A 54,488-nucleotide genomic window follows, 5' to 3' on the forward strand; every position below is an offset into this window, starting at 1 on the left:
CCTGTTGTCTTTATCGTGGTAATGTGGTGTTGCCCAGCGACTTAGGGGGCTTGGTCTATAAGCGTTTTGACCGCAGTGTTGAGGAGGTCGCGTACGGCATTCAGAAAGAACTGAAGGCTGCCGGATACTCCCTGAAATAGGTGTTGAGCGGCAATCAAAGCTTGCGGCTATCTTGGTAGTCCCTCAACTCGGCATAACGCTGAGATGTCAGGCGCTCCCGCTCTCCGGCATAAATCATTGGCTGCATGCTTCCGCCCTCGACAAGTGACGCGGCTAATGAGGCTTGGCCATGCGCATACTTGGTCCACGTGTCTTGCGTCGCTCTGAGGCTTTCGAATTGATCCGCCCCCATATCCCGCTCCAACTCATCGAAGACGGTTTTCAGCAAAGCCTCGGTCCCCACGAGCGAGCTATATGCGCTTTGGTTCATATCGGCTTGCGTTAGCCCCGAGATTTGAAAGTTCTGCGAGAGACGTTCGGCAACATCAGAGGGCGTATTGGGATCCACAACCTTCTCAACGGCGTCCTCCAGTTGACGAAGGCGTGGCTTGTTAAAGAAGACCCGGCTTTCAAAATCTCTCACGTCCTCAAGGTCCATTCCTGACTGGTCCATCTTGGCCTTCAGTTCCACCAGCTTCGTCACGTGACTTACTTGCTCACCACTGGCGGACTTCTCAACGAAGCGCCTTCCGAAATAGCCGATGACACCCCCGACAAGAACCGCAGCTGCGACGAATAGCTCGATCATTTGCAACGACTCTCCTTGCGACCCCAGCACAGTCCTAGAACATTGAGCACACGTCCATACTGCGGCAAACGGCCAGTCAAGTGGGCGTCTGCAATCAATGAAATTTTGGGTCACAAATTTGACACCCCATATACGTGAGAGCGACGGCGAGGTTTCCCCCGTGCCCCCTACCGGCGTTGCAATTTGCTAGCGATTGGTATTGCCACCACGCCGTTCTTACTACTCTCCATTCCAGCGCACCAGGACGTAGATTAGAGCGAGGCCAAGGCTGTCATAGGAACGCTTGATAGGCTGTGGCTCCAACTTGGAGAGCGCTTCCGACAACGATCAAGGCAACAGACAATGCGAGCGGCGGGTGGGGGCGGTCGTCATGCTGCTCCAGCATCATCATCCTCTGCCCAATCATCTGGTTGATCTTCGGCAGCATGGGGGCAACCTGCTCTTCTTCGAGCACCTTGATTTTACGCCAACCCTTCTCGACGGATTCGGGAACATACCATTTGTAGCGCCGCCACGCCCTTATCCCTTCGGCGGTGAGCTTCTCTCGGTCGTTGACATAGAATGGCGTATGGCCGTCGCGGCGCGATTGCACGTTGATGCACTCAAGCGTAGCCATGGCCTTCTTCAGTCGCCTAATTTCTTGATCGATAACGTAGCGCGGAAGCAGGTCCCATGCGCCAAGACCGAATCCCCCCAAGTCTAGAAGTTGACCGATCAAAGATACGAAATTTGCCGGCTGCAAGGCTGTCTCCCAAATTCTGTCCACACAGTTAGGAACTCTCAGCGGCAAACTCCAGTCGGTCCGCCGTCTCACTAGGGCAAGCCCATGTGAGTCTCGCAAAAGGCCGTCCAGACGGTCGCACATGAATGGTCTCTTGACATTTCGACTGCCAGTCTCGCATAGTGGTCTCACATGAACCCAATGGAGACCCGATGCCATGACCACCTCCGCACTAGTCGGCTACGCCCGCACCTCCACCACTGACCAAAAGGCAGGCCTTGAGGCCCAGCTTCGCGACCTTGAGCTAGCGGGATGCACAAAGGTGTTTCGCGAAGAGATTTCCTCAGTTGCGACCAATCGGCCCCAGCTTGCCGCCGTGCTTGAATGGGTGCGTGAGGGCGACACGTTGGTTGTGACTAAGCTCGACCGGCTGGCACGCTCCGTTGCTGACCTCGTGTCGATCACAGCGGCCTTGAAGGCAAAGGGGGCAGGCCTTCGCATCCTGGCGATGAACCTCGACACTGCCACTCCCACGGGAAAGCTGATGCTGAACTTGCTGGGCTCAATCGCAGAGTTTGAACGCGAGCTGATGCTTGAGAGGCAGCGCGAGGGGATCGCGAAGGCCAAGGCAGATGGCAAGTATGCTGGTAGGCAGCCCACAGCCCGTGCCAAGGCAACAGACGTGTTGAGGATGAGGGCGGAAGGGATGTCTGTTAGCGATATGGTGGCGGCCTTGGGGATTAGCCGGGCTAGCATTTTTCGGATACTGGCAGATCACGAGACTGCACCTAGCAGCTAGTTCGGGTGAAGGTAGGGGGGTGCATGTGAGGACAAGACGCCGGGTGGCGGTGCACTCTATCGTTCGCCCTGGCTGCCCTCTCGGTGGGCTTCACGCCATGCCACCCACTCAGCATGCGTCTGACCTTCACTTCCGTTAGCGCGGTGCCATGCCACCCACTCAGCATGGGTCGGCAAATTGTCGAAAACCGGCTTGTATCCCCTTTCCTCATAGTCGCTCTTCGGTAAGAACATGGAGTTCTTCTCGTAGAGAACCATCACGGATTCGTCGCTCTGGCGATAAAGTCCTTTAGCCATTTTGCCGTCGGGGTTTGACAGACAATTACAGTCCGATTTCTTGCGCAGCAATAGCTGGCGAAGCTGCCGCCCTTGGGGCACAGTGATGGCCATGTGCAACCTTTACAACATCACCACATCGCAAGAAGCCGTCCGCCAATGGACCCGGACTTTGCGGGACATCTTGGGCAACCTTGAGCCGTCCATTGACATCTATCCCAACCGCCCGGGCCCGGTGGTCCGCAATGCGCTTGACGGGCGGCGGGAGCTCGCCAACCTGCTGTGGGGTATGCCGACACCAGTGGAGCGGATGAAGGGCAAAGCAGACTACGGCACTACCAACATACGCAATCCCCAGTATGGCCATTGGCAGCAGTATGTTGGCGTCGAGAACCGCTGTGTGGTGCCCGTGACGAGCTTCGCGGAGCCTAGCCCAACGCCCGGCGACAAGGACCCCGAGACGAGCATACAGCGAAACTATTGGTTCGCGCTTAATGAGGACCGCCCGCTGTTCTTCTTCGCCGGCCTCTGGACGCCGTGGCATGGGGTGCGCAAGGTGAAGGACGGTCCTGGCGACTTCGAGCTTTACGGCTTCATGACGACAGCACCTAACGCCCTCATCAAGCCGATCCACGAGAAGGCGATGCCGGTGATCCTGAGGACACAAGAGGAAACCGAGACGTGGCTTACCGCGCCGTGGTCGGAAGCGAAGCGGCTACAGCGCACGGCACCTGATGATGCCCTGGTGATTGTCGAGAAGCCGGCCACACAGATCAAGTTTCCGCAACGCGAGGGCGGGCAATTGTCGTTGCTGTAAGGTTTAATTGTCGTCACGAGGGGGCAGGCATGGGTGACCTTTCGAAAGTGGACTGGCCGGGCATCATTCGAGAGGCCGCTCACGGTCCGTTGGGCATAGTTGCCTTGGTGGTGCTGGTACTCGGTATTGCCTCAGTTGCTCTTTTCGCCAAAGAGGCCAACCCTCGATTTAAGTTTTCGGCATATGCCACGCTCTCGTTTGCGTTAGTCGTCTTCGTTCTGCTCATCTTGCCTTGGGGAGGGGACGGTGGCGGGGACAAGCCCGGCCCTTGGAAGCCCACCACTGCATGCGCATTCGATAAGCAAATCTCAGATATGCGGGCCGAGTTTCAGATCGATAAGTTCCCTGCCGATAGCCACGACGATTCAAGCCTGATCCTTTGGACAACCTTGTGGTTTCCCACGGACAAGTACGCGCCTTCGGAGCAGTCGGCTTTATGTCCGCGTGGCTATGGGTGGGTCCAAGGTTTTGTGACCTTCGGTAATGCCCGTTTCGAAACTCCCGGGAATGGCGGTATTTCCCAACCTGACCCCAATGACAAGAACGACTGCTCTTCTCTTGCTCAGCAAGTCGTCCTGATACGAGCCCAGGGGCTGGCGCAGATTGGAGCTGTTTTCAAGGACTGGGCAGCGGCAAAGGGAATCTTGCGCTTCCGTATCAGCAACGGTCCGCAGAGGGATGTTGAAACTGTGATCCCGCTGCGGGAGTTGGAGCCCCTGCTGTCTAATGCAAGTTGCCCTGCTGAGGTGAGGAATCTGATTGCCGGACTCCCAAGAAGCGCTTGGTCGCCCTAGGGTCTGTCGGGGCTCGCGGTCTTGCCGTAAGCCTCAATCACTTCCCTTAGTTTTCATCCCGCCATATGACCCTTCGCACCATGCGGATTTCAACAAGCCGCCTCACACGTATCTTCATGCCCTCCGATGCGCTCGGCAGCAAGATATCGACATCAAGGTCGCGACGTTTGCACCGCTCGCACCGCATGTGCCGGTCAACGTCCCAAAACGGAATGTCTCCGACCAGCTTGGCAAGGTCCCCGGGCAGGTAGTGGCGAGTGATGTTGCAGTTGATGCACCGGACACGGATTAGCTGACCAACCTCATGCGCTTTGCATAGGGTTTGCACTAGGCGGCGGGGTTTTCTGGGCTGCTCTGGCATGAGCAAAAATAGGAATGAGTTCCTCGCCGAGTCAATTCGCTCTTGACATTCATGTTCTCTTTTTGTTCACTGCGGCCATGCAGCGTTGGGAGTAATTGCCATGGACCGCATAGTGACACTCAACAGTCGCCAAGAAGCCGCCCTCCAGGCTCACGCCGAGGATTTCGTCGCAGTCCACAAGGGCGACGTGATGAAGGCCCTCAAGGAGATGATCGTACTCAACGGGCACCTTCAAGAGCGGCTTGACGCGCTTACCGCCCCGCGCCGCGCGACACGCTAGGAGGAACCGCAATGGGCACGATGCACTTTGACGCCGAAGCCAAAGCCGAGTTGCATTCAGAAGCCGTGAAGCTCATCGCCCGGTATGAAAGCCCCCTTGAGACCGTGAAGGCGCTCATGGTCTACAACTGCGAGCTAGAGACCCAGATACTCGCCATCGCCCATCGGCATCCGGGGATAGTTTCCATTGGCTACGACGACACGCCGCCCGGTGTGGGGTGATAGGAGGCGGCGCTCAATGCACGACCTTATCGCTTTCATTGGGAGTAACGCAGCGCTGGTTATCGCAAACCCGGCAGCCTTCGCAACGTTTGCTTTGCTGTTTGGAGGCGGTGGGTTTGCCGTCGGGCGCTATTTCTTGACCGAGCGCATCGCCAATCTGGAGAGCCGGATAGCCAGACGCGACGAAGAAATCACGGACCTTAAGGCCAAGCAGATAGCGCCAGAGCAAGGGGACCCATTGGTGCCCCTATTCCAGATGACTGAGGTGTTGCCTCCTGCGCCGCTCAACTTCAACCGGCTCTTGGCCCAACGGAAAGAGGACCTCCGTGTCGGATAGTTTGCTGCCACAACAGAAAGCCCCGAAGCTGATCGTCGTCACCGCCTTTGACCGCGATGAGACCGGCGACCTTCAGCCAGTCTTTGGGCCAGCCGAGCAGCAGACCGAAGAGCGGGCGATAAGGACCGCGAAGGGCCTCGCGACGAAGCATGCCGGTGTCATTGCGTGGTCGCGTGATGCCAACCCCTCGCTTGGCGAATACGGGGAGCCCACGACCCTCTTTGTGGGTGGCGACGTGCCGGACATGGAGTAGCGCCAAGCCAGTGCTTCAGAACAGAGCACCATTGATCGAGCCGGTGGTGAGGCCACTCTTGAGCGCGGTGCGCCATTCGTCACGCGCCGCCTTCCAATCCTTTTTGCAAAAGAGTCCTATTGCATCTGGGGACATGTCGCCCGGGGAATAGGCCCCGTAACGAAAAGCGCCGCTGGAATCCGGTTGGGCTATCCAGACGGTATGCTTATCGCAGTCGGCCTGAATCAACGCTAATTCGTCCTCCTGACCGTAGCGCCGCACGACCTGCTCGAAGTTCTGGGTTGTCCAACTCGGTGCGGTGTAGGTAACGGCTGTTAATGGAGGGCTGATGAGAGTCAGGGGTTCGAATACCTCGTGAGCGTAGGCTCTGTCGCTGGCATAAACCCAAGGGCGACGGGAAATTTCGGACAGCACGCCGAAGTGGAACACGTAACGCGGCACGGTGGGCAACGTGACCATGGCGATCATGGTTGCTATTGCGGCAACAGCGAAGGGACGCAGTGAGCGGGCCGAGGGCCTCGACGAGACATACGTTACGCCGTACGCCACCGCACCCACAGCGCACGCCCCATACATCGTGTTGAAGAGAATCCCTTGAAGGATTGCAGCTAGCGTATGCATCGGTTTTGCCCTGAGGCAATGGCCTGCGGTACGCCCCCGCAAGCAGCCTCCTCATGACCCCTGATCGGGGAGTTGGAAAACCGAGTTCCGGTTCCTGCGGCCTTTAGTTCCGGAGAACCTGGACATGCGCCACAGGCTCCCCGACCAAAAAAGTCGAGGATCGGCACCGAGGTGTTCGGCACCATGTTTGAACTCAGGGTTTCCACACCCCGGAACGCCGCGTCAGCGCTCGGGCAGCACCATGATTCACGGGGGGCCAAATTGCAACACGCTGCGCGTGAGGTGGGATACTGGCAGCTGGTTTGGAACGGAGTACATTTGGCGCGTCTTGAGGCTTATCTGCCACTATTGGCTATTCCGTTGACTGCCGTCGCAGCCTAGGTAACGTCGGCAAGAAAAACAGAAAGTCAGTCAATGCTATGACAGTACGCTCAATCCGACGTTTCAAGCTTTACGTGGCGACAAGCACCAGCAGCGGCGCCGGCCCATTTGGGGATCAACGCTATGCTTTCGCTTGGGGTCTCGAAGACGAAAATGGGAAGATCGTTGGCAGCGACAGTAACCCTTTCGGAGACGGCGGAAAAGGTGACCATACCAGGGGAACGTTTCCTGCGGTCAGGGCCGGGGTGTCGAAGCTTACTAGTGTTCAGGTGGACGTTATCACCAACCAAGAGTACGCGGTTAATCTGCTTAACCAGCCAGCGAGTGACCGAAGGGCCCGCAGCTACCTCAAGTCGAACGGTAAGGCTTTAGCCGACCGGGACGAACTGTCGTCATTAGACGCAGAATTGGAGCGGCGGGAAGTCGCAATAACGGGTCGAAGTCCGGCTGATCAAATCGAAATCAACAGGCTCGGAAGCCTACAAGATTGGGTCCACAGGAAAGCAAAGTACGGTGACGGCGATCCTAGCACATGGGGTACCTAATGCCGACCAATGGGCACCGCCATGCTGCTTTTGCGACGAGCCACGCTGAACTCGGTACTCAACAATCCTCTCCGTGCACAGTGCCCGGCTGTAGCCGTGTGGTCGACGGTACTGGGTTGCAGCTAGGCTCACTCCTATGCCGATACCACCTTAACCTTCGCGCTCGCCACGGAAGCGCTTGGCACGCCACCTTTAGGGCTGGAGAGCTGGCACCTTACTTGGGATGTGCCTCTGCCTGGATAACCGAGAGGAAAGGGTCGAGCGACGTTAAGCTCGCCATTGGGGAGCTATCAGAAGCATTGGCATCTGCACCAAGTGTCGAGCCGACAATGAATTTGCGCAGAAGACCTGCCGAGTATCGGGCTCGTGTGGCATTCGCGAGGCTGCGAGATGCAGGTATACAGCCAGCTAGGCTCCTGGGAATCTACCTAGGAGTGTCCGCATTGATCGAAGACGAGACCGGGAGTCCCCGATCCAAAGAGTTTCGCAACGTCCAAGCAGCAAAGGCTCTACACAGGATTCGGTCCGGCTTTCACTACCGAGCGCCAATGTGGAACCCCTTGGGTGCGGATTTGAAAATTGAGATTCATGCCTATCCAAACTCATCAGGATTGGTCCTGCGAAAGATTGGCGAAGCGCTAGAGGACGCTGCCACACATCTGATAGACGCCGCCATTCCCGTGATCATAGCTGCCAAGACCCTGAGCCACGGCCCTCATCCGTCGCACCTTGCGGGTTGGCGCCCGGCTTGGGACACTAGGCCACGCTAACAATGAATTCTCCACCCACACGCACGAACGGCTTGGTGGGCACATGAGGTCCTAACATGTTGGACGAGGACCCGACCGAGGTATTGCCGTTCAGGCGGAGTGTGCCGAGTGGGATCGTCTTGGACCCGGATCGCCGCGCAAAGGCTCCCAATCTGAAGGCAGCCATATCAGGGCTTGCGAAGGACCTTGAGGTTGCCGAGATGGAACTTGGTTTGCGTGTCAGGCAGCGAGATGACGAAGCCAGGGACAAGTTCCGTTTGGCCGTTGAGGCGTTAGTTTGCAACTTTCTGGTCATCCAAATGGCGGGCAGTTCGCAGCCGCTTGCTGTGCCCAAAGGCAGCGCTGCCATGTGGGGGTCTCGTCGTTCCAAGCCTAAAGTCTACGGAAAGCCCTTCCTCGATGCCCTTGCTGTTCTGGAGCACCCAGACATGGCCATGATTGAGCGGGTTGCTACGGGCTACAAGTTCGGGGCTGGCACAGGCGGACTTTCGACTATTCATGCTCGGCCAAAGCTATTCGCAACACTCGGCGAGTCGGTGACAGTTTGGGATGACATGACGCGAGATGCCCCTCCCGAGGTGCTGATCCTCAAAGCCCCGAAGGTGAAGGGAGAGGATGCCGTTGAGATGGACTATCGCGAAACGGGGAGAACACGAAAGCTGCGCAAAGAGGTGGAGGCGATCAACGAGTGGCTATCCTCAGCCGCCATCTACCTAAGTGGCAGCCCCTCGAACCTTGATGAGGATGGCCAGCCGATTGACCCCACCAAGCGCTCCGTTCGCCGCATCTTTAACAATGGCGTCTGGACGGACGGGGGCCGGCTCTACGGGGCATTCTGGGAGACCATGCCGCGAGCTATGCGGTTTCACCTACTGCGCATTGGGTCGGCCAAGGAGCCTGCTGGGGAGCCTATCTGCGATGTGGATTACGGGCAGCTATTCCCACGGTTAGCGTATGCCCGCGCGGACGTGTCAGGGATGCCTGATGAACTCTATGATGTCTTCGGCGACAGCTCTTCGCGGGCCGGCGTAAAGAAGCTGCTCAATGCTCTCTTGTTCCACAAAGGCCGCCTGATGCGTTGGCCTACCGGAACGTCCAAGCACTTCGGGGGCATGAAGCTCTCCGATGCTGTCGCAGCCATCCACTCCGCCCACCAGCCTATTGCCCACCTCTTCGGAACGGGTATTGGCCACAAGCTCGCGTTCATGGAGAGCAACATACTCATTGAGGTCCTTAAGCGTCTCCGCTTCATGAACATCGTCGCCCTGCCGCTGCATGATGCCGTGCTTGTCGCCCAATCCAACGCTGAGATCGCTAAGCATGAGATGGGGGAAACCTTCAAGACGATGCTGGGTGGAATATCACGCGTACCGGTCTCTGTAGAAATCGTATAGCAATAACAGCATGTTACTGGAAGTTTGCCCCTTATGTCTCCTCTAATGCATAAGGGGAGGAACGTAGAGGTGTCTTGGGGGTGGTCGCCCTGTGGCTCCTGTGGTGGGAGGAGTATTCAGCCCCCCAATCCTCCTTAGCACTAAGGTCCCTCTGAACACCCCGCTGAGCTTAGCTGACGGCTTGTAAGCGCGAATTTCCCCGCACCTTTTGCTGTTGAGTGCTCTGATGCATGAGGTGTCCACCCAAATAGGTGGACACCTTGTGATGGAAGAAGATGATCAGAAATTGCAGGTAAGGCTTGTTGGTCGGAACGGGCGACGCCGATACGACCCTGCATCGAAGGACCGTCTTGTCTCGGCCTGCCTTGAGCCTGGCGTGTCGGTATCGAGGCTTGCGCTCGAACATGGGGTCAATGCGAACCTTCTTCGGAAGTGGATAAAGAAGCGCACTGAGACCCAGTCCCTCCCGCCGTCCTCATCACCGGCGTTCATCCCGGTTCAGATTGAAAGCACTTCCGATCGGGTCTTGCTGCGACAGAGCAGCATGGCTGCGGTGGATTTGCCGGCGACCTGTGATGAAGTGCATGGGTCGGAAGCCAAAAGGGCTGCGCTTTTTTCCTCTCCAGCCAAGGTGAGCGCGTCACTGCCGAACGGCGTGAAGTTGACGCTGGAATGCGGTGATGTGGATGCATTGACGGCGACCATCGGAGCACTGGGTCATGTTCAGACTGGGCGCTGACCTGAAAGTCTACCTGCACCGCGAGCCGATCGACTTCCGGGCCGGCATCAACAGCCTTGCGGTTCTGGTCCAAGAGACGATGGCGCTCGATCCGTTTGCTCCAGCGGTTTTTGCCTTCTGCAATCGCCGTCGCGACCGGATGAAGCTCTTGTTCTTTGACCGGTCCGGCTTCGTGCTGGTCCTGAAGCGGCTGACCGAGGACAAGTTCCGGTGGCCGCGCCGGGAGGCAGCGGTGGTCACGCTTACGACCGAGCAATTGCACTGGATCCTCGACGGCATCGATATCGATGCGATGGTCCGCCATCCGGTGCGGCAATATCAGGTTGCCGGTTGAGGGCTCTCGAATTGAGCGATTGACGCGCCGGCATGCTTTCGATTCAAGAATCTGATGAATCGACCCGGCGAACCGACTGTTGAAGAGTTGATGGCGCGTATTGCTGCGCTTCGGGCGGAGAACCGTCAACTCACCGAACGCGTCGTCAAACTCGAGGAAGAGCTGGCGCTTGCACGACTGCATCGTTTTGCGCCGCGCAGTGAAAAACACATTGACCGCCTCTTCAATGAAGCCGAACAGGCCGCGGATGAGGACGCCGCCGACAACGAAGATGGCGATGTCGTTGTCCTGCCGGACACGGGCTTGCCGGCGAGCGAAGGGGCGACGGGAAAGAAGCGCGGCCGCAAGGCCTTGCCGGAAAACCTGCCGCGCGAGCGTGTCGAGTATGACCTTCCCGACGCCCAGAAGGCTTGTCCTTGCTGCCGTCACCAGATGCATCGCATGGGCGAGACCGTTACCGAGCAACTTCATATCGAGGTGAAGGCGAAGGTCCTGCAGAATGTGCGGTTCAAATATGCTTGCCGTCATTGCGACCGCACCGGGATCAGCACGCCGGTCGTGACCGCGCCGATGCCCACGCAACCTTTGCCGGGCAGCATCGCTACGGCCTCGACGCTGGCCTTCGCGCTCGTTCATAAGTATGTCGACGGCACACCGCTCTACCGCCTGGCGCAGGCATTCGAGCGCGCCGGCGTTCCTGTCAGCCGAGGCGCTCTGGGCCACTGGGTGATCGGCTCGAGCGAAAAGCATCTCTCCCGCATCTATGACGCGCTGAAGCTGCGGCTCAGATCGCAGCCCCTCATCCATGGTGACGAGACCACGGTCCAGGTGCTGAAGGAAATGGACAGAGAGGCCGCCAGCACCTCGTACATGTGGGCATACCGGAGCGGCCAGGACAGTGACGAGCCGATCGTGCTGCTCGAATATCAGCCGGGCCGCGGCCAGATACACCCGCAGGCCTTCCTCGGCGATTACCGCGGCATCGTGATGAGCGACGGCTATTCCGCCTGGCGCACGCTGGAAGGGGCAACGCATCTTGGATGCATGGCCCATTCCAGGCGGCGCTTCGTCGATGCCCTAAAGGCGAGGAAGAAAGGCGGCGGGCCGCCGGAACAGGCACTCCGGTTCTTCGAACAGCTCTACCGAGTTGAAAGGCAGGCGCGGAACGAAATCCCCGATGACGGCGAAACGCGAGATCACTGCATTCGCCGCTTCCGCCAGCAACATAGTGTCCCCATCCTCCATGCTCTCAAGGCATGGCTCGACGACATCGCCCCAAAGTCTTGCCGGACAGCAAGCTCGGCGACGCCGTCTCCTACACCCTGAACCAATGGGGATATCTGACGCGTTACACCGAGGACGGCAGCATGCCGATCGACAACAATCTTCTGGAGCGCGACATCAGGATTTTTGCAACTGGCAGGAAGAGTTGGTTGTTCAGCGATACTGTCGACGGAGCCAAGGCCAGCGCCATCGTCTACAGCCTGATGTTAACCTGCCGCGCCTGTGGCGTCGAGCCGTTAGCGTGGTTGCGCCACGTCCTCACTGAACTGCCTCAGCGCCCCGAGAACGTGGCTATCGACGATCTCCTGCCCTTCAACTTCCTCAAAGCCGCCGCAGCCTGACCCGACGCGTCCGTCTGAAAGCGATCAGTTGTTGCAAGGGCCGTCAATGTGCGGGGAAATGAGCGCTTACGACGGCTTGTCCACTATGTGACCTAGTTGCCTCCTTTGGGGTGGTCTACCCGTCATGGCAGCATAGCGCTTTGCATCGTGGGATGCATGACGGAGCAATGAGAGAGGGCGGGGGATAGACCGGCTCGACAAGGGGGCAGCGTTAGGTCGGCTTCAAGGCGACCCAGGGGCGAACTAGCGAGGCCGCCTAGCCGACCATCTGTGAGAGTTCCCGAAATGGTCAATTAGAACTTCACGAACGAACCGATATTCGCTCTTAGGCACCGGCCTCGGGCCACGGATTGTGAGCACCCTGATACTCGCCAAGCTCTCGACGATAGAAGCAATATACCACCGCGCCGTGTCGGTAGTCTCCAAGTGCCTAGCTGTCATGGCAAGGCGCACAACTCTCTTCGCGGCTTGGAGTGGAAACAGCTTTGCCCATATCCCACGCTCCATAGCAAAAATAGCCGTGTTGATGGAGGCACCCCAAGCCTCGTTTTGCAGGGGTCCCGTCGACCGCAGGATGTCCTGAATCTGTTGCTTATTGTATGCGCATACCTGCAAAGGGTCCACTTGATCCTCCCGCCGCCGATTGGCATTTCTTCGCCCGAAGTAGATACAGCAATATGGCTGGCGGACAATTGGCATCCCGTGCCCAGCATTGATCCTTATCCCGTCCCGCGCGGCTAAGACATTGCGCTGGACCTGATGTTCACCGAAAGCTGCATCTTGGTTGCCGTATTGCTGCGGCTGGCAAGGATGGGGATAGCGGCCCTACCGATGCATGATGGCATTATGGTCCAGTGCAGGCAGCAAGAGGCGGCTAGGAAGATGATGAGGATGGCGGCGCGGAGCCATCTAGACCTTGAATTGCCGATCGTCTCAAAGTGACGCGAGCCGCCTAGTTGGTGAAGATCTCGTTGACCGTCAGACCAGAAAAAGAGGCTGGTTTCCAATCCAGAAGTGGGAGAATGGCGTGAGCAAAACCATACTCCGTGACGCGCTTGGCAAGCTCTCGGTACTCCTTGCCGTCATCGTTGATGTAAAGGTCACTGTAATCGACAGTTTCGCTCGCAATTGATGAAACGCAAACGCCGATCACTGCTTGCTTTCCATGGTATTCGACAACTAATGGAGCGCCGCTAAGCCCCCGGCTAGGCGCGAAGCTAAGCTCGAAGCCATCGGGATGGTCGCCCAACACGTCTCCGGGTCGCGTAAGGCGTTGAATATATCCCTTGTGACACCGCAAATTATAAAGCTTTCCATTCGCCGCATCCAATGGATAACCAAAGGTGTAGACGTCGAGCCACGGTGCGGTCACTCCCCGGATGTCTTCACAAACGAAATATCTCTCTCCGGAATAGGCGCTTTGCCCAATGGCAACATCGTGAGGCTTAGGGGCATAGGAGTAAGCACTAACTGCCGCGAACACTGATTTCGGGCTCTTCCCGCCTTCACCCTTAGCGATGATGCCAACAGTCAATCCACCCTCTTCTGCTTGTTGGATCGCCTGTCTCAGGACGTGTGCCGCTGTCATAAACGCCCCTTTCGAATTTATGAAAAAGGCGGTTCCAAAAAGCCTTTGGATTTCAGCCTCGCTGTTTTGATTAATTATGAAGGTGCAGACGGGGCCAACGTAGCTTTGAAGGAACATGTTCTCATTCTGCCCGAGGAACCCAGCCCATTTTGGGGCACCGTTGTGGGGCACCGCCCCCGGATCTTTGCGAAACTAATTAAACACTTTCAACGGCTTAATGGTCACTGCAGAAACTGGCGGAGAGGGAGGGATTCGAACCCCCGATGGGCTTGCACCCATGCCGCATTTCGAGTGCGGTGCATTCGACCACTCTGCCACCTCTCCGCGGTCATGGTCGGCCGTTGCCGGCGCGGCGCACTAGATAACGGCTGAACGGGCAGGTTACAAGGCCAAATCCACTGATATTTGGCTTGCCGGACAAGTGGCGGATTCAAGGCGGTGTTTACGGTCGAGCCCACACGGTTTCACGGCCAGCCACGCCTCCCGCAGCCAGGCGACGGTAACGCCGGGTAGCCAAGTTGACACGCCCGGTCTTTGCCGGCCAATAACAGTCTCGGCAACGGCTGTTGCCTTGACTCCCACTCAACCTTCGGTTAGGGACAGCGCGCAATCGGCGTGGAGGGTTCTTCCGCGCCGCTTGTTTTTTGAACCCGCAGACTGACAAAAAGACGGCCGAACCGCCAGAGGCGGTTCATCAAGGCCGACCGAACAGCGAAAGGCAAAAAATGTTCGCAGTCATCAAAACGGGCGGTAAGCAGTATCGCGTTGCCGCCAACGATCTCCTGAAGATCGAAAAAGTCGAAGCCAATGTCGGCGATATCGTCGAGATCGGCCACGTGCTCGCGCATGGCGAGGGCGAGAATGTCACGTTCGGTGCGCCGTTCGTCGATGGCGCTCTGGTCACCGCCGAAGTCGTCGAGCAGGGCAAGAACCGCACGGTCATCGCTTTCAAGAAGCGCCGCCGTCAGAATTCACGCCGCAAGATCGGCCATCGCCAGCTTCTGACCACCGTGCGGATCGCCGAGATCCTGCTGGGTGGCGCCAAGCCCACCAAGAAGGCTGCCGTGAAGGCGGAAGCCAAGGCTGAGGTCGCCCCCGAGGCGAAGGCCGAGGCCGCGCCGAAGGAGGCCAAGGCCAAGAAGGAAGCTGCCCCCAAGGCAGAAGTGACGGCCGAGACGGCCGCCGCACCGTTGTTCAAGGCGCCGAAGGGCGAGCCGGACGATCTGACCGTGATCAAGGGCATCGGCCCGGTCGCCGCCAAGGATCTCGCCGAGCAGGGCATCATCACCTTCGCGCAGCTGGCCAAGCTGACCGACAAGGATGTCGCCAAGATCGACGAGCACATGCCGTTCAGCGCCGACCAGATCAAGGACTGGCGCGAACAGGCCAAGGAACTGGCGAAGAAGTAATTTTTCCGGCGATCAGGTCGCCGGATCGGACTTGAAACGGAACGCGAACGCGTTCATAAGGCCTTTTAGGCGCCTTGCGGCGCAACGGAGTTAGTTAGATGGCACACAAGAAAGCTGGCGGCTCGTCGCGCAACGGTCGCGACTCGCATTCCAAGCGTCTGGGCGTGAAGAAGTTCGGCGGCGAAGCCGTCATCCCGGGCAACATCATCATTCGTCAACGCGGCACGACCTGGCATCCCGGCGTCAATGTCGGCATGGGCACGGACCATACCCTTTTCGCGCTCGAATCCGGCGCCGTGACGTTCAACAAAAAAGCCAACGGCCGAACCTACGTATCGGTCAACCCGATTACCAAAGCCGCGGAGTAGCCGGTTCCGCACTAGAACACCGGCGCCCATCTCGGGGACCGGTGTCTGGCAAAGCCAGGAAAAGGATCAGGGGAGATGGGTTTCCATCTCCCTTTTTCTTTGCCTGGAGGACTGCAAATGGTTGCCGAAGCGGAAGACTCAGAAGACGAAAGTTACGCGATAGACTGCCCGGTGCTGGTCACCGAGCGGCTGGTGATGCGGGCGCCGCGCGAAAGCGACATCGCGCAACTGGTCGAGCTTGCCGACAACCGTCATGTCGCCGAAATGCTGGCGCGCATGCCGCATCCCTATGGCGAGGCCGAGGCGCGGGCCTTCCTTGCCATGACCAAGTCGCGCCGCGCCGGCATTGTCTATGCCTTGACGCTGGCCGGCACCGACACCTTCGTCGGCTGCGCGGGTTTGAACACCACCGATCGCGGGCTGGAGCTCGGCTACTGGATCGGCGAACCCCACTGGAAGCGCGGCTATGCGACCGAAGCTGCCCACGCGCTGGTCGACCTCGCCTTCCAGAAGACGACGATCCAGGTGCTGCATGCTTCGACGCGGGTCATCAATCCGGCCTCGCGCCGGGTGATCCACAAGTGCGGCTTCCAGTATGCCGGCCAGGGCATGCTGAACTCGATCGTCGCCGGCCAGGTGCCGGTCGAGCGCTACAGGCTCGACCGCAAGACCTGGACCAGCCTGCGGAACTGGGTCCACTTCTGATGTATGGCATTGGTGAAGCCAATGGTTGACGGCCGCAGCGATATTCAAACGGTCGCGATCGTGCCGTTGGCGCCGGGGCATATCGAAAGCTTTCATCACGCGCTCGATGTCGTTTCGCGTGAGCGAAAGTACTTGTCCTTTCTTGAGGCGCCACCGCTGGATCAAGCCAGACAGTTTGTGGTGGACCGCATCGCGAGAGGCGACCCAGGCTATGTGGCCGCCTGCAGTGGCGAGGTTGTCGGCTGGTGCGACATCACTCGCCATGATCGGCCCATACACGCCCATCGCGGTACGCTTGGTATGGGCATTGTCCCGTCTTATCGCGGGCGTGGCCTTGGACTGCGGCTTATCAATGCGACCCTGACGCAGGCACGCAAGGCCGGCTTTGTCCGCGTCGAGCTGTCCGTACATGCCGACAATGCCCGCGCCATCGCTCTCTACGACAAGGTCGGGTTTGTCAGGGAAGGTGTGCAGAGCGACGCTATCTGTATCGACGGACAATACGGCGATACGATCATGATGGCGATCGTCGAACGCGAAAACGCAGCCGGATGAAGAGCCATCAGCCCAGTTCGGCCCACACCGGCAGATGGTCCGAACCGGTTGCCTGGTGGTCGACCCACAGGCGCTGCAGCGATCTGGCAAGCGAAGCGCTGGTGAAGATATAGTCGATGCGCTTGTGGCGGCCGCCGTTGGCGGGGTTCTTGGGGTCGACCCAGCTGGCGAGATCCTCGCCGGCGGCATTGAGGCGCACGGCGGCATCGACGGCGAAGTCGGCGGTCAGCGGCATGCCGAATTGGTGGTCCGGCCGGCCGGCAAGTTCGACATATTCGGGCGAGCCGGCCAGCATGTTGAAATCGCCCATGGCCACAAACGCCTCGGGGTGCGGCAATTCCGGCAGGCCGATCTCGGCGACGCCGGACAGTGCGCCGCCTTCAAGCGCATAGTTCAATAGGCGCCGGCGCAGGAACTGGATCTGGCTGGCGCGTTCGACCGGGCTGCGGTGATCGAGATGGATGGAATAGAAGCGGATGAAGCCAAGCGGCGTCTCGATCAGCGCTTCCAGCGCGCCGCGCTGGAAGTTCATCATCTCGAAACTGCGGCTGCGCGGCAAAAGCAGGTTGCGCGACAGATGAATGGGCGTCTTCGACAGCATCATGTTGCCGAGCTGGAAGGTCGTGGTGATGGCGCGGCCGTTCTCGATGCGCGAGCCGATATTGGCCTCGAAATTGCTGCCATAGACGGCAAAATAGTCGGGCAGGGCCTCGCCGATCTCGGCGACCATATCGCGCCCGCCATTCCTCGGATTGTTGCGGGTCACCTCCTGCAGCGCGATCACGTCGGCGCCGCGCACCGTGTCGGCAATGCGCGCGACATCGTAGTGCCCATCAAGCCCAATGCCGTACTGGATGTTGTAGGTTACAAGCTTCATACCAACATTTCTCCGGCCGACCCCAAGCGGCCATTGTCACAAAACGGCCTCGCCCTTGGCCGCGCCTTGGTTTAGAGCAAGGCGCAAGGTTTAGAGCAATGCCGCAAGGCCAATAAAAGAAACTGCAATCCCATGAAATTTCTTGATCAAGCCAAGGTTTATGTCCGCTCCGGTGACGGGGGCGCCGGTTCGGTGTCGTTCCGGCGCGAGAAATTCATCGAGTTCGGCGGGCCGGATGGCGGCGATGGCGGCCGTGGCGGCGATGTCTGGCTGGAAGCGGTCGATGGGCTGAATACGCTGATCGACTATCGCTACCAGCAGCATTTCAAGGCCAAGACCGGCGTCCATGGCATGGGCCGCAACATGACCGGCGCCAAGGGCGCCGACGTCACGCTGAAAGTGCCGGCCGGAACGCAAGTGTTCGAGGAAGACAATGAGACACTGATCTGCGACCTCACCGTGGTCGGCCAGCGCTACCTGCTGGCCAAGGGCGGCAATGGCGGCTTCGGCAACCAGCATTTCAAGACCTCGACCAACCAGGCGCCGCGCCGCGCCAATCCCGGCCTTCCCGGCGAAGAGCTCAATATCTGGCTGCGGCTGAAGCTGATCGCCGATGCCGGGCTGGTCGGGCTGCCCAATGCCGGCAAGTCGACATTTCTCGCGGCCGTCACCGCGGCCAAGCCGAAGATCGCCGACTATCCGTTCACGACGCTGCATCCCGGTCTCGGTGTCGCCCGCATCGATGCGCGCGAATTCGTCATCGCCGATATTCCCGGCCTCATCGAAGGCGCGCATGAGGGCGTCGGCATCGGCGACCGTTTTCTCGGCCATGTCGAGCGCACGCGCGTGCTGCTGCATCTGGTTTCGGCGCAGGAGGAAAACCCGGGCAAGGCTTACAAGACCGTGCGCGCTGAGCTCGACGCCTATGGCAATGGGTTGATCGAGAAGGTCGAGATACTGGCCCTGTCGCAGGTCGACACGCTCGATGTCGATGCGCGCAAGAAGAAGGTCGCCTCGCTGAAGCGCGCCGCCGGGCGCGCGCCGATGCTTCTGTCCGCCGTCACCGGCGAGGGGGTCGAGGCGGTGCTGCGGGCGCTGATGACGGTGATTGCCGAGGCGCGCGCGGAGGCTGCGCCCGTGGTCGAGACGCGCTGGGAAAAGTAAGGCCATGCAGTCGCTGAAAAAATACCGGCGCATCACCGTCAAGATCGGCTCGGCGTTGCTCGTCGACCGCGCGAGCGGCTTGAAGCGCGACTGGCTGGACTCGCTCGCCGACGACATTGCCGTGCTCGCCCAGGGCGGCGCTGAAATCCTCGTCGTGTCCTCCGGCGCCATCGCACTCGGCCGCACCATTCTGGGGTTGGGGAAGCGGGCGCTGAAGCTCGAGGAAAGCCAGGCTGCCGCCGCTGTCGGCCAGATTGCGCTCGCCGGCGCCTGGTCGGATGCGCTCGGCAAGGGCGCCCTGAAATCCGGCCAGATTCTTTTGACCCTTGGCGACACGGAGGAACGCCGCCGCTACCTCAATGCGCGCGCGACGATCTCGACGCTGCTCAAGATGAAAGCGGTGCCGGTCATCAACGAGAACGACACCGTGGCGACCTCCGAAATCCGCTATGGCGACAATGACAGGCTGGCCGCGCGCGTCGCCACCATGATGGGCGCGGACCTGCTTGTGCTGCTCTCCGACATTGACGGGCTCTATACGGCACCGCCGGCGCGTGATCCCGATGCCAAGTTCATTCCGGTGGTCGACCGCATCACGCCTGATATCGAGGCGATGGCGGGAGCGGCTGCATCCGAGCTGTCGCGCGGCGGCATGCGCACGAAGCTCGATGCCGGCAAGATCGCCACCGCCGCCGGCACCGCCATGATCATCACATCGGGCACGCGGCTGTCGCCGCTGATGGCAATCGAACGCGGCGAGCGCGCCACCTTCTTCCGACCGAGCAGCAATCCGGTGAAGGGCTACAAGACCTGGATCGCCGGCCAGCTCGAACCGGCTGGCCGGCTGACGGTCGATGCCGGCGCTGTCGGCGCGCTCACGTCGGGCAAATCGCTGCTGCCGGCCGGCGTCAAGCTGGTCAGCGGCAATTTTTCGCGCGGCGATACGGTGGCGATCCTGTCGCCCGAGGGCCGCGAGATCGCGCGCGGGCTGGTTGCCTATGATGCCGCCGATGCCGTAAGGATCGCAGGCCTGAAGACGGCCGAGATCGAAACCGTGCTCGGTTACGAAGCGCGTTCGGCGATGATCCACCGCGATGATCTCGTGGTGAGTCATTCCAGTGAACAAGTACGGGCCAGTGAACAAGTACGGGCTGGAAGCGACATAAGCGGAGGATGAGCCATGCTGAAGCTGCATGAAAAATCCGGGGATGATACCGTGGCGCTGATGGCTGATATCGGCCGCCGAGCCCGCGCCGCTGCCCGACCGTTGGCCATCGCCACCACCGCCGCCAAGAACGCCGCTCTTGCCGCCATGGCGCAGGCAATTATCGCCCGTGAGCAGGACATTCTCGAGGCCAACGCCATCGACGTCTCGAATGGCGAGGAGTCAGGGCTGTCCGCATCCTTCATGGACCGGCTGAAGCTCAATCCGGCACGCATCCGCGCCATGGCCGATGGCATCCGCGAGATCGCGGAACTCAAGGATCCGGTCGGCGACGTGATCGCCGCATGGGAGCGGCCGAACGGCCTGCGGATCGAGCGCGTGCGCACGCCGCTCGGCGTCGTCGGCGTCATCTATGAGAGCCGGCCGAACGTAACGGCGGATGCCGGTGCGCTCTGCCTCAAGGCCGGCAATCCGGTGATCCTGCGCGGCGGCTCGGATTCGCTCAATTCTTCGGCGGCCATCCATGCCTGCCTGGTCGAGGGCCTGAAGGCTGCCGGCCTGCCTGATGACGCCATCCAGCTGGTGCCGACCACCGACCGCGCCGCTGTCGGCGAGATGCTGAAGGGGCTAGGTGGTGCGCTCGACGTCATCATTCCGCGCGGCGGCAAAAGCCTTGTCGGGCGGGTGCAGAGCGAGGCGCGGGTGCCGGTCTTTGCCCATCTCGAAGGCATCTGCCATCTCTACATCGACCGGTCGGCCAATCTCGACATGGCGGTGAAAATCGCCGTCAACGCCAAGATGCGGCGTACCGGTGTCTGCGGTGCCGCCGAGACGCTGCTGGTTGACCGCGCGGTTACATCAACCCATCTGGTGCCGATCCTCGATGCGCTGCGCGCCGCTGGCTGCGAGATCCATGCCGACGCCGAGGTGCTGAAAGTGTTTTTCGACGCTAAGCCGGCGACCGATGCCGACTGGGTGACCGAATATCTCGACGCCATCATCGCGGTGAAGCTGGTTGACGGCATCAGCGGTGCGATCAAGCATATCGAGACCTTCTCCTCGCATCACACCGAGGCGATCATCGCCGAGGATGCGAAGGCGGTGGAGCGGTTCTTCAACGAGATCGATTCGGCGATCCTGCTGCACAATGCCTCGACGCAGTTCGCCGATGGCGGCGAGTTCGGCATGGGCGCCGAGATCGGCATCGCCACCGGCAAGATGCATGCGCGCGGGCCGGTCGGCGTCGAGCAGCTGACCTCCTTCAAATACCGCGTGCGCGGGTCGGGACAGGTGAGGCCTTGAGCGCTGGTCTTACCCTCCCCCTTGTGGGGAGGGTGGCGAGTGCAGCGAGCCGGGTGGGGGAACGACGCTGAATTCCGCGATACCCCCACCCCGCTCCGCTTCGCGGATCGACCGACCTGGGCAAGCCCCGGGTCTTGCCCGTCCTGTGGACCCCCACAAGGGGGAGGGTGAGAACGCCGTTTCTTCCCGCTACCTGAAGATGCCGCATGCCGAAAAGGGCCTCGCCGTCGGTCTGTTCGGCGGCTCGTTCAACCCGCCGCATGCCGGCCATGCGCTGGTCGCGGAGATCGCGCTACGACGCCTGGCGCTCGACCAGTTGTGGTGGATGGTGACGCCGGGCAATCCGCTGAAGAGCACGCGCGAGCTGGCGCCGCTGGCCGAACGGCTGCAGCTGTCGGAGAAGATCGCCAGGAACCCGAAGATCAAGGTCACCGCCTTCGAGGCGGCGCATCATGTGCGCTACACCGCCGACACGCTGGCACTGGTCAAGGCGCGCAATCCCGGCGTCGACTTCGTCTGGATCATGGGCGCGGACAGTTTGCGCGATTTCCACCGCTGGCAGCGCTGGCGCGAGATCGTGTTGACCTTCCCGATCGCGGTCATCGACCGGCCGGGCGCGACGCTGTCATTCCTGTCGTCAGTCGTCGCCAAGACCTTCGACTATGCCCGCATCGATGAAGGCGACGCGCCGCTGCTCGCGCGCATGAAAGCGCCGGCCTGGACCTTCATCCACGGCCCGCGTTCGTCGCTGTCGTCGAGTGCGATCCGCAGGATGGCGAAAGGTTAGGGCCTCCACGCCAAGGGGGAGGGCCGCCGTTTCGGCCGCCCGCCTATGTCGTTTTTGCAGCGGCGCTTGCCCGAGGGATCGGCGATGCTGGGCTGATATGGCAATCCAAACCAAGACCCAGCCCGCAGTCAAGCCAGAGCATGGCAGCCAGCCCACGCCGCTGATCGCGATTGCCAGCGTCATCGTGTCGATGGCGCTGATCGCCATCGGCAACGGGCTGATGTTTGCCTATATCCCGGTCCGGCTCGGTGCAGAAGGGTTCGATCCGACCTGGGCCGGGTTGATCATAACCGGGCTGTCGGCCGGCGGCCTCGCAGGCTGCATCCTCACCGGACCACTGGTGCGCAGGGTCGGCCACGCCCGCGCCTTCATGGTGCTGTCGGCGCTGATTGCGCTTGCCAATGCAGCCGTCGGCGCTGGACCGCATCCGATTCTGTGGATCGCTGCCCGCGCTCTGTACGGCTTTGCCATATGCGGCCTGTTCATCGTCGCGCAGAGCTGGCTGAACGATGCCGTGGCCAACGCCATACGCGGACGGGTGATGGCCTTCTTCTACGTCGCCTACGTCGCCGGGCTTGGTGTCGGCTATGCGACACTGGCGCTGGTCGACATCAGAACCGCGGATGCACCGTTGATCGGCATCGCCTTCACCGCTTTGTCGATCCTGCCCGTCGGCATGACGCGGCTGGCGCAGCCGCCGGCGCCGCAGGCGGCCTCGGTGGCGCTGCGCCGAGCCTGGCGGATTTCGCCGGTCGGCGTTGCCGGCATGCTGGCGGTCGGCGGCCTGTCGATGTCGATTGCCGGCTTTGCGCCGATCCATGCCACCGCCAAGGGCTATAGCCAGGCCGATGTTGCGCTCTTGCTTTCGGTGATGCCGCTCGGCACGCTGATCCTGCAGCTCCCGTTCGGCTGGATTTCCGACCGCACCGATCGCCGCTATGTTCTGATCGGGGCATCCGGGCTTGCCGCGTTGGCAGGCATGTTCGCGCTCGGCTTCGATGGCGGCGCGTTACCGGCGCTGCTGGTGATCTATGTCTTGTGGGACGGCGCCTCGGAATCGATCTATTCGCTGTCCAGCGCGCACGCCGCTGACCGTGCCGGCAAGGACGACATGGTGGCGCTGTCCAGCTCGCTGTTGTTTGCCTGGTCGCTGTCGGGCTTCATTGTGCCGGGCATTGTCACCGCACTGTCGGCCGTCTTCGGCACACAGGCCTTCATCTATGTGGCCATCGTCATCGCCTGTGTCTTCTGCCTGTTCGTGCTGCTGCGCGTGTTCACCACACAGGCCGTGCCTGCCACCGAGACCGGCAGTTTCGCACCGATGACGGCACAGGCGCCGCTGCCGGTCGAGCTCGCCTATGCGGCAGATGATAACGCTGGGAAACCGGGCTGACCCCTGTCCGACGGGCTTCATTTCTGATGCCTGGCGAACCTGCTTCTGCGGCTGCGTCTTGAAACTGCAACGGAACTCTGCCTATCTAAGTGGTGTCACCTGCTTTTGGGGGTGATTTGGTTGTTCTTGCTGCGAAAGGAAATACACTGAGAACAGCACTGCGGAAGAAGGCCGATATCATGCCTTCGCCGGCCAGGATCAGCGTAGACGACGCCGTGTCCCGTGCCATCAAGACAGTCCTTGCCAGTCTGGAAGACTCCAAGGCCGAAAATATTGTCTCAATCGACATTCAGGGGAAATCGAGCCTCGGCGACTACATGGTCGTCGCGTCGGGCCGATCGCACCGTCATGTCTCGGCTGTCGCCGACCATCTCCTCAAGGCGCTCAAGGATGCCGGCCTCGGCACGGCGCGCGTCGAGGGGTTGTCCGGCGCCGACTGGGTCCTGATCGATTCGGGCGATATCATCGTCCATGTCTTCCGCCCCGAAGTCCGCGAATTCTACAATCTCGAAAAGATGTGGCAGGCGCCGGATCTCGAGGAAGAGACCCTTCATTAAGCCGCTCCGTGTCGTTGCCCAGAATCGGATTTCTCCTTTGGGTGACATGCACTAGCGGCTTATAGAGGCAGGATGAAGATTTCAGTTCATGCCGTGGGCCGAATGAAAGCCGGCCCCGAGCGGGAGTTGGCCGACCGCTATTTCGAACGCTTCGCCAAGAGCGGACCTACGGTCGGGCTCGAATTCGCCGGGATCACCGAGATCGCCGAGGGCCGGGCGCAGAGCGCTGCCGAGCGCCAGCGCGACGAAGGCTCCAGGCTGCAGGCGCAGCTGCAGCCGGGCACGGCCCTCATCTTGCTCGATGAGCGCGGCAAGAGCCTTTCCTCGCAGGATTTCGCCAATCGCATCGGACAGTTGCGCGATGGCGGACGCAAGGCGCTGGTCCTCGCCATAGGCGGCGCCGACGGTCACGATCCGTCACTGCGCGACCAGGCCGATCTGATGCTATCATTCGGCGCGCTCACCTGGCCGCATCAGCTGGTGCGGGTGATGCTGGGGGAGCAGCTCTACAGGGTGGCGACGATCCTCTCTGGTCACCCCTATCATCGCTCGTGAGCCTACCGCTACAGTTGCCGGCAGCCGTGATTCGTCGCCCGGTGCCCGGATTTCCGCCCCAATGCCGCGTATGATCGAAAATCCTTAGTTTTATGCATGTCGTTTTCCCAAAACCAGGACCACTTTTGGGCAACATGCATTCGGGGACGGGCTGTTCAAACATGGTTGATGGTTCGTTAACGAAGCCGCGGATAGTATAGATCGCGAATGTCTGAAGGCTGGAAATCGACACTGAGTTTATCAACAGCGGGCTCCTGGCGCGCGCGCTGCGGCATAGCGGCGGCGGCGGTCCTGTTGTCGTTCCACGCGGCGCGGGCCGAGAACACGCTCGACATGGCGCCCGATCCCGACCAGAGCCGCGCCGAATACGAACAGGTTTCCAAGGAGATAACACTGTCGTCGGAACGGCTGGCCAAGCTCGCCGCCGATATCGCCGCGGTCAAGAAGGACCATGCCTCGATTACCGCGGCGCTGATCCAGTCGGCGATGACCGAGCAGAAGCTTGGCCAGGACATCGAGGACATCGGCGCCAAGCTGGAAGGGCTGAAAGACCAGCAGCAGAAGATCCGTGCCTCGCTCGTGGCCCGGCGCGACGTGCTGGCCGAAGTGCTGGGCGCGCTGCAGCGCATGGGGCTGAACCCGCCGCCGGCGATCCTGGTCAAGCCGGAGGACGCGCTGTCGTCGGTGCGCAGCGCCATCCTGCTCGGCGCCGTGGTGCCGGAATTGCGCCAGCAGACCGACAGCCTGCTGGCCGACCTCAAGGAGCAGACCCGGGTGACGGCCTCGATCGAGGCCGAACGGGCGCGGCTGACGGAGGCGGTCGGCGAACAGGTGGCGGAAAAGAAGCGGCTCGGCATGCTGCTGGAAGCCAAGCAGAAGCTCGAAGCCGATACGCAGGCGCAAATGGCGGCCGAACAGCAGCGTTCCGAGCAACTGGCGGCCAAGGCCAGCAGCCTGAAGGACCTGATCGCCTCGCTCGAAGCACAGGTCGACAAGACCCGCAAGGCGGCGGATGCAGCAAAGGCAGCCGCCGCGGTCCAGCCGGGTGATGATCAGTCCGGTGGCGACAAGACGGCATCGCTGGCGGCACTGCCGGTTCCGGAAGGCAACCGGCTCACCGCGGCAGCCCCGTTTTCGGCGCTGCAGGGGCAGATCGCACTGCCGGTCACCGGCCGCATCAAACGCCGGTTCGGCGCCGATGACGGTAACGGCGCGGTGATGCTTGGCGACATGCTTGCGACACAATCGGGAGCCATCGTCACCGCGCCGGCGGATGGGAATGTGCTTTATGCGGGGCCGTTTCGCTCCTATGGTCAACTCTTGATCCTCAATGCCGGGGACGGCTATCATGTCGTTCTGGCGGGGATGAGCAGAATCAGCGTCGTGACTGGCCAGTTGGTGCTCGCAGGAGAGCCGGTCGGCGCGATGGGAGAGGCCCGGGTGGCAAGCACCTCGGTTTCGAAGAATGGAAATGCCACGCCGGAACTCTATGTCGAGTTCCGTAAGGATGGAAAACCCGTCGATCCGGCCCCATGGTGGGCGGACCGTTTTTCTGGAAGGACGTGAAATGATGCGGAAACTGTCGCTTCTGTTTGCCGGTGCGCTGATGGGCGCGTCCGCCATGAGCCTTGTCTATGGCGCTCCTGGTTCGTCGGCGAACGCTGCGGGATCGGAGACCTACAAGCAGCTGGCGATCTTCGGCGACATCTTCGAGCGCGTGCGGGCACAATATGTCACGCCGCCCGACGACAAGTCGCTGGTCGAGAACGCCATCAACGGCATGCTTTCCTCGCTCGATCCGCACTCCTCCTACATGAATGCCGAACAGGCGCAGGACATGCGCGTCCAGACCAAGGGCGAGTTCGGCGGCCTCGGCATCGAGGTCACCATGGAGAACGACCTGGTCAAGGTGATCACGCCGATCGACGACACGCCCGCCGCCAAGGCCGGCGTGCTGGCCGGCGACTATATCGCCAAGATCGACGGCGAGGAGGTTCGCGGCCTGACGCTCAACGACGCGGTCGACAAGATGCGCGGCCTGGTCAACACGCCGATCAAGCTCACCATCCTGCGTCAGGGCGCGGACAAGCCGATCGAGCTGACGGTGGTGCGCGACATCATCAAGGTCAAGGCGGTCAAGTTCCGGGTCGAGAACGATATCGGCTACATGAAGATCACCTCCTTCACCGAAAAGACCTATGACGACCTCGAGAACGCCATCGACACCATCAAGAAGCAGGTGCCGGACGACAAGCTGAAGGGCTACGTGCTCGACCTGCGCCTCAATCCGGGTGGTCTGCTCGACCAGGCGGTGAGCGTGTCCGATGCCTTCCTGAAGCGTGGCGAGATCGTCTCGACGCGCGGCCGCGATCCGAAGGACGTCACCCGCTTCGACGCCAAGCCGAAGCAGGTCGACGACGTCAACGGCAAGCCGATAATCGTGCTCGTCAATGGCGGTTCGGCCAGCGCTTCTGAAATCGTCGCCGGCGCGTTGCAGGATCTGCGCCGCGTCACGGTGGTCGGCACGCAGTCCTTCGGCAAGGGCTCGGTGCAGACCATCATTCCGCTCGGCGAGAATGGCGCGCTGAGGCTGACGACGGCGCTTTATTACACGCCGTCCGGCAAGTCGATCCAGGGCAAGGGCATCACGCCCGACATCAAGGTCGACCAGCCGCTGCCGCCGGAACTGCAGGGCAGGGATTTGACCCGCGGCGAGTCCGACCTCAAGGGCCACATCAAGGGCGCCGACGAGAGCAAGACCGGCTCGGGCTCGGCAGCCTATGTGCCGCCGGATCCGAAGGACGATCTGCAGCTCATCTATGCCGAGCAGCTGCTGCGCGGCCAGAAGACCGATCCGGCCTTCCCGCCCAATCCGGAAAAGGCCGTGCTCAACCAGTAACGGTTTGGTCGGCCAGGTCTGGCCGCCTGAACGAAGCAATGCGATGCTGCCGGGACCGAAAGGTTCCGGCAGTTTGATTCGGGGGGCAGGCGAGGCCCCGAGATGCGGCGCCAGGGAGCGCCAGGGTTGATGAATTCGCGCATGTCCTCCCGAAGGGGTCGCCTTCGGAACCATGTGCTCCGGGGACAGGGCTTGGCTGATATCGGCAAGGACATCGAGCGCCCGCTTGGACAGACCGTCCGGGCGCCGCGCGCTGCCGGCAAGGTCAGCGCGGGCGTGATCGTGTCGACCGTTGTCGTGCTGGCGGTGGTCGGCGTCTCGGCCGCGATCGCGCTCAGGGAAAAGCCGTTTCGCAAGCCGCAAGAGGTCGCCGTTTCGACGCCGAAAGTGACGGCGGCGGCCGAACCCGCTGCGTCGGCTCCCGCACTTGCTCCGGCAGCGGCGCCGAAGGTGGAGACTTCGGCGAAGACGGGCGGACCGCAGATCATCCATGTGCAGAAGGAGGAGGGCGATGGTCCTCCGCAGGCGGCCATCGTCATCCGTGACCCGTCGAGCATTGGCCAGAACCTGAAGATCGCGCATCTTCCCGACAAGGCGCTGATCGAAGCCAGCGAAACCGGACCCTTGCCGATGCGCTCCGCCGACGGAAGGCGGCCGTTCGATGTCTATGCGCGGCCGTGGTCCGGCGCGCGCGGTGCGCGGGTGGCGATCGTCATCGGCGGACTTGCCGTGTCGCAGACCGGCACCCAGGCAGCGATCGCCAAGTTGCCGGCGGAAGTGACGCTGGCCTTCGCGCCGCAAGGCAACAGCATCGGCCGCTGGATGCAGGCCGCCAGGCAGAGCGGCCACGAGATCGTCATGCAGGTGCCGCTCGAACCTTTCGACTATCCCAACGTCAACCCCGGCCGCAACACGCTGACCGTGGCGGCGAGCGCCGAGGAGAACCTGAAAAACCTGCACTGGGCGCTGTCGCGGACGACGAACTATACCGGTGTCATGAACTATATGGGCGCACGCTTTTCCGCCGACACGGCGGCGATGGAGCCGTTCATGGCCGAACTCGGCAAACGGGGTCTCGCCTATATCGACGATGGCTCGTCGGCGCGCAGCCTGGCACCCGACCTGGCGCTGAAGGACGGCGTGCCCTTCGTCGCCGGCGACACGGCGATCGACGCGGTGCAGGATCGTGGCGCCATCCTGAAGAAACTGGACAGTCTCGAAGCCACCGCGCGGGCCAAGGGGTCCGCCGTCGGCATCGGCTCGGCCTTCGACCTGACGGTCGACACCGTGACGTCCTGGATTGCCGAAGCCAGGAAGCGCGGCATCGAGATCGTGCCGATTTCGGCGGTGGCCATCGATCCGCAAAAGGGCTGACAGCCGTCTTGATAATTCTACTCCGGTGGGCATCTGGCGGCGTTTTCTGCGCTTCTACAGCGCCGCGCGTCCTTTGGACGCGCAAAGGACGCTGTAGCTTTTTCGATTTGCGTATGATCCTTTCCGAAAATCGGTTTCGATTTCCGGGGTCATACGCTGCTCACGTACTTTAAGTACGCTCCGCTCCGGTTCTCGAAACCGCTCGCCACCTGCCTCACCAGAGCGAATTCTCAAAACGGCTGGAAATCTCGCCATGGCCAAAAAGATCGACCGCGAAACGTTGCCCTATCGTCCCTGCGTCGGACTGATGATCCTCAATGGCGAGGGCCTGGTCTGGGTCGGGCATCGCATTGCCGAACCCGACAGCGAATTCGCCGGCACGACGCAACTCTGGCAGATGCCGCAAGGCGGCATCGACAAGGGTGAGGAGCCGTTGCAGGCGGCGGAGCGGGAGCTCTATGAGGAGACCGGCATGCGCAGCGTCTCGCTGCTCGCCGAGGCGCCGGACTGGATCAACTATGATCTGCCGGACCATCTCGTCGGCATTGCCTTCAAGGGTCGGTATCGCGGCCAGACGCAGAAATGGTTCGCCTTCCGCTTCCATGGCGATGTGAGCGAAATCCAGATCAATCCGCCACCGGGCGGTCACACCGCCGAATTCGACAAATGGTCGTGGCGGCCGATGCGGGACCTGCCCGATCTGATCGTGCCGTTCAAGCGCAAGGTCTACGAAGAGGTGGTGGCGGCGTTCCGTCATCTGGCGCGGTAGCCGCGCGAGGTTGCCGCGCCGGTGCGGGGGTCGTATTGATGGCTGATGCAACGAGGGTCGCCATGAACGACGCCGTCAACCGTGCTGCTGCGAAAACCGTCACCGATTGGCCAGTCAGCGAAGCGGCGGCTGGGGCAATCCTGACGATCGATCTCAGCGCGATCCGCGAGAACTACCGACGGCTGAAGGCGCGGCTGGGCGGCGTGCGCTGCGCCGGCGTGGTCAAGGCCGACGGCTACGGTCTCGGTGCCGCCCAAGTGGCATCGGCGCTGACCAGGGAAGGCTGCGACATCTTCTTCGTCGCGCTGCTGGCCGAAGGCATTGCGCTGCGCAAGGCGATCGGGACCGGACCCGACATCTATGTGCTGAACGGGCTGCCGCCGGGGTCCGAGCCGGAAGCGGTGGCGGCTGACCTCAGCGCGGTCATCAACAGTGGCGCACAGTTGAAAGCCTGGCGCGCGGCGGCGCATCGCGCCCGTCGCCGGCTCCCGGCCGCCATCCAGCTCGACAGCGGCATGTCGCGGCTTGGCATGGCGCCAGCTGAAGTCGAGGCACTGGCCGGGGATGTCGGTGCGTTCGACGGCATCGACGTCAGATATGTCATGAGCCACCTGGCCTGCGCCGACGAGCCGCGCCATCCGGCCAATGAAGAGCAGCGGCTGGCGTTTGAGCGGCTGCGCGTCATGCTGCCCGAGGCGCCCGCTTCGCTCGCCAATTCCTCCGGCATTTTTCTCGGGCAGCGCTACCACTACGACCTCGCCCGGCCAGGGGCCGCGCTCTATGGCATCAACCCGACGCCTGGCGAGCCCAATCCGATGCTGCCTGTCGTGTCGCTGCAGGCCAAGGTGGCGCAGACGCGCCGCGTCGAAAAGGGCACCGGCATCGGCTATGGCCACACCTATCACGCGAAGGGTCCGCTCAAGCTGGCGACGATTTCGTTCGGCTATGCGGATGGCTGGCTGCGCCGCTCCGCTTCGGCGGCTTGGTTCGAAGGGGTGCGTCTGCCTTTCCTCGGGCGTGTGTCCATGGATTCCATCATTCTCGACATTTCCGCCTTGCCGCCCGGCAGACTGCGCGAGGGCGATCTGGTCGAGCTGCTCGGTCCCTCGCAGAGCGTCGACGATGCCGCCGGCCATGCCGGCACCATCGGCTATGAAATCCTGGCCAGTCTCGGCCCGCGCTTTCACCGGCGCTATGTCGGCGGTTGAGCGGTTTGGCCGCGCTTGACAAGCGGGCGCCTGTCGGCAAGGTTCGGGGCATGAGCAACCTCGCTTACACCAGAACCTTGTTCAGGGTCTGCCCGATCGCGGGATCGTAGCCCCGGCGCGGCCGCCTTCTGGCGTCCGTCCGTACCGGGGCATTCATAAATCCAAAACCGCCATCAAGCCGCACAGCCCTTTGCGGCTGCCGGCTTTTCATCACGCCGCCGTTAGTGCGGTGGCAAGCGCGCATCCATTCGATGCGCCTATCCATGAGGTTTGCCATGCAACATGCAACAGGACTGCGTCCATCGAGCCGGATTCTGATCAGCGACACCGATCATGACAGGTTGACCGGCCTGGCAAGGGCCCTGCTCGACCGTACGCCCGAGACGGCCGAGGAACTGCTCTTCGAAATGGACCGGGCTACCGTCACGGCCGCGGCGGTGATGCCGGTCGACGTGGTGCGTATGGGCTCGACAGTGACGGTTCGCGGCGAAGGCGGGGACACACAGCGCATCATGCTGGTCTATCCGGGTGAGGCCGACATTGCCGAAAACCGGATATCGATACTGACGCCGATGGGAACGGCGCTCATCGGCGCGACCATCGGGCAGGCGGTGCGTTGGAGCAGCCGTGGCGGCCGGGAACTGTCAGTGACCGTTGAAGCCGTCGATACGCCGGCCTGCGGCCCGCAACGACCTTGATCGTGGAGGCGATGATGACGAGCACGAATTGCTGCCTGACGACGAAGGACTTCGCAGTCCTCGAAGTCATGCTGGAGCGCCGGCGGGCATTCGCGGATCCGATCGTGCACATGCTCGAACACAAGCTTTCAAGCGCCGATGTCGTCCCGACCGGTTCGGTCGGCCCCGATATCGTCACGCTGAACAGCAGGGTGGTGTTCAGCATCGATGCCGGTCACGCCGAGACGCGTACCCTGGTGCAGAACGAGGTGCGCGGACCGGTCGGCTCCAGCCTGTCGGTGGCAACCAGGCGCGGGCTCTGCATGCTTGGCATGGCGCAGGGCGAAACGGCTTCGATCGAGCACGCCGATGGCCGGCGGGAGTCGATCCTGATCAAGGCCGTGCTTTACCAGCCGGAGGCTGCCCGACGCGCGGTCAGGCAGAAAGACCGGGCCGACGGGCGGCGACCGCACGGGCTCACTCTCGTCTACAGCGCCGCAGCCGACTGGCGGCCTCTTGGCGAGACGATCGGAATGCGGCAGACAGAAGACGACGACCCCGGTCCCTCGGCGGCGTGAATGGGCCACAGCGCATGGTTCTCGAAAATCGGCATCGATTTTCATTTGGGATCATGCGCAAATCGAGAAATGCGGTCGCGTCCACGGGCGTCCTGAGGATGCGCGGCGCGGCAAGGAGTGAACGATGAAGATCATGGTGCTGGGTGGTGGCGTCATCGGGGTGACCACGGCCTATTATCTTGCCGAGGCCGGCCACGAGGTGACGGTGCTCGACCGCCAGAAAGGCCCGGCGCTGGAAACCAGCTTCGCCAATGCCGGCGAGATTTCGCCCGGCTATGCCTCACCCTGGGCCGGACCCGGCATTCCGCTGAAGGCGATCAAATGGCTGTTGATGAAACATGGCCCGCTGGTGGTGCGGCCGGCCTTCGATCCGCATATGTGGACGTGGCTGGTCAAGATGCTGCGCAACTGCACGGCCGAGCGCTATGCGATCAACAAGTCGCGCATGGTGCCGCTGGCGGAATACAGCCGCGATACGCTGAAGGCGCTGCGCGAGGCCACCGGCATCACCTATGACGAGCGCACCCAGGGCACGCTGCAGCTGTTTCGCACGCAAAAGCAGCTCGACGGCACCGGTGGCGATGTCGAGGTGCTGAAGAAATATGGCGTGCCCTACGAGATCCTCGACCAGGACGGCTGCATCGCGGCGGAGCCGGCGCTGGCCGGCGTGCGCGAGAAGTTCGTCGGCGGCCTCAGGCTGCCGCATGACGAGACCGGCGACTGCAAGATGTTCACCGAGAAATTGGCCGAACTCTGCGTGGCGCGCGGCGTCAAGTTCGAATACGACACGACGATCTGGCGCGTCATCCGCAGCCGAAACCGCATTGCCAACCTCAGCACCAGCAAGGGTTTCAAGTCCTCCGAAGCCTATGTGATGGCGCTGGGCAGCTACTCGGCGGGCTTCATGCGCCGGATGAAACGGTCGATCCCGGTCTATCCGGTCAAGGGCTATTCGATCACCGTGCCGATCAAGGATGCCGCCCTGGCGCCGGTGTCGACTGTGATGGACGAAACCTACAAGGTGGCGATCACCCGGCTGGGCGACCGCATCCGCGTCGGTGGCACGGCCGAGATTTCGGGCTTCGATCTCAGGCTGCACGAATCGCGGCGCCGCACGCTTGAACATTCGGTCGGCGATCTCTTTGCGGGCGCCGGCGCCATGCGCGAGGCGACCTTCTGGTGCGGGCTGCGGCCGATGACACCGGATGGGCCGCCGCTGATCGGCCGCACCGAGCTTTCCAACCTCTTCCTCAACACCGGCCATGGCACGCTCGGCTGGACCATGGCCTGCGGCTCGGCCAAGGTGCTGGCCGACATCATCTCGAGCCGGGTGCCCGATATCGACGCCCGTGCCCTGGCGCAGGAACGCTATCTGAAATAGGCGCGGCGTGTCCTTCGTGCATGTCGTTGTCCCAAACCGGTGGCCACTTTTGGGCGACATGCATCAGAACGCCTGCCTGACCCAGGCCTCGTCGAACAGCAGCCGGTAGGGCCACGCGATCGTCACCTCGGTGGAAACCGGGTTCGAGTGGGCGAGATAGTCGTCATAGATCGGCTTCATCCTGACGTAGAAGGCGGGATCGAGCACCATCATGCCGTTCTCTGAATCGTGGAAGAAGCTGCGGTTGTTGAGGTTGACCGAGGAGATGGCGACCAGCCTTTCGTCGATCATCAGGATCTTGGAATGCAACACCACGTCGGGCGCCTTGAACTCGCGGATGTTGATGCGGTCGCCATATTTCTCGACGAACAGCTTGTTGAGCGCGGTGAGGAATCTGCCGCCAATATCGCCCTTGAGATCGATGCGGCCGACAATGTCGATCTTGACGCCGCGGGCGAGCGCCCGGTCAAAGGCCCGTGCAAGGCCCGGCGTCAGATTGAGGTAGGGGTTGACGATCTGGATATGGTGCCGGGCGGCGTCGACCAGCTCGACGAAATAGGCCTCCAGCGCATGGTCGTCCTCATAGGGCACCGAAATGAAATGTCGGGCATTGCCGAGGGGGCGGCCATCTCCGCGGACCGGGATGGAGAAGGGGCGCGCCAGATTGGTGTCGGCGTCGCGCAACCATATCGTTGACAGATGCGAGGCGAGCGTCTCGACCGTCGCTTTGTCGTCAAATTCGATGTCGAAGTCGCTCCAGTTCGAATAGTAGTTCAGCGAAAGCCCGTCGGTCTTGCCGTATTGCTGCAGGTCCGGATAGCGCGACAGGTCGATCGGCTGGTGAAACAGGAAGCCGTCATGGATGTTGCGGCCGCCGATGATGACGCGCGAGCGCGCGGGATCCTGCGCCAGCGTCGCCAGCATCTTGATATGATGGGTCTTGTGGAATTGTGAGATCTGCTCGTCGATCGGCGCGCCATGATCGGCGCGCCAGCGGTATTCCTGCAGTTCGATATTGGGGAATTCGGCCGCCAGCCGGTGCAGCATGGCGTCGTCCTTTTCGCGCTCCAGCACGTCGGTGACCATGATGCGCACCTTGGTGCCAAGGGCGGCATGATGGCGGATCAGCCGCTCCATGATGCAGCCGGAAAAGTCGGCCTTGAACTCGAGCGAGGAAAGATAGATCAGCTTCAGCCTTGGCGCCCTGGAGAAATCGAGCGGCAGTTCCGGGTCGCCTCTGTCGATCGCCGCATCGGACAAGGGCGCGCCCATCAGCGCCTCGACCTTGGCGTTGAAGCCGTCACGCGACTTGCGCAGCAGCTTGGGCTCCCCGATCGGCAGGGCGCAGGTCTGCGACAGCCAGCGGCTGGCATAAAAGGTGCGCTCAAGCGCGTCGAGGCCGGCGTCGTTGGGAACCGGGCAACGCTGGTAGCGGCTGTCGAAGCTGGCGAGTGTCGGATCGGCGGTCTCTTCGCGCTGGATGGTGAGCGGCGCGCCGGCCGGCGCAAGGCTGGAGCGGATCCTTGCCGTGCAACGGTTCAGCCTGTCGCTCGGAAACAGGCTGACCGTGTCATCCTCGCCCGACAGGCGAAAGCGGAATGCCGCGCCGGCTGCGATGGTGTGTGTGGCACCTGTGGCGCGGATCGCCAGAGGACCGTCGCAGCTGGCCTCGATGTCGGCAGGCTGCTTGCCGGCCTGGCGCACGACGATCTCGGTGCTGCGTGCCTGCAGGCCGGAGAAATCGAAAATCTTGGGGGCCAAGGGCCGCGCCGCCGCATCGATGTAGAGCGTCTGCCGCGACACCCGCCAGCGTCCGTCGAAATGGCCCTCGTCGCCGCCGCCATTGGCCGGCGGCAGATGCGTCTTGGCGAGCGGTCCGGCGAGTTGCTGCAGCGTCGAATAGGTCGCCTGGAAGTCGCTGTTCTGCACGTCGCGGCGGTTGCGCCCGAACGGGCCGGTGCCATTGGCGCGATCCATGGCGCCGAGCTTTGCGTAGGCAAGCAGCGCCAGGAAGCGTCTTTCGTAGTCACCGGTGCCGGCATCGCCAAAAAACTGCGACGCCGCGACTTGCGGCCCGGGCGTGCTGGCCGACAGAGAGGGCCGCGTGCAGGCTGCCTGTCCCGGCAGGAGGTCGCAGGGATTGCGGCCTGTGCCGGCACAACCGGCAACGACGGCGAGCGCCAGCCCGATGAGGGCAAGGATGATGGATGCGCGGCGGTTCACCCGGTGGCTCCGGCCTTCATGCCGCTCAACTGCGCCGGGTCGCGCGGCGGCATGAAGCCCTGCGGAAACACTTTGCAGACGGGAATGGCGAAAGTGGCGATCAGCAATTCCGCCTCGCCGCGCATCTTGCGGGGGGCTGTCTTGTCATCACGGATTGCCCTGGCCGAGGCGACAAGCGCACCGTCGCAGTCGCAATGATTGTGGCGCGCGATGTAGCAGGCGTCATGGACCTGGCATACAGCGTCGAGGCGGTCCACCGGTCGGGCCGACAGATCGCCCGTGCGGGTGCCGGGGCCACAATAATTGCCGATGACGAAAGGCGAGGGGCGCGCCATGGCGTAGCGGATCGGCTTGGGCAATTCGGCTTCCGGCACTTTTGTCCACGGGTTGGCGCAGGCCGAGACGAAAACCAGCGGCAGGATGGCAAGAACGGCTCGCATTTTTATCCGCGCCAGCTTTCTGAACGATTTCCCCACCCGGCGGCCCTGCGTCGTGGCCGGCGACCGCATGCCTGATGCCACACTGGCCGGTTTCCTGGCAAGGAAAAGGCGGCCTGCCTGGCCGGGTCGCGTTATTGTGATACCGGCACAATCTGCCTGAAGGGCGCAACCCGCCAGGCATTTGGAGGACAAGCAATTCGTTCGTTCTTGACCCGCCTTGAACGGCGCATTGCGTCTGCCGGTTTGCGAAATCAGGTAAAGAGGCCCCGCTCTTTCTCAACTGCCTTGGTGATGAAGCTGGCGACGATCTGGACACGGCGCAGCGGCCTGACCGATTCGTGATAGACCAGCCAGTAGGCGCGGCGGATCGGTGCGACGGCGTCAACCGGCACCAGTTCCGGCATCGAACGCGCGACGAAAGTGTGCAGGATGCCGATGCCGGCGCCCGAGCGCACCGCTTCGGCCTGGCCAAGTGCCGACGAGATGGCGAAGCTGGTGCGCCAATCCGCGCTGAATTCGGCCGCGTAGTCGAGCGAAGGGCTGACGATGAGATCCGGCACATAGCCGATGAGGGTGTGCTGGCCGAGTTCGGCCGCTGTTTTGGGCAGGCCATTGGCATCGGCATAGGCACGCGACGCAAACAGGCCGAGCGAATAGTCGACCAGTTTTCCCGCCACCAGCCGGCCTTCTGTCGGCCGCTCGACCGTAATGGCGATGTCCGCTTCGCGCCTGGACAGCGAGAAGGAGCGCGGCACCGGCACGAGCTGTATCGTCAGTTCGCGATGCAGCGCGGTCAGTTCGCCGAGGCGCCTGGCCAGGAAGGCGACGCCAAACCCGTCCGGCGCACCGATGCGCACGGTGCCCGAGATATCGTCGCCTTCGCCCGATATGGTCGAGCGCGCGGCGATCATGTCGCCCTCCATGCGCTCGGCAATGTCGAGGAAGCGCTCGCCGGCGGGCGTCAGCTCGCTGCCGGTGGTCAGGCGGCGAAAGAGTTTTGTGCGCAATGCGTCTTCGAGCGCGGCGATGCGGCGCGAGACGGTGGCGTGGTTGAGCTCCAGCCGCCTGGCGGCGCCAAGGATCTGGCCGGCGCGCGCCACGGCGAGGAAGATGCGGACGTCATCCCAATTCATGGGAATCCCAGGAGATCTCTTGTGACACGCTATTTGCGAGAATTGATGCTCGCCCGTCAATCGATATCTAATTTACGCACAACGGTTGCGTTCTCCCTCGCGTTGCCATCGCCCCTGCAAAGGCGGACAATACAGCATCACAAACAAAGGGAGAGAAATCATGATCGAATACGGTCATTTCATCGGCGGCAAGCGTGTCGCCGGCACCAGCGGCCGCAAGCAGGATGTCATGCAGCCGATGGACGGCACCGTGCGCGGCACGGTGGCGCTGGCCTCGCAGGCGGAACTGCGCGCAGCCGTCGAGAACGCCAAGGCGACGCAGCCGAAATGGGCCGCCACCAACCCGCAGCGCCGCGTGCGCGTGCTGATGAAGTTCCTCGAACTGGTCGCCCGCGACTATGACGAACTGGCCGACATCCTGGCGCGCGAGCACGGCAAGACGATCGCCGACGCCAAGGGCGACATCCAGCGCGGCCTCGAAGTGGTCGAAGTCTGCATCGGCGCACCGCATATGATGAAGGGCGAGTTCACCGATGGCGCCGGCCCCGGCATCGACGTCTATTCGATGCGCCAGCCGCTCGGCGTCGTCGCCGGCATCACCCCGTTCAACTTCCCGGCGATGATCCCGCTGTGGAAGATCGCACCGGCCATCGCCTGCGGCAATGCCTTCATCCTGAAGCCGTCTGAGCGTGACCCGGGCGTGCCGATCCGCATCGCCGAACTGTTCCTCGAGGCCGGCCTGCCGGCGGGCATCCTCAACGTCGTCAACGGCGACAAGGAAGTCGTCGACGCCATCCTCGACGATCCCGACATCAAGGCCGTCGGCTTTGTCGGTTCGACGCCGATCGCGCATTATATCTATTCGCGCGGCACTGCGGCGGGCAAGCGCGTGCAGTGCTTCGGCGGCGCCAAGAACCACATGATCATCATGCCCGATGCCGACATGGACCAGACCGTCGACGCGTTGATCGGTGCCGGCTACGGCTCGGCCGGCGAGCGCTGCATGGCGATCTCGGTGGCTGTGCCGGTCGGCAACGACACCGCCAACCGGCTGATGGAAAAGCTGATCCCGCGTGTCGAGAGCCTAAAGGTCGGTCCGTCGACGGATTCGGCAGCCGATTTCGGCCCGCTGGTGACGGCGCAGGCGCTGGAGCGCGTCAAGGGCTATGTCGACACCGGTGTCAAGGAGGGCGCCAAGCTCGTCGTCGACGGCCGCGGCTTCAAGATGCAGGGCTATGAGGACGGCTACTATATGGGCGGCTGCCTGTTCGACAACGTGACGGCCGACATGCGCATCTACAAGGAAGAGATCTTTGGGCCGGTGCTCTCGGTGGTGCGTGCGCCGACCTATGAGAGCGCGATCAAGCTCGCCAACGATCACGAGATGGGCAATGGCGTCGCCATCTTCACCCGTGACGGTGACGCTGCGCGCGACTTCGCCTCGCGCGTCCAGGTCGGCATGGTCGGCGTCAACGTGCCGATCCCGGTGCCGATCGCCTATTACACCTTCGGCGGCTGGAAGGCGTCGTCTTTCGGTGACCTCAACCAGCACGGCCCGGACGCCTTCCGCTTCTACACCAAGACCAAGACGGTGACCTCGCGCTGGCCGTCCGGCATCAAGGACGGTGCGGAATTCGTCATCCCGACGATGAATTGAAGTCCGACATTTATTTCACCGAGTTAAGGGCGCGGCTTTTGTCGCGCCCTTATTTTTAAGCGGCATCACACTGTTGGAATCGTGCCACCGTCGATGACGTATTCGGCGCCATGGATCGCCGAGGCGCGGTCCGAGACAAGGAATGCTACCAGTTCCGCGACCTCCTGCGGCCATGCCGGCCGGCCGATGGGAATGCCGCCCAGCGCATCCATGATGCCCTGGCGGGCGGTTTCCTCGTCCGAACCGGAATGGGCGGCCAGCCGCTTCACCATGGCTTCCGATGCGCTGGTGTGGATCCAGCCCGGTGCCACTGAGTTGACACGGATGCCTTTCGGGCCGAGCTCCTTGGACAATGCCTTGCTGTAGGTTGAAAGGGCTGCCTTGGCCGCTGCATAGGCTATGGTGGATTCGTGCAGCGGCAGGCGGCGCTGGATCGACGATATGTGGACGATCGCGCCTGAGCCTTGCTCGATCATATGCGAGACAAGCAGGCGATCGAGCCGCACCGCCGCCAGCAGATTGAGGCTGAGCTCGTCCAGCCAGAGCTGATCGGTCAGTCCGGCAAACCCTCCGCCTGGACTTTTCGACCCGCCGACGCTGTGAACGATGATGTCGATGCCGCCGAGACTGTCCATGGTGGCTGCCGCCACTCTTTCGGCACCTGCCAGAGTGCTGATGTCGGCCTGCACGAACAGCTTCGACGATGATGTTTCGGTCGCCGAGCGAGCGGTGGTTGCAACCATTGCCCCTGCCGCCGCAAGCCTGACAACGATGGCCTCGCCGGCACCCTTGGTGCCGCCGGTGACCAGAACGCGCTTGCCGGCAAATTCCCGGTCGTCGACCGCAAATTTCCGGACGATGGTCATGCGCCGATCTCCAGTTGCGTGATCCGGTCGTCGGCCAGGGTGAAGACGTAGTGGAGCGTCGCAGGGCTGCCTGGGAAATTCCCCGACACGATGCCGGCGATCCGCCATGCATCGCCATTGGCGGTCGCGTCGGCGACCTCGACCGTCACCCGGTACTTGCGTGTCGTTGCCTCCATCCAGTCGCGGATGGCGGTCGAACCGCGATGGGTTTGGCCTTCGTCCTTGACCGTGGCGTCCGACGAGAAGGGGATGAGCATGGCATCGATGTCATGCCTGTTCTTGGCGGCGAAATAGTCGGCCAGCGGCTGCGGAAGCTTTGCGGTCATGGTGTCTCTCCGATGCGGGTTGCCGCCGCCCGTCGCGGCCGGCGGCGCTTGTCCGGCTTCTAAAATGCGATATGCTGCGAAAATGACAAGAACCGACGAAAAAGTAAGGTACTTACCTGAAGGTAAGGTTCGGCCCGAAAGCAAATCTGAGACGCTGACGCCGTTGTCCGCGGCGAGCGGTGTCGAGAATGTGCTGCGCATCCTCGAAGGTCGCTGGAAGCTGGTGATCCTGTTTCATCTGTTCGGCGGCAAGGTGCTGCGCTTCTCCGACCTCGAACGGGCGATTCCGGCGATCTCGCAGAAGATGCTGATCCAGCAGCTGCGGCAGATGGAGGCCGACGGCATCGTGCGCCGTATCGTGCACCACCAGGTGCCGCCGAAGGTCGAGTACTGCTTGACCGATTGGGGCCAGGCACTATGCCCGGCCCTCGACGCCTTGCTGAAATGGGCGGCACTTCGCGAACCTGCACAAGCCTGACGCCGACCGTCGCCTGCAACCCGCCGGGAGCTCGGAAAGGGTGCTTGTTTTCAGATCGGGGCCTCACCATATCGAATCCAGGGAATGCGATAGATTCCCTGACGACAGACCGGAAACCAGAAGGAGTGACGTGATGAAGACGTCGAACCCGGCCTGGAGCGTTCCGGTATATTGAGGCTGCCTATGTGCCTCGCTTTGCCGAAACGCCAAGGCGAAGGAGGTGCCAGATGGCACACAGATTTTCGTTTCGATGGATCAGGATAGCCGCGATCAGCACCGCGCTGGCGCTGTCGACGCTATCGGCGCAGGCGCAATTCATCTGCGGCGGCCACAGTGACCTTGTTGCGGCATTGGCAAAGGCCTTGCAACAAAAGCAGATCGGCTACGGTGTGGTTGGCCAGGCCGCCATTGTCGAGGTCTATGTTTCGGCAAGTGGGACCTGGTCGATGCTGGTGACCGACGTGCAGGGCCGAAGCTGCATTTTCGCGACCGGTGACGGGTGGGAGAATACCGCCATCACCGCGGCGCAAGGGATCTGATCGCCGGTCAGCGCGTCGCGGCGACCTCGGCATGGCCGCGCAACAGTGCCATCAGACGCTTGGCATCCTTGGCGGCTGCCTCCTCGTCGCCGTCGAGGATCGAGCGGATCAGCGCGACGTGATGCTCGGCTGACTCGGCCAGGCCGGTGTCCGCCTTGTAGCGGAACCAGAAGCGGCGGCTGTGGGTCTGCAACGGGGCAGCGAGCCGCGCGGCGAAGGGGTTGTCGGCGGCCAGCGCCAGGGCCTCATCGAGCGCCTTGTCGGCCTGGATGAAGGCAAGCACATTGCCCGAGATGACCGCCTTCTGCATGGCAAGGGCCGCCTCGTGAAACAGGTCGGCGGCCTCGCGGGTGACGAAGCGGGCGGCCGAACGGGCCAGCACCACCTCGACACCGCGCCGGGCGTCGAGCACGCGCAGCCAGTCGCCGGGATGCAGTGGCGCGATCGCGATGCCGGCGCGTGGCCTGACATCGAGCAGCCCTTCCCAGGCCAGCCGCTGGATCGCCTCGCGCACCGGCGTGCGACCGAGGCCAAGCCTGTCGATCAGGGTGCCCTCGGTGACGAAGCTCGCCGGCGCCAGCTCCAGGGTGACAATCATGTGCTCGAGCACACGGTAGGCCTTGGCCGCCGCCGGCTCGAACGCAGTGCCTGCTTCCATGGATATCAAAGGCATCCTCCTGATATATTCAGAATATATCATAACAGATTCCGCATTGACAGCGCGTTTCTTAACAGATATACGTCTGATATATCAGATGGAGCAATGACCATGTGGACCGGAGTTTTCCCCGCCGTTACGACCAAATTCACCGCCGACGACCGGCTCGACCATGCCGAGATGGAGCGCTGCTTCAGCCTGCAGATGGAGGCCGGTTGCGACGGCATCATCGTCTGCGGCTCGCTCGGCGAAGGGCCGATGCTGTCGCCTGACGAGAAGATCGAAGTGCTGAAGACCGCGCAGAAAGTCGCCGGCAGGAAGCCGGTGCTGCTAACGGTCAACGAGGCGGGCACCCGCGAGGCGGCCAGCATCGCCAGGCGCGCCGCCAAAGAAGGCGCTAATGGCCTGATGGTGGTGCCGAGCCCGATCTACCACACCAATGCGGAAGAAACTGTCGCAGCGCTGCGCGCGGTCGCCGAGGCCGGCGACCTGCCGGTGATGATCTACTCCAACCGGCTTGCCTACCGCGTCGACGTCACCGTCGACCAGATGGAAGAACTGGCATCGGACAAGCGCTTCGTCGCCATCAAGGAATCCTCCGACGACATCAGGCGCTCGACGGAGATCATCAACCGCCTCGGCGACCGCTACGATCTCTTCACCGGCGTCGACAATCTCGCCTTCGAGGCGCTGTCGGTCGGCGCCATCGGCTGGGTGGCCGGCCTGGTCACCGCCTTCCCGCGCGAGACGGTCGCCATCTTCCAGCTGATGAAGCAGGGCCGCCGCGAGGAGGCGCTCGCCATCTACCGCTGGTTCCGCCCGCTGCTCGACCTCGACGTCTCGACCTATCTGGTACAGAACATCAAGCTTGCTGAAGTGCTGGCGATTGGTACCAATGACCGCGTGCGCATGCCGCGCCAGCCGCTGTCGGGCGAGCGCCGCAAGGCGGTGGAGACAATCATACGGGATGCGCTGGCGGTGCGGCCGAAGCTGCCGTCGCTCCAGGCGTCTCCTCTATCCGCGGACAGACTGGTGGCAGCCGAATAAGGGACAGCACCGACGTGCCAGGAAATTCCAAATCCCCGGAACAGGCGCAACGCTCCGCCACTGGGGCACCTTCTCCCCGTTCGCGGGGGGAAGGCGAGGACATCGCCATTGTCGGCGGCGGCATCATCGGCATCTGCGCCGCGGCCTTCCTTGCCGAGGCAGGACTGGATGTCACGGTTTTCGACCGCACCGGCATTTGCGAGGAGACGAGCTCCGGCAACGCCGCGGCCTTTGCCTTCTCCGACGTGCTGCCGCTGGCGCACAAGGGCATGATCAAGAACCTGCCGAAATGGCTGGCCGATCCGCTCGGCCCGCTCAGCATTCCGCCCGTCTACCTGCCGAAGCTCCTGCCCTGGCTGATCCGGTTCTGGCGCGCCGGTGCGCCGGCGAAATACGAGGCGAGCCTCGCCGCCCAGGCCGGCATGATGAAGCTCGCCGAAGCGGAGTGGATGGGCCTGCTCGATCGCTCCGGCACAAGGCCGATGCTGCGTGAGGATGGCTCGCTCGAACTCTATGAAAGCGAGGCCGAGTTCCAAGCCTCGCTGCCGGGCTGGGCGGCGCGCGAGCGTTTCGGCATCCGCTTTCGCCATGTCGAGGGCGAGGGCCTGGCGGGTTTGCAGCCGGGCCTGTCACCGCGCTTCATCAAGGGCACCTTCGTGCCGGGCTGGAAGACGGTCGCCGATCCAAAGCTGCTCGGCAAGGCGGTGTGGGCTTACGCCGAGGCCAACGGCGCCCGCTTTGAAATGGCCCGCATCGACCGGGTCGCGGCGGACCAGGATGGCGCGACCCTGACGCTAGCCGACGGCACGACCAGGCAGGCGCGGCAGCTCGTCGTTGCCGCCGGCGCCTGGTCGCACCTTTTGGCGCGGCAGCTTGGCGACCGCATTCCGCTGGAAACCGAGCGCGGCTACAACACAACCTTGCCCAAGAGCGCCTTTGACGTGAAGCGGCAGCTGATCTTTTCCGGCCATGGCTTCGTCATCACGCCGCTCGGGACGGGCCTGCGCGTCGGCGGTGCCGTCGAACTCGGCGGCATCGAGCGGCCGCCCAATTATGCCAGGTCGAAAGCGCTGCTGCGGAAGGCGCAGAAATTCCTGCCGGGGCTCAATCCCATCGGCGGGCGCGAATGGATGGGGTTCCGGCCCTCGCTGCCGGATTCGGTGCCTGTCATCGGCAAGGCGTCGGGAAACCGGCCGGTGGTCTATGCTTTCGGCCACGGCCATCTCGGCCTGACCCAGGCGGCAGCGACCGGACGGTTGATCCGGGAAATCATCCTGGGGCAGACTCCACCTGTTGATCTGGCCCCTTTCAGTCCACAACGGTTTTGAATTTTTCGAGGAACGACATGGCCAAGAAATCCTTCTTCTGCATCGACGGCCACACTTGCGGCAATCCGGTGCGGCTGGTCGCCGGCGGCGGCCCGCTGCTTGAGGGCACGACGATGATGGAACGGCGCACGCATTTCCTCGCCGAATATGACTGGATCCGCACCGGTCTGATGTTCGAGCCGCGCGGCCATGACGTGATGTCGGGTTCGATCCTCTATCCGCCGACGCGCGAGGATTGCGACATCGCCATCCTGTTTATCGAAACCTCGGGTTGCCTGCCGATGTGCGGGCACGGCACCATCGGCACGGTGACGATGGCGATCGAACACGGATTGATCAAGCCGAAGACGCCGGGTGTGCTGAGGCTCGATACGCCGGCCGGCCTGGTCATCGCCGAGTACAAACAGGTCGGCGAGTATGTCGAGGAGGTGCGCATCACCAACGTGCCGTCCTTCCTCCATGCAGAAGGTCTGACGGTCGAATGTCCCGGGCTCGGCGAGATCAGCGTCGATGTCGCCTATGGCGGCAATTTCTACGCCATCGTCGAGCCGCAAAAAAATTATCGCGACATGGCCGATCATTCGGCCGGCGATTTGATCGCCTGGAGCCCGGTGGTGCGGCAGCGGCTCAACGAGAAATATTCCTTCGTGCATCCGGAAAACCCGGGCATCAACAAGCTGTCGCATATGCTGTGGACCGGCAAGCCGACGGTCGAAGGGGCCGACGCCCGCAATGCCGTCTTCTACGGCGACAAGGCCATCGACCGCTCACCGTGCGGCACCGGCACCTCGGCGCGCATGGCGCAGCTTCATGCCAAGGGCGAGCTCAAGGCCGGTGACGCCTTCGTGCATGAATCGATCATCGGCTCGCTGTTCAAGGGCAAGGTCGAAAAAGAGGTCACCGTCGCGGGCAAGCCGGCGATCATTCCCTCGATCGGCGGCTGGGCGCGCATGACCGGACTGAACACGATCTTCATCGACGACCGCGATCCGTTCGCGCATGGTTTCGTCGTCAAGTGATATCGGCAGGCCGCTGATCATTAGCATCGACCGAGATCGCACGGCGAAACCAGTCGGCGAAGGTGAGCGCGGCGGGCGAGGCATCCACCGACATCGTCAGAAAATAGCTCTTGTCGCGGTTGGTCGAGATATCGGACAGAACCATCAGGTCGCCGCGCTTCAGTTCGTCCCGAAAGACGTCGACGGGACAAAGCGCCACGCCGTGACCGGCAATGACCGCTGTCGCAAGAATGTTGAAGTCGGCGAAGACAGGTCCGTTGCCGACATCGACATTGGCCAGTCCGGCCTCGGAGAACCACTCACTCCAGCCCTGCCGGTTCTCGTCATGCAACAGGTCCGCGGCAGCGATCCCCGAAGGGGTACGCAGCTGCTTGCCAGCCAGATAATGCGGGCTGCACACCGGCCGGTTGAGGCGTGAAAACAGTTTGAGGCTGGTGACGCCAGGCGTCGGATCGGCTCCGAGGGTGATCAGCACATCGTTCTCGTCGTCTCCGAGCCTGTCCTCGGCTTTGGCATAAGCGACCCGCATGCCGATACCGGGATGGCTGGCGGTGAAGTCCGGCAGGCGAGGCACCAGCCAGCGGCTGGCGATGGACGGTATGCAGCCTACGGACAGCGTCACTGATGCCGCATTGCGGCGGATGCGTCGGCATGTGGCGCCAAGCTCGGCAAGGGCGCCGCTCGCCGAGGCCTGTAGAATGACCCCAGCGTCCGTCAGCCGCACCTTGCGCGCGCCGCGGTGGAACAGAGGCACGCCCAGCCACTCTTCCAGCCGTCTGATCTGGTGGCTTATGGCCGGATGCGTGACATGCAGTTCTTCGCCGGCAGCCGAAAAACTCAAATGGCGTGCAGCAGCCTCGAAAGCGCGTATGGCGTTCAGCGGGACATATTCCATATGTCAAATTTACTAACATATGAGATGAGAAGCAATCATTTGAACGCCCGGAAATCCTGCGGCATTGCTGTGGCCGGTCAGGAGTTTCCAGCGAAAATGCCGCTAAGCTCGGGCTATTTCGTGGAACCCTCCTACCGCAACGGTATTCGCAGGGAAGAAAATATGTTCACCAGACAATTGGCTGATGTAGAAAAATCTGACTTCTTCGTGGATTGGGGCAATGGCACCAGCCACCGCCTGCTGACAAAGCAGGACGGGATGGGCTTCACCGTCTGTCACACTGTCGTGCGCGCCGGCAGCGAATCGCGGCTGCAGTATCGGCGGCATTTCGAGGCCTGCTACTGCATCGCCGGTGCTGGTGAGGTCGAAGACATGTCCGGTGCGGTGCATCGCATTGAGCCCGGCACGATCTATGTGCTCGACGAACATGACGAGCATTATCTGCGTGCCGACGCTGCAAGCGACATGATCCTGGTCAGTGTCTTCAATCCTCCCCTTCAGGGCACCGAGCGGCATGCGCTGAGCGAGGACGGGGGATCAGCGTACTGATCCGGAGTGGGGCAATTCTCCTCGATCGGCAGCCAGACAGGCACAGTCGCTCGAATGCGATCCTCGTCGACGAGCGCGATCCATTCGAGCATGGCTTTGAGGTCAGCCAGGAGGAATCCTGACCTTAGGGAAAGGAGTGTGGCGAAAAAACGAACCGTGTCAGGAACGCAACGATTCTTCTTATCACCTAATTTTGACGGCGATTTCTTCGAAACGGGGCGCATGATACAGCCGAATCGTCAAAGACATTGCGTTATGCCAATGATAGGGTCCGCGATAGTCCAGGGGTCGGGTGCAAAAAACGGGCGGTCGAAACGACGTGAATCGGAAACACGCGGGGCGGTCAAAAAAATCACGTTGCAATCCGGGCTCGAAACTTTACGACTAGGGGAAATACGAAAAGGAATGCGTCTGCATGGGCGACATTCTAGGGGAGCCACGTACACATGCAGTATTTTGTCCAGCAGCTTATCAATGGGCTGACGCTGGGATCGATCTATGGGCTGATCGCGATCGGCTACACGATGGTCTACGGCATCATTGGCATGATCAACTTCGCCCATGGCGATATCTTCATGGTGGGCGCCTTCGCGGCGCTGATCGTTTTCCTAATCCTGACGTCGCTGTTTTATTCGGTGCCCGTGGTCATCGCGCTGCTGATCATGATGATCGTGGCGATGCTGCTGACCAGCCTCTACAATTGGACGATCGAGAAGGTGGCCTACCGGCCGCTGCGCGGTTCGTTCCGGCTGGCGCCGCTGATCACCGCCATCGGCATGTCGATCGCGCTGTCGAATTTCGTCCAGGTGACGCAGGGCCCGCGCAACAAGCCGATCCCGCCGATGGTGTCGACGGTCTACAGCATCGACGGTGTCAGCGTGTCGCTGAAGCAGATCATCATCGTCATCGTCACCGCGCTGCTGCTGGCGGTGTTCTGGTACCTGGTCAACAGGACCTCGCTTGGCCGCGCCCAGCGCGCCTGCGAACAGGACCGCAAGATGGCGGCGCTGCTCGGTATCGATGTCGACCGCACCATCTCGATCACCTTCATCATGGGCGCCGCCCTTGCTGCCGTCGCCGGCACGCTGTTCCTGATGTATTACGGCGTCGTTGCCTTCTCCGACGGTTTCACACCTGGTGTGAAAGCCTTCACGGCGGCGGTGCTCGGCGGCATCGGCTCACTGCCGGGTGCCGTGCTCGGCGGGCTGTTGATCGGCTTCATCGAGAGCATGTGGTCGGCGTATTTCTCGATCGACTACAAGGACGTCGCGGCGTTCTCGATCCTGGCGATCGTGCTGATCTTCCTGCCTTCCGGCATTCTGGGCCGGCCAGAAGTCGAAAAGGTCTGAGATCATGGCCGTCACCGTATCTCCCGAGCGCGACACCGTCGCCACCCCTGTCCAACGCGCCCTCAAGGAAGCGTTCTACGCCGGCGCCATCTCGCTTGGCCTGTTCGTGCTGTTCATCGGACTGAAGACAGGTCAGAACATGCGCAATGAACTGGTCGTGACGACGCGCTGGGGCCTGCTCGCCGCCGTGGTGATCGCCACGGCCGTCGGGCGCTTCCTCTATGTCGCCTATGGCCAGCCCTTCATGGCCAGCCAGAAGATAACCAATGTTGCCACAGGCCTGTTGCCGGCCAGCGTGGCGTCACGATTCTTCCAGCTGCCGTGGTTCATCGCGGCCGTTGTCGCGGCGGTGCTGCTGTTCGTGTTCAACAACTCGCTCGCCGGATGGGTGGGAGCAGAACCGGCCGGCTATCTGCAATTCCTGCGCGCCCTGGCGATCATCTATGTGCTGGCTTGCGTGATCTACTACTTCCGCGCCTTCATCCATGCCAACTTCACCAAATTGGGCATCACGGCGCTGGTGCTGTACCCGATCCTCGTGGTCGCGGTGCTGTCGCTGAACGCCTGGTCCATCAGCAGCGGGCTGCAGGGTTCGCTGAAATGGGTCGACAATTTCGGCATCCAGATCCTGATCTATGTGATGCTGGCCTGGGGCCTGAACATCGTCGTCGGCCTCGCTGGCCTGCTCGACCTCGGCTACGTCGCCTTCTATGCACTTGGCGCTTATGCGTATGCACTTCTCGCCACGCAATTCGGGCTGTCGTTCTGGATCCTGCTGCCGGCCGCGGGCTGTATGGCCGCCCTCTGGGGGGTGCTGCTCGGCTTCCCCGTGCTGCGCCTGCGCGGCGACTATCTGGCGATCGTCACGCTGGCTTTCGGCGAGATCATCCGCCTGGTGCTGATCAACTGGCGTGAGGTCACCAACGGTTCGGCCGGCATTTCCGGCATTCCCAAGGTCAGCTTCTTCGGCCTGATGTCGTTCAACGTGTCGGACCCCAACTACATCGCCAAGGTGCTGGGCATCGCCCAGTCGGGCGCCTACTACAAGATCTTCCTCTACTACCTGATCCTGGGCCTGTGCCTGCTCACCGCCTTCGTCACCATCAGGCTGCGCCGTCTGCCGGTCGGCCGCGCATGGGAAGCCTTGCGCGAGGACGAGATCGCCTGCCGCTCGCTCGGCATCAACACCACCACCACCAAGCTGACCGCCTTTGCCACCGGCGCCATGTTCGGCGGATTCGCCGGCTCGTTCTTCGCCGCACGGCAAGGCTTCGTCAGCCCGGAATCCTTCGTCTTCCTGGAATCGGCCATCATCCTGGCGATCGTCGTTCTCGGCGGCATGGGCTCGCTGGTCGGCATTGCGGTCGCCGCGATGGTGATGATCGGCGGCACCGAGGCGCTGCGCGAACTCGACTTCCTCAAGCAGATCTTCGGGCCGGACTTTACGCCCGAACTCTACCGCATGCTTCTCTTCGGCATGGCCATGGTCATCGTCATGCTGTGGAAGCCGCGTGGCTTCGTCGGCAGTCGCGAACCGACCGCTTTCCTGAAAGAGCGAAGGGCCGTCTCCGGTTCCTTCACCAAGGAAGGACACGGCTGATGAACGTGAGCTCGATTCAGGGAACCAATCCGGGCATGAACGACGCTATCCTGCAAGTCGAACATCTGTCGATGAAGTTCGGCGGCCTGGTCGCCATCGGCGATCTGTCCTTCGCCGCCAGGCGCGGCGAGATCACGGCGCTGATCGGCCCCAATGGCGCCGGCAAGACCACCGTGTTCAACTGCATCACCGGCTTCTACAAGCCGTCGGAAGGCATGATCACGCTCAACCGGAACGATGGCACGAGCTTCCTGCTTGAGCGATTGCCCAACCATGAGATCCCGGCGCGTGCCAAGGTGGCGCGCACCTTCCAGAACATCCGCCTGTTCTCCGGCATGACGCTCTTGGAGAACCTGCTGGTCGCTCAGCACAACAAGCTGATGAAGGCATCGGGCTATACGATCCTGGGGCTGTTCGGCTTCAGCGGCTACCGCAAGGCCTCGGCCGAATCGGTGGAGCTTGCCAGGCACTGGCTGGAGAAGGCCGATCTCATTGACCGCGCCGACGATCCGGCTGGCGACCTGCCCTATGGCGCACAGCGGCGTCTCGAGATTGCACGCGCCATGTGCACCGGGCCAGAGCTTCTGTGCCTCGACGAGCCGGCAGCCGGCCTCAATCCGAAGGAATCAGCGGCGCTCAACGAACTGCTGATCGACATCAAGAATACATCAGGCGCCTCGATCCTGCTGATCGAGCACGACATGTCTGTGGTCATGCAGATTTCCGACCATGTCGTGGTGCTGGAATATGGCCGCAAGATTTCCGACGGCAGTCCGCAGTCGGTGCGCACCGATCCGCGCGTCATTGCCGCCTATCTCGGCGTCGACGACGAGGAGGTCGAGACCGTGCTGACCGAAGTCGGCGACGAAGACGTCATCGAGCAGCTCGACATAGGGCCGGATGCCGCGCATGGCCCGGGGACATCGTCGTCATACCTGGCCGGACCGGTGAGCGACACGGTTGGACACAGCGAGGGCGAGCGCGTCACGGTGTCGAAAGGCGCCTCGAAGGCAGCGCAGGTCGACGCCCGCGCGGCCACTGTGGCCAGCAAGCCTGTCGCCGGAAAGCCGGCTGCGCCGGTCAAGCCGGCGGCGAAAGCGGCACCGAAGAAAACGCCCGCCAAGGCGCCCGCGGCAAAGGCTGAAGGCATTTCGAACCGCCTCGCCGCCCCCCGCGGCGGCAAGGCCGACAATTTGACCCGCATCAAGGGCATCGGCACCGTCAACGAGAAGAAGCTCAACGAACACGGTATCTTCCACTTCGACCAGATCGGCGCCTGGAAGAAGGCCGATGTCGAGGCGGCCGAAGCCTATCTCGCCTTTGACGGACGCATCGCGCGCGAGGAATGGGTCAAGCAGGCCAAGCTGCTCGGTCAGGGCAAGGATACGGAATTCTCGCGCCGCGTCGACGCGGGCAAGGTGGCGACCAGCCATGCTTCAGCAAAGACTGCCAGTCCAGCTTCGAAGACCGCAAATGCGGCTTCGGGGAAGGCCGCGGCCAAACCTGTGTCGAGCAAGCGTGGACGGGGCAAATAATGGCCGGGACAACGCTGCTCGATATCAAGGGCGTACAGACTTACTACGGTAACATCCGAGCCTTGAACGGGGTCGATGTCACCGTCAAGGAGGGCGAGATCGTGGCGCTGATCGGCGCCAACGGCGCCGGCAAATCGACGCTGATGATGACTATTTTCGGGGCACCGCGCGCCCGCACGGGCACCATCACCTTCGCCGGCACCGACATCACCCAGTTGCCGACGCACGAGATCGCGCGCATGCGCATCGCCCAGTCGCCGGAAGGTCGCCGTATCTTCCCGCGCATGACGGTGATGGAAAATCTGCAGATGGGCGCCAGCCTCGATAACCTCAAGCACTATGACGAGGACGTCGAGAAGGTGTTCACGCTGTTCCCGCGGCTGAAGGAGCGCATCGCCCAGCGCGGCGGCACGCTGTCGGGCGGCGAGCAGCAGATGCTGTCGATCGGACGCGCACTGATGGCGCGGCCGAAGCTACTTCTGCTCGACGAGCCGTCGCTGGGCCTGGCGCCGCTGATCGTCAAGCAGATCTTCGACGCCATCCGCGAGTTGAACCGCACGCAAGGGCTGACCGTGTTCCTGGTCGAGCAGAACGCGTTCGGCGCGCTGAAGCTCGCCACGCGCGGCTATGTCATGGTCAACGGCAATGTGACGATGAGCGGCACCGGCAAGGAACTGCTCGCCAATCCCGAAGTGCGCGCCGCCTATCTCGAAGGCGGACATCACTGAGTTCAGGAGTCTTCCCATGCAAGGCATTCTCTACGAGGAACCGTCGATCTGGCAGTTCTTCTTCGTCACTTGCCTGCTCGGCGGCTGGGCGGCCTGGATGACCGGCAAGGCCAGCGCCCAGACATGGCGCAGCTTCATCCATCTGTTCGCCTATCTGCTCGGGCTCGGCATCGGCATCCGCTTCATCCATCACGCGCTGTTCGACGGCACGATGTTCTCGCTGCATTACTATATCGTCGACACCATCGTGCTGATGATACTGGGCTTCGTCGGCTATCAATACACACGAACCAACCAGATGGTCACACAGTATAATTGGCTCTACGAAAGAGCTTCAATCTTGAGCTGGAAACCGAAAGGTTGACGTTCATCATTAACGCCGCGTCAGGGATGAATCGGCGTGACAAGTGCCTGAAAATCGGCAAACTATGCTTTCTGCGATAAGGGTGGGCATCGCATGAAAGCTTCATCCACGCCCACTCCGTTAATGGGAGCGTTTAAATGAAAAAGTCACTTTTGTCCGCCGTGGCCCTGACCGCGCTCGTCGCGTTCGGCGGCAACGCGTGGGCTGATGTAATGTTCGGCGTTGCCGGTCCGATCACCGGTCCGAACGCGGCCTTCGGCGCACAGCTGCAGAAGGGCGCCGAGGCGGCCGTTGCCGAGATCAATGCCAAGGGCGGCATCAATGGCGAGCAGATCAAGCTCGAAGTCGGCGACGACGTCTCCGATCCGAAGCAAGGTATCTCGGTTGCCAACAAGTTCGTCGGCGACGGCGTCAAGTTCGTGATCGGCCACTTCAACTCGGGCGTGTCGATCCCGGCGTCGGAAGTCTACGCTGAAAACAACATCGTCGAAATCACGCCGGCCGCGACCAACCCGAAGTTCACCGAGCGTGGCCTGTGGAACGTGTTCCGCACCTGCGGACGCGACGACCAGCAGGGTAGCATCGCCGGCGCCTATATCGCCGCGAATTTCAAGGATGCCAAGGTCGCCGTCGTGCATGACAAGACCCCTTATGGCCAGGGCCTTGCCGACGAAACCAAGAAGGCGATGAATGCCGCCGGCGTCAAAGAAGTCATGTATGAAGGCATCAATGTCGGCGACAAGGACTTCTCGGCACTGATCGCCAAGATGAAGGAAGCCGGCGTCACCCTGATCTACTGGGGTGGCCTGCACACCGAAGCCGGCCTGATCATCCGCCAGTCCGCGGACCAGGGCCTCAAGGCAACGATGATGTCGGGTGACGGCATCGTGACCGACGAACTTGCCGCGATCGCGGGCGACGCCGTCGCCGGTACACTCAACACGTTCGGACCCGATCCGCGCCTGATCCCGGCCAACAAGGAACTCGTCGAGAAGTTCCGTGCGCAGGGCTTCGAGCCGGAAGCCTATACGCTCTATGCTTACGCCGCCGTGCAGGTGGTCGCCGAAGCGGCCGCCGCCGCCAAGACGAACGACCCGCAGGCCGTTGCCAAGGCAATGCATGAAAGCGGTCCGTTCGCGACCGTTCTGGGCGACCTCGCCTATGACGCCAAGGGCGACCCGAAGCTGCCGGGCTACATCATGTACGAGTGGAAGAAGAAGGACGACGGAAAGTATTCCTGGTTCCCGAAATAAGCTGCTCTGACAGTCCTGATATCGATGATGCCCGGCGCCTTGCGCCGGGCATTTTCTTTGGCCCGTTCCGGCGGCCGATGCTCTTCCTTCCCCGGCTCCCCAAAAGTGACCTCGGTTTTGGGAGAACGGCATGGATAAAACCAAGACTAAAGCGCGTCGCAGGGATCCGTTTCAACGCGACGGGCTTTAGCGGCGAGATCGCATCCAGGATCGAAATTGTCGCCCTTGTTCCGTCCGTTCGGGCTGAGGCGTGCGAGTGTTGGCCGGATAATTGATTTAAATCGGTTTAAATCAGCGTTGATTTTGTTTGCACTGCAGCATTTTCACGCTAATCATTGCACCGATTTCCCGTCCCTTCCGCTGCTGGAGCCCAGTCCTTGGCCATCACGAAGATCCTCGTCGCCAACCGGTCAGAAATCGCCATCCGCGTCTTTCGCGCGGCCAACGAACTGGGCCTCAAAACCGTGGCGATCTGGGCCGAGGAAGACAAATATTCGCTGCACCGCTTCAAGGCCGACGAAAGCTACCAGGTCGGGCGCGGTCCGCATCTCAACAAGGATATGGGGCCGATCGAGAGTTATCTGTCGATCGAGGAGGTGATCCGCGTCGCCAGGCTTTCGGGCGCCGATGCCATCCACCCGGGCTACGGGCTCTTGTCCGAAAGCCCCGAATTCGCCGAGGCCTGCGCGCAAGCCGGCATCACCTTCATCGGCCCGAAGCCGGACACGATGCGCCGCCTCGGCAACAAGGTCGCGGCGCGCAACCTCGCCATCGAGGTCGGCGTGCCGGTCATTCCCGCCACTGACCCGTTGCCGGACGATATGGAGGCGGTCAAGAAACTGGCCAAGGAGATCGGCTATCCGGTGATGCTGAAAGCGTCCTGGGGCGGTGGCGGACGCGGCATGCGCGCCATCCGCGCCGAGGTTGATCTCGCCCGCGAAGTCACGGAAGGTAAGCGCGAGGCAAAAGCCGCCTTCGGCAAGGACGAGGTCTATCTCGAAAAGCTGATCGAGCGCGCGCGCCATGTCGAGGTGCAGGTGCTTGGCGACACCCATGGCAATGTCGTGCACCTCTTCGAGCGCGACTGCTCGATCCAGCGCCGCAACCAGAAAGTCGTCGAACGGGCGCCCGCACCCTATCTCGAAATGTCGCAGCGCGAGGAGCTTTGCGGCTAC

At 62.1% G+C, this 54,488-nt stretch carries 58 protein-coding genes, 1 tRNA gene and 1 pseudogene (2 of these 60 cut by a window edge); 45 read left to right on the top strand and 15 right to left on the bottom strand.

What is annotated here, in order from left to right:
- Window positions 1-140, top strand: the 3' portion of a protein-coding gene (locus DBIPINDM_RS19440; protein ID WP_258588747.1) for a nucleotide-binding protein. Its footprint begins 664 nt before the window's first position; only the last 140 of its 804 coding nucleotides appear in the window; its start codon lies beyond the left edge, outside the window; its stop codon occupies window positions 138-140.
- Window positions 141-154: 14 nt separating this feature from the next.
- On the opposite strand, the gene DBIPINDM_RS19445 is transcribed toward DBIPINDM_RS19440, so the two are convergent.
- Both DBIPINDM_RS19445 and DBIPINDM_RS19450 read right to left on the bottom strand, forming a co-directional pair.
- Window positions 155-748 carry a lysozyme inhibitor LprI family protein gene (locus tag DBIPINDM_RS19445; protein WP_258588748.1) on the bottom strand — a complete coding sequence of 198 codons (594 nt, stop codon included), beginning with the start codon at window positions 746-748 and terminating at the stop codon, window positions 155-157.
- 271 nt (window positions 749-1,019) lie between these two features.
- On the bottom strand, window positions 1,020-1,490 hold the full coding sequence (locus tag DBIPINDM_RS19450; protein WP_258588749.1) for a hypothetical protein: 471 nt from the start codon (window positions 1,488-1,490) through the stop codon (window positions 1,020-1,022).
- A gap of 196 nt (window positions 1,491-1,686) precedes the next feature.
- On the opposite strand from DBIPINDM_RS19450, the gene DBIPINDM_RS19455 reads away from it, so the two are divergent.
- Entirely contained in the window at window positions 1,687-2,268 is a 582-nt protein-coding gene (locus DBIPINDM_RS19455; RefSeq protein WP_258588750.1) for a recombinase family protein, read from the top strand.
- A gap of 56 nt (window positions 2,269-2,324) precedes the next feature.
- Here DBIPINDM_RS19455 and DBIPINDM_RS19460 read toward each other — a convergent pair whose 3' ends face one another.
- Window positions 2,325-2,657 carry a hypothetical protein gene (locus DBIPINDM_RS19460; protein WP_258588751.1) on the bottom strand — a complete coding sequence of 111 codons (333 nt, stop codon included), beginning with the start codon at window positions 2,655-2,657 and terminating at the stop codon, window positions 2,325-2,327.
- Between DBIPINDM_RS19460 and DBIPINDM_RS19465 the strand changes: the two genes are divergently transcribed.
- The 6 genes from DBIPINDM_RS19465 (at window position 2,656) to DBIPINDM_RS19490 (ending at window position 5,606) form a co-directional block, all read left to right on the top strand.
- On the top strand, window positions 2,656-3,360 hold the full coding sequence (locus tag DBIPINDM_RS19465; protein ID WP_258589303.1) for an SOS response-associated peptidase: 705 nt from the start codon (window positions 2,656-2,658) through the stop codon (window positions 3,358-3,360). The genes DBIPINDM_RS19460 and DBIPINDM_RS19465 overlap by 2 nt on opposite strands.
- A 29-nt stretch (window positions 3,361-3,389) precedes the next feature.
- Window positions 3,390-4,154, top strand: coding sequence for a hypothetical protein (locus tag DBIPINDM_RS19470; protein WP_258588752.1), 765 nt, complete (start codon window positions 3,390-3,392; stop codon window positions 4,152-4,154).
- 461 nt (window positions 4,155-4,615) lie between these two features.
- Window positions 4,616-4,795 (top strand): hypothetical protein, encoded by a 180-nt coding sequence (locus DBIPINDM_RS19475; protein WP_057144816.1) that lies wholly within the window; start codon window positions 4,616-4,618, stop codon window positions 4,793-4,795.
- An 11-nt stretch (window positions 4,796-4,806) separates the two neighbouring features.
- Window positions 4,807-5,016: a hypothetical protein gene (locus DBIPINDM_RS19480; protein ID WP_258588753.1), complete on the top strand. Its 210-nt coding sequence runs from the start codon at window positions 4,807-4,809 to the stop codon at window positions 5,014-5,016.
- Window positions 5,017-5,032: 16 nt separating this feature from the next.
- Window positions 5,033-5,353 (top strand): hypothetical protein, encoded by a 321-nt coding sequence (locus DBIPINDM_RS19485; RefSeq protein WP_258588754.1) that lies wholly within the window; start codon window positions 5,033-5,035, stop codon window positions 5,351-5,353.
- Complete coding sequence (locus DBIPINDM_RS19490; RefSeq protein WP_032933762.1) at window positions 5,343-5,606, top strand: hypothetical protein; 264 nt, start codon at window positions 5,343-5,345, stop codon at window positions 5,604-5,606. The genes DBIPINDM_RS19485 and DBIPINDM_RS19490 overlap by 11 nt, the downstream gene beginning before the upstream one ends.
- Before the next feature lie 15 nt (window positions 5,607-5,621).
- Here DBIPINDM_RS19490 and DBIPINDM_RS19495 read toward each other — a convergent pair whose 3' ends face one another.
- Window positions 5,622-6,074 carry a hypothetical protein gene (locus DBIPINDM_RS19495; RefSeq protein ID WP_258588755.1) on the bottom strand — a complete coding sequence of 151 codons (453 nt, stop codon included), beginning with the start codon at window positions 6,072-6,074 and terminating at the stop codon, window positions 5,622-5,624.
- A 1,905-nt stretch (window positions 6,075-7,979) separates the two neighbouring features.
- Here DBIPINDM_RS19495 and DBIPINDM_RS19500 point away from each other — a divergent pair.
- From DBIPINDM_RS19500 to tnpC, 4 genes and pseudogenes are all read left to right on the top strand, one after another.
- On the top strand, window positions 7,980-9,317 hold the full coding sequence (locus tag DBIPINDM_RS19500) for a hypothetical protein (RefSeq protein WP_258588756.1): 1,338 nt from the start codon (window positions 7,980-7,982) through the stop codon (window positions 9,315-9,317).
- 265 nt (window positions 9,318-9,582) lie between these two features.
- A complete protein-coding gene (tnpA, locus tag DBIPINDM_RS19505; protein ID WP_258580855.1) occupies window positions 9,583-10,056 on the top strand; it encodes an IS66-like element accessory protein TnpA in 474 nt (157 codons plus the stop codon).
- On the top strand, window positions 10,037-10,390 hold the full coding sequence (gene tnpB / locus DBIPINDM_RS19510) for an IS66 family insertion sequence element accessory protein TnpB (RefSeq protein ID WP_014761846.1): 354 nt from the start codon (window positions 10,037-10,039) through the stop codon (window positions 10,388-10,390). The genes tnpA and tnpB overlap by 20 nt, the downstream gene beginning before the upstream one ends.
- A 54-nt stretch (window positions 10,391-10,444) precedes the next feature.
- Window positions 10,445-12,015, top strand: a pseudogene (tnpC, locus tag DBIPINDM_RS19515) (IS66 family transposase).
- Between the two features lie 952 nt (window positions 12,016-12,967).
- Here the strand turns inward: tnpC and DBIPINDM_RS19520 are convergent.
- Window positions 12,968-13,720: a S1 family peptidase gene (locus DBIPINDM_RS19520; protein WP_258588757.1), complete on the bottom strand. Its 753-nt coding sequence runs from the start codon at window positions 13,718-13,720 to the stop codon at window positions 12,968-12,970.
- Between the two features lie 117 nt (window positions 13,721-13,837).
- Window positions 13,838-13,927: transfer RNA gene (locus DBIPINDM_RS19525), tRNA-Ser, on the bottom strand.
- Window positions 13,928-14,328: 401 nt separating this feature from the next.
- Here DBIPINDM_RS19525 and DBIPINDM_RS19530 point away from each other — a divergent pair.
- The 4 genes from DBIPINDM_RS19530 (at window position 14,329) to DBIPINDM_RS19545 (ending at window position 16,640) form a co-directional block, all read left to right on the top strand.
- Complete coding sequence (locus tag DBIPINDM_RS19530; RefSeq protein ID WP_258588758.1) at window positions 14,329-15,012, top strand: 50S ribosomal protein L21; 684 nt, start codon at window positions 14,329-14,331, stop codon at window positions 15,010-15,012.
- A 98-nt stretch (window positions 15,013-15,110) separates the two neighbouring features.
- Window positions 15,111-15,380, top strand: coding sequence for a 50S ribosomal protein L27 (gene rpmA, locus DBIPINDM_RS19535; protein WP_010912120.1), 270 nt, complete (start codon window positions 15,111-15,113; stop codon window positions 15,378-15,380).
- A 117-nt stretch (window positions 15,381-15,497) separates the two neighbouring features.
- The gene (locus tag DBIPINDM_RS19540) at window positions 15,498-16,085 is read left to right on the top strand and encodes a GNAT family N-acetyltransferase (RefSeq protein ID WP_258588759.1); all 588 of its coding nucleotides are present in this window, start codon (window positions 15,498-15,500) and stop codon (window positions 16,083-16,085) included.
- A gap of 21 nt (window positions 16,086-16,106) precedes the next feature.
- Window positions 16,107-16,640 carry a GNAT family N-acetyltransferase gene (locus DBIPINDM_RS19545; protein ID WP_258588760.1) on the top strand — a complete coding sequence of 178 codons (534 nt, stop codon included), beginning with the start codon at window positions 16,107-16,109 and terminating at the stop codon, window positions 16,638-16,640.
- A 7-nt stretch (window positions 16,641-16,647) separates the two neighbouring features.
- On the opposite strand, the gene DBIPINDM_RS19550 is transcribed toward DBIPINDM_RS19545, so the two are convergent.
- Window positions 16,648-17,517, bottom strand: coding sequence for an endonuclease/exonuclease/phosphatase family protein (locus tag DBIPINDM_RS19550; protein WP_258588761.1), 870 nt, complete (start codon window positions 17,515-17,517; stop codon window positions 16,648-16,650).
- 132 nt (window positions 17,518-17,649) lie between these two features.
- Here DBIPINDM_RS19550 and obgE point away from each other — a divergent pair, with 132 nt between their 5' ends.
- The 12 genes from obgE (at window position 17,650) to alr (ending at window position 30,690) form a co-directional block, all read left to right on the top strand.
- Entirely contained in the window at window positions 17,650-18,681 is a 1,032-nt protein-coding gene (gene obgE, locus DBIPINDM_RS19555) for a GTPase ObgE (protein ID WP_258588762.1), read from the top strand.
- A gap of 4 nt (window positions 18,682-18,685) precedes the next feature.
- Complete coding sequence (proB, locus tag DBIPINDM_RS19560) at window positions 18,686-19,858, top strand: glutamate 5-kinase (protein WP_258588763.1); 1,173 nt, start codon at window positions 18,686-18,688, stop codon at window positions 19,856-19,858.
- A gap of 3 nt (window positions 19,859-19,861) precedes the next feature.
- Window positions 19,862-21,148, top strand: coding sequence for a glutamate-5-semialdehyde dehydrogenase (locus DBIPINDM_RS19565; protein WP_258588764.1), 1,287 nt, complete (start codon window positions 19,862-19,864; stop codon window positions 21,146-21,148).
- Between the two features lie 199 nt (window positions 21,149-21,347).
- Entirely contained in the window at window positions 21,348-21,935 is a 588-nt protein-coding gene (locus tag DBIPINDM_RS19570; protein ID WP_258588765.1) for a nicotinate-nucleotide adenylyltransferase, read from the top strand.
- Between the two features lie 97 nt (window positions 21,936-22,032).
- Window positions 22,033-23,328 carry an MFS transporter gene (locus DBIPINDM_RS19575; protein WP_258588766.1) on the top strand — a complete coding sequence of 432 codons (1,296 nt, stop codon included), beginning with the start codon at window positions 22,033-22,035 and terminating at the stop codon, window positions 23,326-23,328.
- Between the two features lie 179 nt (window positions 23,329-23,507).
- Window positions 23,508-23,885: a ribosome silencing factor gene (rsfS, locus tag DBIPINDM_RS19580; RefSeq protein WP_023777607.1), complete on the top strand. Its 378-nt coding sequence runs from the start codon at window positions 23,508-23,510 to the stop codon at window positions 23,883-23,885.
- Between the two features lie 72 nt (window positions 23,886-23,957).
- Window positions 23,958-24,440: a 23S rRNA (pseudouridine(1915)-N(3))-methyltransferase RlmH gene (gene rlmH, locus DBIPINDM_RS19585; RefSeq protein ID WP_258588767.1), complete on the top strand. Its 483-nt coding sequence runs from the start codon at window positions 23,958-23,960 to the stop codon at window positions 24,438-24,440.
- 207 nt (window positions 24,441-24,647) lie between these two features.
- Window positions 24,648-26,006 (top strand): murein hydrolase activator EnvC family protein, encoded by a 1,359-nt coding sequence (locus DBIPINDM_RS19590; protein ID WP_258588768.1) that lies wholly within the window; start codon window positions 24,648-24,650, stop codon window positions 26,004-26,006.
- A gap of 1 nt (window position 26,007) precedes the next feature.
- On the top strand, window positions 26,008-27,339 hold the full coding sequence (locus tag DBIPINDM_RS19595; protein WP_258588769.1) for a S41 family peptidase: 1,332 nt from the start codon (window positions 26,008-26,010) through the stop codon (window positions 27,337-27,339).
- Window positions 27,340-27,531: 192 nt separating this feature from the next.
- A complete protein-coding gene (locus DBIPINDM_RS19600) occupies window positions 27,532-28,713 on the top strand; it encodes a divergent polysaccharide deacetylase family protein (RefSeq protein WP_258588770.1) in 1,182 nt (393 codons plus the stop codon).
- Window positions 28,714-28,966: 253 nt separating this feature from the next.
- The gene (locus DBIPINDM_RS19605) at window positions 28,967-29,482 is read left to right on the top strand and encodes an RNA pyrophosphohydrolase (RefSeq protein ID WP_258588771.1); all 516 of its coding nucleotides are present in this window, start codon (window positions 28,967-28,969) and stop codon (window positions 29,480-29,482) included.
- 62 nt (window positions 29,483-29,544) lie between these two features.
- Window positions 29,545-30,690 carry an alanine racemase gene (gene alr / locus DBIPINDM_RS19610; protein ID WP_258589304.1) on the top strand — a complete coding sequence of 382 codons (1,146 nt, stop codon included), beginning with the start codon at window positions 29,545-29,547 and terminating at the stop codon, window positions 30,688-30,690.
- Window positions 30,691-30,754: 64 nt separating this feature from the next.
- Here alr and DBIPINDM_RS19615 read toward each other — a convergent pair whose 3' ends face one another.
- On the bottom strand, window positions 30,755-30,955 hold the full coding sequence (locus DBIPINDM_RS19615; protein ID WP_258588772.1) for a hypothetical protein: 201 nt from the start codon (window positions 30,953-30,955) through the stop codon (window positions 30,755-30,757).
- 10 nt (window positions 30,956-30,965) lie between these two features.
- Here DBIPINDM_RS19615 and rnk point away from each other — a divergent pair, with 10 nt between their 5' ends.
- From rnk to DBIPINDM_RS19630, 3 genes are all read left to right on the top strand, one after another.
- Window positions 30,966-31,388 (top strand): nucleoside diphosphate kinase regulator, encoded by a 423-nt coding sequence (gene rnk / locus DBIPINDM_RS19620; RefSeq protein WP_258588773.1) that lies wholly within the window; start codon window positions 30,966-30,968, stop codon window positions 31,386-31,388.
- Between the two features lie 14 nt (window positions 31,389-31,402).
- Window positions 31,403-31,945 carry a nucleoside-diphosphate kinase gene (locus tag DBIPINDM_RS19625; protein WP_258588774.1) on the top strand — a complete coding sequence of 181 codons (543 nt, stop codon included), beginning with the start codon at window positions 31,403-31,405 and terminating at the stop codon, window positions 31,943-31,945.
- A gap of 124 nt (window positions 31,946-32,069) precedes the next feature.
- A complete protein-coding gene (locus DBIPINDM_RS19630) occupies window positions 32,070-33,326 on the top strand; it encodes a D-amino acid dehydrogenase (RefSeq protein ID WP_258588775.1) in 1,257 nt (418 codons plus the stop codon).
- A 63-nt stretch (window positions 33,327-33,389) separates the two neighbouring features.
- Here DBIPINDM_RS19630 and DBIPINDM_RS19635 read toward each other — a convergent pair whose 3' ends face one another.
- The 3 genes from DBIPINDM_RS19635 to DBIPINDM_RS19645 all read right to left on the bottom strand — a co-directional run bounded on the left by DBIPINDM_RS19635 (window position 33,390) and on the right by DBIPINDM_RS19645 (window position 37,122).
- Window positions 33,390-35,549, bottom strand: a complete 2,160-nt coding sequence (locus DBIPINDM_RS19635) for a phospholipase D-like domain-containing protein (protein ID WP_258588776.1) — start codon at window positions 35,547-35,549, stop codon at window positions 33,390-33,392.
- Window positions 35,546-35,989 (bottom strand): hypothetical protein, encoded by a 444-nt coding sequence (locus DBIPINDM_RS19640; protein WP_258588777.1) that lies wholly within the window; start codon window positions 35,987-35,989, stop codon window positions 35,546-35,548. The genes DBIPINDM_RS19635 and DBIPINDM_RS19640 overlap by 4 nt, the downstream gene beginning before the upstream one ends.
- 251 nt (window positions 35,990-36,240) lie before the next feature.
- On the bottom strand, window positions 36,241-37,122 hold the full coding sequence (locus DBIPINDM_RS19645) for a LysR family transcriptional regulator (protein ID WP_258588778.1): 882 nt from the start codon (window positions 37,120-37,122) through the stop codon (window positions 36,241-36,243).
- A 160-nt stretch (window positions 37,123-37,282) separates the two neighbouring features.
- On the opposite strand from DBIPINDM_RS19645, the gene DBIPINDM_RS19650 reads away from it, so the two are divergent.
- On the top strand, window positions 37,283-38,779 hold the full coding sequence (locus DBIPINDM_RS19650; RefSeq protein WP_258588779.1) for a CoA-acylating methylmalonate-semialdehyde dehydrogenase: 1,497 nt from the start codon (window positions 37,283-37,285) through the stop codon (window positions 38,777-38,779).
- Between the two features lie 65 nt (window positions 38,780-38,844).
- On the opposite strand, the gene DBIPINDM_RS19655 is transcribed toward DBIPINDM_RS19650, so the two are convergent.
- Window positions 38,845-39,645 (bottom strand): SDR family oxidoreductase, encoded by an 801-nt coding sequence (locus tag DBIPINDM_RS19655; protein WP_258588780.1) that lies wholly within the window; start codon window positions 39,643-39,645, stop codon window positions 38,845-38,847.
- Entirely contained in the window at window positions 39,642-39,971 is a 330-nt protein-coding gene (locus DBIPINDM_RS19660) for a nuclear transport factor 2 family protein (protein ID WP_258588781.1), read from the bottom strand. The genes DBIPINDM_RS19655 and DBIPINDM_RS19660 overlap by 4 nt, the downstream gene beginning before the upstream one ends.
- 154 nt (window positions 39,972-40,125) lie before the next feature.
- Here DBIPINDM_RS19660 and DBIPINDM_RS19665 point away from each other — a divergent pair, with 154 nt between their 5' ends.
- A complete protein-coding gene (locus tag DBIPINDM_RS19665; RefSeq protein ID WP_044551005.1) occupies window positions 40,126-40,449 on the top strand; it encodes a winged helix-turn-helix transcriptional regulator in 324 nt (107 codons plus the stop codon).
- Between the two features lie 227 nt (window positions 40,450-40,676).
- Window positions 40,677-40,988 carry a hypothetical protein gene (locus DBIPINDM_RS19670; RefSeq protein WP_258588782.1) on the top strand — a complete coding sequence of 104 codons (312 nt, stop codon included), beginning with the start codon at window positions 40,677-40,679 and terminating at the stop codon, window positions 40,986-40,988.
- A 7-nt stretch (window positions 40,989-40,995) separates the two neighbouring features.
- On the opposite strand, the gene DBIPINDM_RS19675 is transcribed toward DBIPINDM_RS19670, so the two are convergent.
- Window positions 40,996-41,646: a GntR family transcriptional regulator gene (locus DBIPINDM_RS19675; RefSeq protein WP_416361767.1), complete on the bottom strand. Its 651-nt coding sequence runs from the start codon at window positions 41,644-41,646 to the stop codon at window positions 40,996-40,998.
- 111 nt (window positions 41,647-41,757) lie between these two features.
- Between DBIPINDM_RS19675 and DBIPINDM_RS19680 the strand changes: the two genes are divergently transcribed.
- Genes DBIPINDM_RS19680 through DBIPINDM_RS19690 form a run of 3 tightly spaced genes read left to right on the top strand, consistent with a single transcriptional unit; the run spans window position 41,758 to window position 45,040 of the window.
- Window positions 41,758-42,693, top strand: coding sequence for a dihydrodipicolinate synthase family protein (locus tag DBIPINDM_RS19680; RefSeq protein ID WP_258588784.1), 936 nt, complete (start codon window positions 41,758-41,760; stop codon window positions 42,691-42,693).
- A 14-nt stretch (window positions 42,694-42,707) separates the two neighbouring features.
- Entirely contained in the window at window positions 42,708-44,021 is a 1,314-nt protein-coding gene (locus DBIPINDM_RS19685; protein ID WP_258588785.1) for an NAD(P)/FAD-dependent oxidoreductase, read from the top strand.
- 17 nt (window positions 44,022-44,038) lie between these two features.
- Window positions 44,039-45,040: a 4-hydroxyproline epimerase gene (locus DBIPINDM_RS19690; protein WP_258588786.1), complete on the top strand. Its 1,002-nt coding sequence runs from the start codon at window positions 44,039-44,041 to the stop codon at window positions 45,038-45,040.
- On the opposite strand, the gene DBIPINDM_RS19695 is transcribed toward DBIPINDM_RS19690, so the two are convergent.
- Window positions 45,033-45,935: a LysR substrate-binding domain-containing protein gene (locus tag DBIPINDM_RS19695; protein WP_258588787.1), complete on the bottom strand. Its 903-nt coding sequence runs from the start codon at window positions 45,933-45,935 to the stop codon at window positions 45,033-45,035. The two genes, DBIPINDM_RS19690 and DBIPINDM_RS19695, sit on opposite strands and share 8 nt — an antisense overlap.
- Before the next feature lie 162 nt (window positions 45,936-46,097).
- Between DBIPINDM_RS19695 and DBIPINDM_RS19700 the strand changes: the two genes are divergently transcribed.
- The 8 genes from DBIPINDM_RS19700 to pyc form a co-directional block, all read left to right on the top strand.
- Window positions 46,098-46,484, top strand: a complete 387-nt coding sequence (locus DBIPINDM_RS19700) for an ectoine synthase (RefSeq protein ID WP_258589305.1) — start codon at window positions 46,098-46,100, stop codon at window positions 46,482-46,484.
- Between the two features lie 446 nt (window positions 46,485-46,930).
- Window positions 46,931-47,833 (top strand): branched-chain amino acid ABC transporter permease, encoded by a 903-nt coding sequence (locus DBIPINDM_RS19705; RefSeq protein WP_258588788.1) that lies wholly within the window; start codon window positions 46,931-46,933, stop codon window positions 47,831-47,833.
- A gap of 4 nt (window positions 47,834-47,837) precedes the next feature.
- Complete coding sequence (livM, locus tag DBIPINDM_RS19710; protein ID WP_258588789.1) at window positions 47,838-49,433, top strand: high-affinity branched-chain amino acid ABC transporter permease LivM; 1,596 nt, start codon at window positions 47,838-47,840, stop codon at window positions 49,431-49,433.
- Window positions 49,433-50,968, top strand: a complete 1,536-nt coding sequence (locus tag DBIPINDM_RS19715) for an ATP-binding cassette domain-containing protein (RefSeq protein ID WP_258588790.1) — start codon at window positions 49,433-49,435, stop codon at window positions 50,966-50,968. The genes livM and DBIPINDM_RS19715 overlap by 1 nt, the downstream gene beginning before the upstream one ends.
- Window positions 50,968-51,696, top strand: coding sequence for an ABC transporter ATP-binding protein (locus DBIPINDM_RS19720; protein ID WP_027053018.1), 729 nt, complete (start codon window positions 50,968-50,970; stop codon window positions 51,694-51,696). Before DBIPINDM_RS19715 ends, DBIPINDM_RS19720 begins: the two co-directional genes overlap by 1 nt.
- A 16-nt stretch (window positions 51,697-51,712) precedes the next feature.
- Entirely contained in the window at window positions 51,713-52,060 is a 348-nt protein-coding gene (locus DBIPINDM_RS19725) for a DUF6867 family protein (RefSeq protein ID WP_258588791.1), read from the top strand.
- A 137-nt stretch (window positions 52,061-52,197) separates the two neighbouring features.
- A complete protein-coding gene (locus DBIPINDM_RS19730; protein WP_258588792.1) occupies window positions 52,198-53,313 on the top strand; it encodes a branched-chain amino acid ABC transporter substrate-binding protein in 1,116 nt (371 codons plus the stop codon).
- A gap of 377 nt (window positions 53,314-53,690) precedes the next feature.
- Window positions 53,691-54,488, top strand: the 5' end (the start) of a protein-coding gene (gene pyc, locus DBIPINDM_RS19735) for a pyruvate carboxylase (protein WP_258588793.1). 2,661 nt of this gene lie beyond the right edge of the window; the window shows 798 of its 3,459 coding nt (coding positions 1-798); it begins with the start codon at window positions 53,691-53,693; the stop codon falls past the right edge of the window.

It is taken from the genome of Mesorhizobium sp. AR02 (assembly GCF_024746835.1).
Classification (GTDB): domain Bacteria; phylum Pseudomonadota; class Alphaproteobacteria; order Rhizobiales; family Rhizobiaceae; genus Mesorhizobium.

What these genes read in the sequence shown, in the direction of transcription:
- DBIPINDM_RS19445 (WP_258588748.1), bottom strand. Translation starts at nt 748, where the DNA reads ATGATCGAGCTATTCGTCGCAGCTGCGGTTCTTGTCGGGGGTGTCATC.
- DBIPINDM_RS19455 (WP_258588750.1), top strand. Translation starts at nt 1,687, where the DNA reads ATGACCACCTCCGCACTAGTCGGCTACGCCCGCACCTCCACCACTGAC.
- DBIPINDM_RS19465 (WP_258589303.1), top strand. Translation starts at nt 2,656, where the DNA reads ATGTGCAACCTTTACAACATCACCACATCGCAAGAAGCCGTCCGCCAA.
- DBIPINDM_RS19460 (WP_258588751.1), bottom strand. Translation starts at nt 2,657, where the DNA reads ATGGCCATCACTGTGCCCCAAGGGCGGCAGCTTCGCCAGCTATTGCTG.
- DBIPINDM_RS19470 (WP_258588752.1), top strand. Translation starts at nt 3,390, where the DNA reads ATGGGTGACCTTTCGAAAGTGGACTGGCCGGGCATCATTCGAGAGGCC.
- DBIPINDM_RS19475 (WP_057144816.1), top strand. Translation starts at nt 4,616, where the DNA reads ATGGACCGCATAGTGACACTCAACAGTCGCCAAGAAGCCGCCCTCCAG.
- DBIPINDM_RS19480 (WP_258588753.1), top strand. Translation starts at nt 4,807, where the DNA reads ATGGGCACGATGCACTTTGACGCCGAAGCCAAAGCCGAGTTGCATTCA.
- DBIPINDM_RS19485 (WP_258588754.1), top strand. Translation starts at nt 5,033, where the DNA reads ATGCACGACCTTATCGCTTTCATTGGGAGTAACGCAGCGCTGGTTATC.
- DBIPINDM_RS19495 (WP_258588755.1), bottom strand. Translation starts at nt 6,074, where the DNA reads ATGATCGCCATGGTCACGTTGCCCACCGTGCCGCGTTACGTGTTCCAC.
- DBIPINDM_RS19500 (WP_258588756.1), top strand. Translation starts at nt 7,980, where the DNA reads ATGTTGGACGAGGACCCGACCGAGGTATTGCCGTTCAGGCGGAGTGTG.
- tnpA (WP_258580855.1), top strand. Translation starts at nt 9,583, where the DNA reads ATGGAAGAAGATGATCAGAAATTGCAGGTAAGGCTTGTTGGTCGGAAC.
- tnpB (WP_014761846.1), top strand. Translation starts at nt 10,037, where the DNA reads ATGTTCAGACTGGGCGCTGACCTGAAAGTCTACCTGCACCGCGAGCCG.
- DBIPINDM_RS19520 (WP_258588757.1), bottom strand. Translation starts at nt 13,720, where the DNA reads ATGTTCCTTCAAAGCTACGTTGGCCCCGTCTGCACCTTCATAATTAAT.
- DBIPINDM_RS19530 (WP_258588758.1), top strand. Translation starts at nt 14,329, where the DNA reads ATGTTCGCAGTCATCAAAACGGGCGGTAAGCAGTATCGCGTTGCCGCC.
- rpmA (WP_010912120.1), top strand. Translation starts at nt 15,111, where the DNA reads ATGGCACACAAGAAAGCTGGCGGCTCGTCGCGCAACGGTCGCGACTCG.
- DBIPINDM_RS19540 (WP_258588759.1), top strand. Translation starts at nt 15,498, where the DNA reads ATGGTTGCCGAAGCGGAAGACTCAGAAGACGAAAGTTACGCGATAGAC.
- DBIPINDM_RS19545 (WP_258588760.1), top strand. Translation starts at nt 16,107, where the DNA reads ATGGTTGACGGCCGCAGCGATATTCAAACGGTCGCGATCGTGCCGTTG.
- DBIPINDM_RS19550 (WP_258588761.1), bottom strand. Translation starts at nt 17,517, where the DNA reads ATGAAGCTTGTAACCTACAACATCCAGTACGGCATTGGGCTTGATGGG.
- obgE (WP_258588762.1), top strand. Translation starts at nt 17,650, where the DNA reads ATGAAATTTCTTGATCAAGCCAAGGTTTATGTCCGCTCCGGTGACGGG.
- proB (WP_258588763.1), top strand. Translation starts at nt 18,686, where the DNA reads ATGCAGTCGCTGAAAAAATACCGGCGCATCACCGTCAAGATCGGCTCG.
- DBIPINDM_RS19565 (WP_258588764.1), top strand. Translation starts at nt 19,862, where the DNA reads ATGCTGAAGCTGCATGAAAAATCCGGGGATGATACCGTGGCGCTGATG.
- DBIPINDM_RS19570 (WP_258588765.1), top strand. Translation starts at nt 21,348, where the DNA reads ATGCCGCATGCCGAAAAGGGCCTCGCCGTCGGTCTGTTCGGCGGCTCG.
- DBIPINDM_RS19575 (WP_258588766.1), top strand. Translation starts at nt 22,033, where the DNA reads ATGGCAATCCAAACCAAGACCCAGCCCGCAGTCAAGCCAGAGCATGGC.
- rsfS (WP_023777607.1), top strand. Translation starts at nt 23,508, where the DNA reads ATGCCTTCGCCGGCCAGGATCAGCGTAGACGACGCCGTGTCCCGTGCC.
- rlmH (WP_258588767.1), top strand. Translation starts at nt 23,958, where the DNA reads ATGAAGATTTCAGTTCATGCCGTGGGCCGAATGAAAGCCGGCCCCGAG.
- DBIPINDM_RS19590 (WP_258588768.1), top strand. Translation starts at nt 24,648, where the DNA reads ATGTCTGAAGGCTGGAAATCGACACTGAGTTTATCAACAGCGGGCTCC.
- DBIPINDM_RS19595 (WP_258588769.1), top strand. Translation starts at nt 26,008, where the DNA reads ATGATGCGGAAACTGTCGCTTCTGTTTGCCGGTGCGCTGATGGGCGCG.
- DBIPINDM_RS19605 (WP_258588771.1), top strand. Translation starts at nt 28,967, where the DNA reads ATGGCCAAAAAGATCGACCGCGAAACGTTGCCCTATCGTCCCTGCGTC.
- alr (WP_258589304.1), top strand. Translation starts at nt 29,545, where the DNA reads ATGAACGACGCCGTCAACCGTGCTGCTGCGAAAACCGTCACCGATTGG.
- DBIPINDM_RS19615 (WP_258588772.1), bottom strand. Translation starts at nt 30,955, where the DNA reads ATGGATAGGCGCATCGAATGGATGCGCGCTTGCCACCGCACTAACGGC.
- rnk (WP_258588773.1), top strand. Translation starts at nt 30,966, where the DNA reads ATGCAACATGCAACAGGACTGCGTCCATCGAGCCGGATTCTGATCAGC.
- DBIPINDM_RS19625 (WP_258588774.1), top strand. Translation starts at nt 31,403, where the DNA reads ATGACGAGCACGAATTGCTGCCTGACGACGAAGGACTTCGCAGTCCTC.
- DBIPINDM_RS19630 (WP_258588775.1), top strand. Translation starts at nt 32,070, where the DNA reads ATGAAGATCATGGTGCTGGGTGGTGGCGTCATCGGGGTGACCACGGCC.
- DBIPINDM_RS19640 (WP_258588777.1), bottom strand. Translation starts at nt 35,989, where the DNA reads ATGCGAGCCGTTCTTGCCATCCTGCCGCTGGTTTTCGTCTCGGCCTGC.
- DBIPINDM_RS19645 (WP_258588778.1), bottom strand. Translation starts at nt 37,122, where the DNA reads ATGAATTGGGATGACGTCCGCATCTTCCTCGCCGTGGCGCGCGCCGGC.
- DBIPINDM_RS19650 (WP_258588779.1), top strand. Translation starts at nt 37,283, where the DNA reads ATGATCGAATACGGTCATTTCATCGGCGGCAAGCGTGTCGCCGGCACC.
- DBIPINDM_RS19655 (WP_258588780.1), bottom strand. Translation starts at nt 39,645, where the DNA reads ATGACCATCGTCCGGAAATTTGCGGTCGACGACCGGGAATTTGCCGGC.
- DBIPINDM_RS19660 (WP_258588781.1), bottom strand. Translation starts at nt 39,971, where the DNA reads ATGACCGCAAAGCTTCCGCAGCCGCTGGCCGACTATTTCGCCGCCAAG.
- DBIPINDM_RS19670 (WP_258588782.1), top strand. Translation starts at nt 40,677, where the DNA reads ATGGCACACAGATTTTCGTTTCGATGGATCAGGATAGCCGCGATCAGC.
- DBIPINDM_RS19675 (WP_416361767.1), bottom strand. Translation starts at nt 41,646, where the DNA reads ATGGAAGCAGGCACTGCGTTCGAGCCGGCGGCGGCCAAGGCCTACCGT.
- DBIPINDM_RS19680 (WP_258588784.1), top strand. Translation starts at nt 41,758, where the DNA reads ATGTGGACCGGAGTTTTCCCCGCCGTTACGACCAAATTCACCGCCGAC.
- DBIPINDM_RS19690 (WP_258588786.1), top strand. Translation starts at nt 44,039, where the DNA reads ATGGCCAAGAAATCCTTCTTCTGCATCGACGGCCACACTTGCGGCAAT.
- DBIPINDM_RS19695 (WP_258588787.1), bottom strand. Translation starts at nt 45,935, where the DNA reads ATGGAATATGTCCCGCTGAACGCCATACGCGCTTTCGAGGCTGCTGCA.
- DBIPINDM_RS19700 (WP_258589305.1), top strand. Translation starts at nt 46,098, where the DNA reads ATGTTCACCAGACAATTGGCTGATGTAGAAAAATCTGACTTCTTCGTG.
- DBIPINDM_RS19705 (WP_258588788.1), top strand. Translation starts at nt 46,931, where the DNA reads ATGCAGTATTTTGTCCAGCAGCTTATCAATGGGCTGACGCTGGGATCG.
- livM (WP_258588789.1), top strand. Translation starts at nt 47,838, where the DNA reads ATGGCCGTCACCGTATCTCCCGAGCGCGACACCGTCGCCACCCCTGTC.
- DBIPINDM_RS19715 (WP_258588790.1), top strand. Translation starts at nt 49,433, where the DNA reads ATGAACGTGAGCTCGATTCAGGGAACCAATCCGGGCATGAACGACGCT.
- DBIPINDM_RS19720 (WP_027053018.1), top strand. Translation starts at nt 50,968, where the DNA reads ATGGCCGGGACAACGCTGCTCGATATCAAGGGCGTACAGACTTACTAC.
- DBIPINDM_RS19725 (WP_258588791.1), top strand. Translation starts at nt 51,713, where the DNA reads ATGCAAGGCATTCTCTACGAGGAACCGTCGATCTGGCAGTTCTTCTTC.
- DBIPINDM_RS19730 (WP_258588792.1), top strand. Translation starts at nt 52,198, where the DNA reads ATGAAAAAGTCACTTTTGTCCGCCGTGGCCCTGACCGCGCTCGTCGCG.